66 protein-coding genes, 1 pseudogene and 1 other annotated feature (2 of these 68 only partly in view) are annotated in these 57487 nt (G+C 45.6%); of the genes and pseudogenes, 63 read left to right on the top strand and 4 right to left on the bottom strand.

From position 1 onward, the window contains the following. The 21 genes from MHB49_RS22475 to MHB49_RS22375 form a co-directional block, all read left to right on the top strand. A protein-coding gene (locus tag MHB49_RS22475; protein WP_405153061.1) for a hypothetical protein crosses the window boundary here: on the top strand, positions 1–100 show its 3' portion. Its footprint begins 92 nt before the window's first position; 100 of the gene's 192 nt are visible here — the last part of the coding sequence; its start codon lies off the left edge, out of view; its stop codon occupies positions 98–100. A gap of 244 nt (positions 101–344) precedes the next feature. Then, positions 345–761: a Na-translocating system protein MpsC family protein gene (locus MHB49_RS22470; protein ID WP_405153060.1), complete on the top strand. Its 417-nt coding sequence runs from the start codon at positions 345–347 to the stop codon at positions 759–761. A 746-nt stretch (positions 762–1507) separates the two neighbouring features. Continuing rightward, positions 1508–2056: a sigma-70 family RNA polymerase sigma factor gene (locus tag MHB49_RS22465; protein ID WP_405153059.1), complete on the top strand. Its 549-nt coding sequence runs from the start codon at positions 1508–1510 to the stop codon at positions 2054–2056. Positions 2057–2200: 144 nt separating this feature from the next. Beyond that, on the top strand, positions 2201–2560 hold the full coding sequence (locus tag MHB49_RS22460) for a hypothetical protein (protein WP_405153058.1): 360 nt from the start codon (positions 2201–2203) through the stop codon (positions 2558–2560). Positions 2561–2670: 110 nt separating this feature from the next. Continuing rightward, a complete protein-coding gene (locus MHB49_RS22455) occupies positions 2671–3057 on the top strand; it encodes a hypothetical protein (RefSeq protein WP_405153057.1) in 387 nt (128 codons plus the stop codon). Then, entirely contained in the window at positions 3058–3273 is a 216-nt protein-coding gene (locus tag MHB49_RS22450) for a hypothetical protein (protein WP_405153056.1), read from the top strand. A gap of 130 nt (positions 3274–3403) precedes the next feature. Beyond that, positions 3404–4036, top strand: a complete 633-nt coding sequence (locus MHB49_RS22445) for a lytic transglycosylase domain-containing protein (protein ID WP_405153055.1) — start codon at positions 3404–3406, stop codon at positions 4034–4036. A 42-nt stretch (positions 4037–4078) separates the two neighbouring features. After that, positions 4079–4873: a sigma-70 family RNA polymerase sigma factor gene (locus tag MHB49_RS22440; protein ID WP_405153054.1), complete on the top strand. Its 795-nt coding sequence runs from the start codon at positions 4079–4081 to the stop codon at positions 4871–4873. A 159-nt stretch (positions 4874–5032) separates the two neighbouring features. Next, positions 5033–6220 (top strand): serine hydrolase, encoded by a 1188-nt coding sequence (locus MHB49_RS22435; protein WP_405153053.1) that lies wholly within the window; start codon positions 5033–5035, stop codon positions 6218–6220. A gap of 42 nt (positions 6221–6262) precedes the next feature. Then, positions 6263–6865 carry a nucleoside recognition domain-containing protein gene (locus MHB49_RS22430; RefSeq protein WP_405157219.1) on the top strand — a complete coding sequence of 201 codons (603 nt, stop codon included), beginning with the start codon at positions 6263–6265 and terminating at the stop codon, positions 6863–6865. A gap of 6 nt (positions 6866–6871) precedes the next feature. Continuing rightward, positions 6872–7405, top strand: a complete 534-nt coding sequence (locus MHB49_RS22425) for a spore maturation protein (protein WP_247898242.1) — start codon at positions 6872–6874, stop codon at positions 7403–7405. Positions 7406–7469: 64 nt separating this feature from the next. Next, positions 7470–8288 (top strand): serine protease, encoded by an 819-nt coding sequence (locus MHB49_RS22420; RefSeq protein ID WP_405153052.1) that lies wholly within the window; start codon positions 7470–7472, stop codon positions 8286–8288. Between the two features lie 224 nt (positions 8289–8512). After that, complete coding sequence (locus MHB49_RS22415) at positions 8513–9262, top strand: pseudouridine synthase (protein ID WP_024634051.1); 750 nt, start codon at positions 8513–8515, stop codon at positions 9260–9262. Positions 9263–9393: 131 nt separating this feature from the next. Beyond that, entirely contained in the window at positions 9394–9921 is a 528-nt protein-coding gene (locus MHB49_RS22410; protein WP_247898240.1) for a redoxin domain-containing protein, read from the top strand. 14 nt (positions 9922–9935) lie between these two features. After that, complete coding sequence (locus tag MHB49_RS22405; protein ID WP_247898239.1) at positions 9936–11609, top strand: cytochrome c biogenesis protein ResB; 1674 nt, start codon at positions 9936–9938, stop codon at positions 11607–11609. After that, positions 11606–12868, top strand: a complete 1263-nt coding sequence (ccsA, locus tag MHB49_RS22400; RefSeq protein ID WP_405153051.1) for a cytochrome c biogenesis protein CcsA — start codon at positions 11606–11608, stop codon at positions 12866–12868. The genes MHB49_RS22405 and ccsA overlap by 4 nt, the downstream gene beginning before the upstream one ends. 143 nt (positions 12869–13011) lie before the next feature. Next, positions 13012–13728: a response regulator transcription factor gene (locus tag MHB49_RS22395; RefSeq protein ID WP_017687664.1), complete on the top strand. Its 717-nt coding sequence runs from the start codon at positions 13012–13014 to the stop codon at positions 13726–13728. Between the two features lie 55 nt (positions 13729–13783). After that, positions 13784–15181 (top strand): ATP-binding protein, encoded by a 1398-nt coding sequence (locus MHB49_RS22390; protein ID WP_405153050.1) that lies wholly within the window; start codon positions 13784–13786, stop codon positions 15179–15181. Between the two features lie 195 nt (positions 15182–15376). Continuing rightward, the gene (locus MHB49_RS22385) at positions 15377–16015 is read left to right on the top strand and encodes a collagen-like repeat preface domain-containing protein (RefSeq protein WP_405153049.1); all 639 of its coding nucleotides are present in this window, start codon (positions 15377–15379) and stop codon (positions 16013–16015) included. A 7-nt stretch (positions 16016–16022) separates the two neighbouring features. Next, the gene (locus MHB49_RS22380; RefSeq protein ID WP_405153048.1) at positions 16023–16421 is read left to right on the top strand and encodes a hypothetical protein; all 399 of its coding nucleotides are present in this window, start codon (positions 16023–16025) and stop codon (positions 16419–16421) included. Between the two features lie 99 nt (positions 16422–16520). Continuing rightward, positions 16521–18047, top strand: coding sequence for a BclA C-terminal domain-containing protein (locus MHB49_RS22375; RefSeq protein WP_405157218.1), 1527 nt, complete (start codon positions 16521–16523; stop codon positions 18045–18047). Between the two features lie 100 nt (positions 18048–18147). Here the strand turns inward: MHB49_RS22375 and serA are convergent, their stop codons facing one another. Next, entirely contained in the window at positions 18148–19743 is a 1596-nt protein-coding gene (serA, locus tag MHB49_RS22370; protein WP_405153047.1) for a phosphoglycerate dehydrogenase, read from the bottom strand. Between the two features lie 200 nt (positions 19744–19943). Then, positions 19944–20175, bottom strand: a binding site (T-box leader). Positions 20176–20522: 347 nt separating this feature from the next. On the opposite strand from serA, the gene MHB49_RS22365 reads away from it, so the two are divergent. From MHB49_RS22365 to MHB49_RS22355, 3 genes are read left to right on the top strand one after another with little or no spacing between them, the layout of a single operon-like run. Continuing rightward, complete coding sequence (locus tag MHB49_RS22365) at positions 20523–21116, top strand: type II CAAX endopeptidase family protein (RefSeq protein WP_247898236.1); 594 nt, start codon at positions 20523–20525, stop codon at positions 21114–21116. Further along, on the top strand, positions 21113–21565 hold the full coding sequence (locus tag MHB49_RS22360; protein WP_247898235.1) for a hypothetical protein: 453 nt from the start codon (positions 21113–21115) through the stop codon (positions 21563–21565). The genes MHB49_RS22365 and MHB49_RS22360 overlap by 4 nt, the downstream gene beginning before the upstream one ends. Beyond that, entirely contained in the window at positions 21559–22377 is an 819-nt protein-coding gene (locus MHB49_RS22355) for a metallophosphoesterase (protein ID WP_405157217.1), read from the top strand. Before MHB49_RS22360 ends, MHB49_RS22355 begins: the two co-directional genes overlap by 7 nt. A gap of 66 nt (positions 22378–22443) precedes the next feature. On the opposite strand, the gene MHB49_RS22350 is transcribed toward MHB49_RS22355, so the two are convergent. Continuing rightward, on the bottom strand, positions 22444–23391 hold the full coding sequence (locus MHB49_RS22350) for a polysaccharide deacetylase family protein (RefSeq protein ID WP_405153046.1): 948 nt from the start codon (positions 23389–23391) through the stop codon (positions 22444–22446). A 94-nt stretch (positions 23392–23485) separates the two neighbouring features. Here MHB49_RS22350 and MHB49_RS22345 point away from each other — a divergent pair, with 94 nt between their 5' ends. From MHB49_RS22345 to MHB49_RS22260, 18 genes are all read left to right on the top strand, one after another. Continuing rightward, positions 23486–23842 carry a hypothetical protein gene (locus MHB49_RS22345; protein ID WP_405153045.1) on the top strand — a complete coding sequence of 119 codons (357 nt, stop codon included), beginning with the start codon at positions 23486–23488 and terminating at the stop codon, positions 23840–23842. A 187-nt stretch (positions 23843–24029) separates the two neighbouring features. Further along, complete coding sequence (locus MHB49_RS22340) at positions 24030–24644, top strand: genetic competence negative regulator (protein ID WP_405153044.1); 615 nt, start codon at positions 24030–24032, stop codon at positions 24642–24644. Between the two features lie 42 nt (positions 24645–24686). Beyond that, positions 24687–25382 (top strand): glutamic-type intramembrane protease PrsW, encoded by a 696-nt coding sequence (gene prsW / locus MHB49_RS22335; RefSeq protein WP_247898231.1) that lies wholly within the window; start codon positions 24687–24689, stop codon positions 25380–25382. A gap of 112 nt (positions 25383–25494) precedes the next feature. Beyond that, positions 25495–25668, top strand: coding sequence for a hypothetical protein (locus MHB49_RS22330; protein ID WP_247903370.1), 174 nt, complete (start codon positions 25495–25497; stop codon positions 25666–25668). A 121-nt stretch (positions 25669–25789) separates the two neighbouring features. Beyond that, complete coding sequence (gene ypeB, locus MHB49_RS22325; RefSeq protein WP_405153043.1) at positions 25790–27136, top strand: germination protein YpeB; 1347 nt, start codon at positions 25790–25792, stop codon at positions 27134–27136. Positions 27137–27289: 153 nt separating this feature from the next. Next, positions 27290–27943 carry a flagellar brake protein gene (locus tag MHB49_RS22320; protein ID WP_405153042.1) on the top strand — a complete coding sequence of 218 codons (654 nt, stop codon included), beginning with the start codon at positions 27290–27292 and terminating at the stop codon, positions 27941–27943. Positions 27944–28012: 69 nt separating this feature from the next. Then, entirely contained in the window at positions 28013–28228 is a 216-nt protein-coding gene (locus MHB49_RS22315; protein ID WP_247898228.1) for a hypothetical protein, read from the top strand. A gap of 113 nt (positions 28229–28341) precedes the next feature. Beyond that, the gene (gene cmk, locus MHB49_RS22310; RefSeq protein WP_405153041.1) at positions 28342–29046 is read left to right on the top strand and encodes a (d)CMP kinase; all 705 of its coding nucleotides are present in this window, start codon (positions 28342–28344) and stop codon (positions 29044–29046) included. Then, on the top strand, positions 29043–29630 hold the full coding sequence (locus MHB49_RS22305; RefSeq protein WP_090900627.1) for a 1-acyl-sn-glycerol-3-phosphate acyltransferase: 588 nt from the start codon (positions 29043–29045) through the stop codon (positions 29628–29630). Before cmk ends, MHB49_RS22305 begins: the two co-directional genes overlap by 4 nt. A gap of 143 nt (positions 29631–29773) precedes the next feature. Continuing rightward, complete coding sequence (gene rpsA, locus MHB49_RS22300) at positions 29774–30988, top strand: 30S ribosomal protein S1 (RefSeq protein WP_405153040.1); 1215 nt, start codon at positions 29774–29776, stop codon at positions 30986–30988. 184 nt (positions 30989–31172) lie between these two features. Further along, positions 31173–32495, top strand: a complete 1323-nt coding sequence (der, locus tag MHB49_RS22295; protein ID WP_024630683.1) for a ribosome biogenesis GTPase Der — start codon at positions 31173–31175, stop codon at positions 32493–32495. Between the two features lie 11 nt (positions 32496–32506). Beyond that, positions 32507–33130 carry a glycerol-3-phosphate 1-O-acyltransferase PlsY gene (plsY, locus tag MHB49_RS22290; protein WP_247898225.1) on the top strand — a complete coding sequence of 208 codons (624 nt, stop codon included), beginning with the start codon at positions 32507–32509 and terminating at the stop codon, positions 33128–33130. Next, positions 33123–34163 (top strand): NAD(P)H-dependent glycerol-3-phosphate dehydrogenase, encoded by a 1041-nt coding sequence (locus tag MHB49_RS22285; protein WP_405153039.1) that lies wholly within the window; start codon positions 33123–33125, stop codon positions 34161–34163. Before plsY ends, MHB49_RS22285 begins: the two co-directional genes overlap by 8 nt. Positions 34164–34262: 99 nt before the next feature. Then, complete coding sequence (locus tag MHB49_RS22280; RefSeq protein ID WP_247898223.1) at positions 34263–34538, top strand: stage VI sporulation protein F; 276 nt, start codon at positions 34263–34265, stop codon at positions 34536–34538. Positions 34539–34709: 171 nt separating this feature from the next. Then, complete coding sequence (locus tag MHB49_RS22275; RefSeq protein WP_053780676.1) at positions 34710–34889, top strand: DUF2768 family protein; 180 nt, start codon at positions 34710–34712, stop codon at positions 34887–34889. Positions 34890–34972: 83 nt separating this feature from the next. Continuing rightward, on the top strand, positions 34973–35590 hold the full coding sequence (locus MHB49_RS22270) for a hypothetical protein (RefSeq protein ID WP_405153038.1): 618 nt from the start codon (positions 34973–34975) through the stop codon (positions 35588–35590). Positions 35591–35606: 16 nt separating this feature from the next. Next, entirely contained in the window at positions 35607–35960 is a 354-nt protein-coding gene (locus MHB49_RS22265; RefSeq protein WP_405157216.1) for a 2Fe-2S iron-sulfur cluster-binding protein, read from the top strand. 35 nt (positions 35961–35995) lie between these two features. Next, the gene (locus tag MHB49_RS22260; RefSeq protein ID WP_405153037.1) at positions 35996–36769 is read left to right on the top strand and encodes a hypothetical protein; all 774 of its coding nucleotides are present in this window, start codon (positions 35996–35998) and stop codon (positions 36767–36769) included. A 153-nt stretch (positions 36770–36922) separates the two neighbouring features. Here the strand turns inward: MHB49_RS22260 and MHB49_RS22255 are convergent. After that, positions 36923–37212 (bottom strand): annotated as a pseudogene (locus MHB49_RS22255) (tautomerase family protein). 453 nt (positions 37213–37665) lie between these two features. Here MHB49_RS22255 and spoIVA point away from each other — a divergent pair. From spoIVA to MHB49_RS22230, 5 genes are all read left to right on the top strand, one after another. Then, on the top strand, positions 37666–39144 hold the full coding sequence (spoIVA, locus tag MHB49_RS22250; protein ID WP_247898219.1) for a stage IV sporulation protein A: 1479 nt from the start codon (positions 37666–37668) through the stop codon (positions 39142–39144). A gap of 217 nt (positions 39145–39361) precedes the next feature. Further along, positions 39362–40459: a sugar ABC transporter substrate-binding protein gene (locus tag MHB49_RS22245; protein WP_109998484.1), complete on the top strand. Its 1098-nt coding sequence runs from the start codon at positions 39362–39364 to the stop codon at positions 40457–40459. A gap of 106 nt (positions 40460–40565) precedes the next feature. Continuing rightward, positions 40566–42083 carry a sugar ABC transporter ATP-binding protein gene (locus MHB49_RS22240; RefSeq protein WP_405153036.1) on the top strand — a complete coding sequence of 506 codons (1518 nt, stop codon included), beginning with the start codon at positions 40566–40568 and terminating at the stop codon, positions 42081–42083. After that, the gene (locus MHB49_RS22235; RefSeq protein ID WP_063566763.1) at positions 42080–43066 is read left to right on the top strand and encodes an ABC transporter permease; all 987 of its coding nucleotides are present in this window, start codon (positions 42080–42082) and stop codon (positions 43064–43066) included. The genes MHB49_RS22240 and MHB49_RS22235 overlap by 4 nt, the downstream gene beginning before the upstream one ends. 221 nt (positions 43067–43287) lie before the next feature. After that, positions 43288–43560, top strand: a complete 273-nt coding sequence (locus MHB49_RS22230) for an HU family DNA-binding protein (RefSeq protein WP_024630670.1) — start codon at positions 43288–43290, stop codon at positions 43558–43560. 65 nt (positions 43561–43625) lie between these two features. Here MHB49_RS22230 and MHB49_RS22225 read toward each other — a convergent pair whose 3' ends face one another. Then, the gene (locus MHB49_RS22225) at positions 43626–43787 is read right to left on the bottom strand and encodes a hypothetical protein (RefSeq protein WP_405153035.1); all 162 of its coding nucleotides are present in this window, start codon (positions 43785–43787) and stop codon (positions 43626–43628) included. Positions 43788–43934: 147 nt separating this feature from the next. On the opposite strand from MHB49_RS22225, the gene mtrB reads away from it, so the two are divergent. From mtrB to trpC, 16 genes are all read left to right on the top strand, one after another. Then, entirely contained in the window at positions 43935–44156 is a 222-nt protein-coding gene (gene mtrB / locus MHB49_RS22220) for a trp RNA-binding attenuation protein MtrB (protein WP_024630669.1), read from the top strand. A 98-nt stretch (positions 44157–44254) separates the two neighbouring features. After that, a complete protein-coding gene (locus tag MHB49_RS22215) occupies positions 44255–44806 on the top strand; it encodes a hypothetical protein (RefSeq protein WP_405153034.1) in 552 nt (183 codons plus the stop codon). Positions 44807–44907: 101 nt separating this feature from the next. Then, positions 44908–45771 (top strand): heptaprenyl diphosphate synthase component 1, encoded by an 864-nt coding sequence (locus MHB49_RS22210; RefSeq protein WP_405153033.1) that lies wholly within the window; start codon positions 44908–44910, stop codon positions 45769–45771. A gap of 15 nt (positions 45772–45786) precedes the next feature. After that, entirely contained in the window at positions 45787–46515 is a 729-nt protein-coding gene (locus MHB49_RS22205; protein ID WP_405153032.1) for a demethylmenaquinone methyltransferase, read from the top strand. Then, a complete protein-coding gene (locus tag MHB49_RS22200; protein WP_247898213.1) occupies positions 46508–47374 on the top strand; it encodes a UbiA-like polyprenyltransferase in 867 nt (288 codons plus the stop codon). The genes MHB49_RS22205 and MHB49_RS22200 overlap by 8 nt, the downstream gene beginning before the upstream one ends. Before the next feature lie 2 nt (positions 47375–47376). Beyond that, positions 47377–47994, top strand: coding sequence for a UbiX family flavin prenyltransferase (locus MHB49_RS22195; protein ID WP_405153031.1), 618 nt, complete (start codon positions 47377–47379; stop codon positions 47992–47994). A 336-nt stretch (positions 47995–48330) separates the two neighbouring features. After that, positions 48331–49305 carry a polyprenyl synthetase family protein gene (locus MHB49_RS22190; protein WP_405153030.1) on the top strand — a complete coding sequence of 325 codons (975 nt, stop codon included), beginning with the start codon at positions 48331–48333 and terminating at the stop codon, positions 49303–49305. Between the two features lie 196 nt (positions 49306–49501). Beyond that, positions 49502–49945 (top strand): nucleoside-diphosphate kinase, encoded by a 444-nt coding sequence (gene ndk, locus MHB49_RS22185; RefSeq protein ID WP_405153029.1) that lies wholly within the window; start codon positions 49502–49504, stop codon positions 49943–49945. 24 nt (positions 49946–49969) lie between these two features. Continuing rightward, positions 49970–50764, top strand: a complete 795-nt coding sequence (locus MHB49_RS22180) for a protein-glutamate O-methyltransferase CheR (protein ID WP_064636850.1) — start codon at positions 49970–49972, stop codon at positions 50762–50764. Positions 50765–51009: 245 nt separating this feature from the next. Beyond that, the gene (gene aroC / locus MHB49_RS22175) at positions 51010–52179 is read left to right on the top strand and encodes a chorismate synthase (RefSeq protein ID WP_247898209.1); all 1170 of its coding nucleotides are present in this window, start codon (positions 51010–51012) and stop codon (positions 52177–52179) included. A gap of 1 nt (position 52180) precedes the next feature. Beyond that, positions 52181–53275 carry a 3-dehydroquinate synthase gene (aroB, locus tag MHB49_RS22170; RefSeq protein WP_405153028.1) on the top strand — a complete coding sequence of 365 codons (1095 nt, stop codon included), beginning with the start codon at positions 52181–52183 and terminating at the stop codon, positions 53273–53275. Positions 53276–53280: 5 nt separating this feature from the next. Continuing rightward, a complete protein-coding gene (aroH, locus tag MHB49_RS22165; protein WP_063566773.1) occupies positions 53281–53658 on the top strand; it encodes a chorismate mutase in 378 nt (125 codons plus the stop codon). Between the two features lie 28 nt (positions 53659–53686). Next, the gene (locus MHB49_RS22160; protein WP_405153027.1) at positions 53687–53839 is read left to right on the top strand and encodes a hypothetical protein; all 153 of its coding nucleotides are present in this window, start codon (positions 53687–53689) and stop codon (positions 53837–53839) included. Positions 53840–54355: 516 nt separating this feature from the next. Then, entirely contained in the window at positions 54356–55927 is a 1572-nt protein-coding gene (gene trpE / locus MHB49_RS22155; protein WP_405153026.1) for an anthranilate synthase component I, read from the top strand. 35 nt (positions 55928–55962) lie between these two features. Beyond that, complete coding sequence (trpD, locus tag MHB49_RS22150; RefSeq protein WP_405157215.1) at positions 55963–57036, top strand: anthranilate phosphoribosyltransferase; 1074 nt, start codon at positions 55963–55965, stop codon at positions 57034–57036. Next, on the top strand, positions 57026–57487 hold the 5' portion of the coding sequence (gene trpC / locus MHB49_RS22145) for an indole-3-glycerol phosphate synthase TrpC (RefSeq protein ID WP_405153025.1). It continues 330 nt past the right edge of the window; only the first 462 of its 792 coding nucleotides appear in the window; its start codon is at positions 57026–57028; its stop codon lies beyond the right edge, outside the window. The genes trpD and trpC overlap by 11 nt, the downstream gene beginning before the upstream one ends.

Below are 57487 nucleotides of genomic sequence, written 5' to 3'. Positions count from 1 at the left end.
AGAGGCATTCGATGTGATCGAGCAGGAATATGGTGCCAATGTGGTTTTGAATCTGGTGGCGTTCAGCCTGCTCAAAGTTGATGCAACCAATAAACAATAAGGTTATAAACAGGTGCTAAATTGAAATAATATAGTTCTAAGCGTAATGTGCTGCTTTATTTGCATCATTGTAAACCATAGTAAAACCAGTGATAAACCCCAAGCCTACTTCTGGGGTCTATTCCTTTTTCATGAAAAGATAATGGGGACTTTAGTCCATAAATGCATTGAAACTTGTCTTGTATAAGGAGTTTTGATTAAATTAGGTTTGATTATTGTATTCAGGGGCAATAGGAGGAAAAAGGATGATTGTAGGGAGGGATGTGAACATTGAGATAAAAGACTTGGAAAGAGAACTCGCGAAAATGGCATCAAGAATAAGAAAAGATTTTACTGAACGCGGGCCAGTAGATACCAGAGTCGTCATTATGAATCATTTTATCATCCTGAAGTTTACAGCGAAATTCACCAAATCTGAAGCGTTCATGCTTGAACACATGCAATCGCATTCCAGTCAGATCTTTGCCGAATACAAGCTGAAGCTTGCACAAATAATGAGAGAAGATTTCAGTCCTGTTTTCTCCTATATTCACCTGGGTTTGAAAATTGAAGATATAGAAACCATGTTCTTTGGTACTGATTTTGCAGAACAGGTAACTGTCTTTAAAATGAACAAGGATGTTGAGGGGCTGCTAAAAAATGATGCTATAAACATGCCTTAAGACCCATTGAAACTGATTTTTCTATTGGATAGGTTCTTCAGAACTAATTTTGGTGTTGACAATTTCCTACATATTTCCTTATACTATCCTTATGGCGATCAGATAGAATTAATAATCTTGACGAAGCCTGTGATTGTATTAAAGGGCTTCAAGACCATACCTTCGGTAATTGGAACGAAATAGATGTCAGACCAAGACCGACACATTCCACCATTTTGGTATTTTCCTAGTGGTGCGCTCTGTGTTGGTCTTTTTGTTTGCTAAAAACGGGCTTTACGTTCCACATTTGGCTTCGTATATAGTGAGTAAATGGTGTACGAAAGAAGCTGATAAAAATATGTTGCGAACATTAGTTCGTATTTGTTATTCTGAATGTAATAGGTTGGAAAAGTATCTCTGGCAAAATTGTGCCATTGCTGAGTTTTGAAGGTTCGTTTTTATCTTAATATGGATCGGAAAAGGAGGTGAATCATCTACGCAATTGATATGCAGCAGAAGACTTATCTAGCTTTAAGCTTTGCCTGAAGATGAAGTTTTTATATTTACGAAGAAGTGATAACACTACATATTAGATATAGTTTTTTTTGGACAGCGGCAGCAACATTTAAAGTTTGTTACGGTAAGAGGTTATAGATTGCTGAGTGAGCAAGAATTGATCAAAATTTAACTATAGAAATGCAAGTTAGAGTTTAAACAAACAACTAAATAGTCATTGGGGGAAAATGATGATGTCTGCTACAACTGCTATGGGGTTTGATGATTTATTTGAGATTGGGGATATAGATACGTTCTTAAACAAAGCACAGGAAAAATGCCGCCACAAGCTAAGAGGCAAAACGTTTGCCGGGATGGAAAAAGAGGATGTAACGCAGGAGATTATGATAAAGTTGTATAACGCGCTGGACAAGTATGACGCTGAAAAAGCAAAAATGTCGACGTTTGTTGATCATCTGATCGAAAATAAAATCAAGGATATGTACCGCAAATGCATGTCTGAGAAAAACCTCAGTGTCGTTAACGCTGTCCAGCTTGTGTGTACTGATCTTGGTGCCAGTGATGAAAGTGATGGAACAGATGCAGCGCTAACCCTGGGACATGCCGGGTTTGCCTTTGAGAATTTTGAATTTGTAACTGACATCATGGAGAATATGAAGCTTAATGACCGGGAAAAAGAGATTTTTAAACTTCGAACCTCCGGTTACGAGTTTGTAGAAATTGCAGCAATATTAGGGGTATCGAAGGCACGCATATCACAGTTATGGAAAGCGATTCGAGAGAAATACGAAGCTCTGTAGTTTTTATTAAAGTGGCAATTCATAGCCAAAGTTTGTTGCAGATTGATCAAAACGTTACATAGAACTAAAAGCACCCTTAACGGGGTGCTTTTTTTATCGTATAGAGTCATTAATCGATTGAATAATGGAAGGAGGCAGAAGAATATGCTCAGTGTTGTAGTGTTGGGATATACGTTGGGAAGTCTGTCGGGATTTTCTGATATTGCTTGGGCCCACCACGATTCAGCTAAAGCGTCCAACCTAAGTAACCGGGAGTATGCGTTGATAATTGAGAAGGTTGTCTCTCAAGCGGATGCGCTGCTAGTTAATCTTGATATGGAAAAACTCACTCCTACTGAGGTAGTAATCTTGCATCATGCGTATATTCAAAACAAACCGATCATGGGTGTAGGACTCAGAGTATGGGAGCCTGTCATTGAGGAGATGTTGTCCAATCGTATACATGATCTAGAGCAGGCTGTAAAGCATATTCGAACGCATTATGTACTCATAAGTGCACCCTAAAAGTCTCTCCTGTAGTAAATCGTTAACTGCGAATAATATAACGCGTATAGAGAAATTGAAGAGTTGGATAGCCGGTCCAAGATAATATAAATATATGGAGGAATGACTGGATGACACAAATGATAAAAGCAAAAGAAGATACATTAACCGAAGAATTGGTTGCAAGTCTGATTGGGAAATGCGTTCACGCACCAACGAATGTGCACGAGATTCAAACGCCAACAGGCGCAACAACCAAAGCCAATGTATGGTTTGCAGGTATTGTAGCTGGCTATGAAAAAGCGGTTATTGGATTCAACTACGAAGCGGGCGATTTTCACGAAGAGCCGCAAACTTATTACAACGTTCATTTAACGGATGGTATGGGATATATTCTCACAAGTGCATTTGAACTGGAGATCCATGAGCTGACACAAGAGGAGTTTGCTCAATTGATCGAGGAGAAGAAGAAAGAGGAGAACACCCCAGACCCTGAGCTTCTTATAGGAAATGAATAAATGGACATGAAAAATTATGCTTTAGATATCGCTGTAAAGATGTTTACATCACCATCTCCAATGGACCTAGAAGAGCAGGTTAATACTTGGATGAGTGACAAACCCAATGTGATGGTCATTGGACTGGATGTTACTTCCTCTTACGATTCAGCAAACAGCAGGATCGAGTACACAGTAATTTTGGCATATCAAACCAGCGAAAGAGATGAGTCTTAATAGGAAAGAAAAGCCTTTAAATTTCAACACAGACCCTCTAATACATTGGGACACAAGATCGTAAAAGCAGTGAAAAATTGCGGTTTCCTTCTATTATATAAGGCTTAACCTAAGGAGGTGAGTAATCCCGTTGGTCACATTTGAAAAAATCGGGATGATCATTACGGCGGTACTGACATTGATAACGATGTATGGAGGGCTTATTGTACCAGCTGCTTCTAATCCGATTGGAGAACGAAATACTAAACAAACCTTAACGCAAGTGAAGTCAGTTCCGGACTCTACGTCCCGTAAAGAAATGGTAGATATGCTGGAGCATTATATCAAAACTTATCAAGAGAAGACGGTAAGCCGGACCAAGCTGTTGAAGTATGTGAAGTGGGTGGATCAATATATTGAAGGCTCCAATATGGATTCCGTATGGATCATGGCCATGATGTGGCAAGAAAGTCGCTTAATAGAGGATAGCACATCATCTCATGGAGCCATTGGACTCCTTCAAATACTTCCAAGTACAGCCAAATCGTTTGGTGTTAGCGGCAGTGACTTATACAAGCCGGAAGTCAACATCAAAACCAGCATTGAATATATGAAATATCTGTTGGAAAAGTATGACGGAGACCTCCGTATAGCAACTATTGCGTACAATCAAGGGGAAGGAAATGTAGACAAAGGCAAGGCTCGCCCCTGGTATTACAACCAAGTGAAGAAACACCATAACAATATGCTTCAGATATTAAAGAAAATCAATAAAGAACGTTAGGTTGTCGGTGAACTTCCACAACATTTACATAGGGAGATCTAGATGGATAAATTTTCAGAACATATCAGCATGAATTTAAAGTTAGACAAGAAATTTTACTCAATGGACCTTGTAGGAAATATTGAACGATGTAAAGTCGATGAACATTTTCTGGGAGATAGTATTTTGGTTAATGAAAACTTGATTTGGCATTCAGTACATAAATACGTTGGAAAACCGGAAGTCCTTATCAAAAATCATTGTGTAGAAAAAGACGATATTCTTCAATTGGGTCGACTTGGATTCATTAAAGCGGTCAAAGCATTTGATACAGGGCGTGGCGTGAAATTCAGTTCGTTTGCTGTTACTGCGATTGTAAGGGAAATCCGATGTTTTCTTAGAGACAGCGCAAGTATTATTCGCCCCACTCGCACGGCTACAGAATTAATTAACCGAATCAATCGGCTGGAGCACGATATGGGGTATCTTCCGGCAGCTCATGAAATCGCCTTGTTGCTTGACGAGGAAGAGGAGAAAATCAACAAGGCGCTCCAAGTGGGAAAGGGAGTCAAATACCTGGATGAACCTGTTGGAGCAGATGATCAGCAAGCACAAGCGGTTACATTACTGGATACCATCTATAGCGGAGAAAATATTGAAGATGGAGTGGTGGACAGAATTTATGTTGACGCTGTTATTGAATCAGTGAAACGAAAGTTAAGCGAGAAGGAAGTTACTGTCCTGAAGCATCGAGTAGAGGGCTTTAATCAAACACAGACAGCAGAGATGGAGGACATTAGCCAGATGAGAGTCTCACGAATTATGCGAAAAGTGGCCAAGATGCTGGAGAAAAACTAAATTTAGTCATTCCTGGGAAATGAAATATAAAAACCAAAACATCCCTTCCGCAGCGCATATGCGAGAGGGATTTTTGCTGTTTGCTAACACTGGGACATACTTCGGGTTGTCCAGACATAAGCTAGTACAAGATTCCAAGTGACCCGGAGGAATGAATCGATGCGAAAATTAATGAAATTTATGGCTTGCATGCTTGTTCCCTTGTTTCTGTTTCCCTCATTTGGGCTTGCTGAAGCCCAGGGAACCATACCTGGCCCCTCAAACCATGCGCAAAGCGCTGCTCTCATTGATGTGACGTCGGGCCGAATATTGTACAGCAAGGATGGGGATAAGGAACTCAGAATTGCCAGCTTAACCAAAATCATGACAGCAATTGTAGCGATTGAACACGGTAAACTGGATGACAAAGTAAAGGTAACTTCCACGGCTTTTGCCAAAGAAGGCTCGTCCATCTATCTCAAGCTGGGTGAAGAAATGACGCTGGAAAACATGCTGTATGGGCTGATGCTGCGATCAGGCAATGATGCGGCCTCGGCGATTGCTGAACATGTCGGTGGATCTGAAGAAGGCTTTGTGCTGTTAATGAACAAAAAGGCAGAGCAAATTGGTCTGACCCATTCCCATTTTATGAATCCCCATGGACTTGATGCAGACGGTCACTACTCCACCGCCAATGATCTGGCACGCTTAACCGCGTACGCGCTCAAGAATCCGGTATTCAAACGAATTGTAGCTACAGAGAACAAATCGGCTCCAAATCCCAATGAAAGCTGGCAGTACTCCTGGCAAAACAAAAATAAAATGCTGAGGTTGTACGAGGGAGCCGATGGCGTAAAGACCGGATATACCAAAAAGGCGTTCCGTTGTCTCGTCAGCTCGGCTACTCGCAATGGACAACAGCTTGCTGCAGTAACCCTGAACGACGGCGATGACTGGAATGACCATGCACGTATGCTGGATTTCGGTTTTGAAAACTTCCCTTTGGTGGAAATTGCGAAAAAGGAACAGCCTGTACAGAACACGGATGTAGTCACAGGCCGCAGGTTCACCTATCCTCTGGCGAAGAGTGAGACAGCCTCATTGACAAAAAAGCTGATTTTACTCGAAAACCGTGCCCAGAAGGGTTCGAAGGGAGATGCAACATCGACAGATCCTTCCTTTGGACTGGCCGGTCGAATTGATATGCAGCTTGACGGAAAACTTGTGGGTTCTATTCCTGTGTATCGCAAAGGAAGTTATATTCCGCCGGAGCCGAAGACAGAGGATGCAACTCTGGGGGGGATTGGTGAAATTTCTACCTGGGCTTCCGCATGGCGTGCAGTATTAAGCCATTTGTTATCTCCATAATGAGGGGAGGGTTATCCTTTGATCAATGTAATCTGGCTTCTCATGATTGTAACCGGCTTTGCTTTTGCAGCAGCACAAGGCAAAATTGAAATTGTTACGCAGGCGGCTTTTGATGGAGCAGCAACCGGAGTAACGGTCTGTTTTGGGCTAATCAGTGTGCTTGTGTTCTGGATGGGCATGATGAAAATGGCTGAGGATGCCGGGCTGCTGGGCCGGATCGCAAAACTCCTGAGTCCGGTTGTTGGTTTTTTGTTCCCGGATGTTCCACGGAATCATCCAGCCATGGGCTACATTTTATCCAACATGAGTGCTAATCTGCTTGGCCTCGGCAATGCAGCTACCCCAATGGGGATCAAAGCCATGCAGCAACTGCAAGAGCTGAATCCGGATAAACAAACGGCTTCCCCGGCCATGTGTACTTTGCTGGCTCTGAATACAGCGAGTATCACCATTATTCCTACAACCCTGATAGCCATTCGTCTGAATTATCATTCCGCGAATGCTACGGAAATTGTAGGCACAACGCTAATGGCAACCATTATTGCAACATTTGCAGCCATCGCGGCCGATCGCTGGTATCGAAACAGGGCACTTCACAGGCCGCCGCGTGTACATAAAAGTGACAATCCCGGTATGAAAGGATGAGCAACATTGTTAACCTTCATCAACTGGATTTCCGTCTGGGCCATTCCGGTTATCATCGCGTTTGTTCCATTATATGCGTTTACCAAAAAGGTCCCGGTCTACGAATCTTTTGTTGATGGGGCCAAAGATGGCTTCTCTACCGCAATTAGCATTATTCCCCATCTGGTAGGTATGATGGTAGCGATCAGTGTATTCCGTGCTTCCGGTGCATTGGATTATGTGATTAGCCTGTTTACACCACTCGTATCCTGGATGGGGGTTCCGGGAGAAGTATTGCCACTCGGTATTTTGCGCCCTTTGACTGGAACCGGCTCGCTTGCCTTTACGACTGATCTGATCAAAACCTATGGCCCCGACTCGATGATTGGCCGCATGGCTTCCACGATTCAAGGCAGTACGGATACAACACTATACGTATTAACTGTTTATTTTGGGGCTGTAGGTATACGTAACGGCCGCTATGCCCTCAAAGTCGGGTTGTTCTCCGATGTGGTTGGTTTCATTGCAGCCTTGGTCATTTGTTTGATTGTATTTGGTTAAAAATATGTCCTCTCCTTCCGATATACGAATTATGCTAGAATGATAGCGGAGGAGAGTGAGGATCATGCAAAATAGTTGGAAACAAATGCTCCGCTTTGGAATGTCAGGTATGCTTGCGATTGCGTTGCTTGCAGGACAGACGGGGCTGGCTGCGGCTCAAGCCGTCAATACGATTCAATTTACCGGTTACTTCAATCAACAACTACGTGCTCAGTTGGCCGTTACAGCGGATTCTTTTCCAGTTGTGAACGTACGTCTGGTCAAACAGGATGAACCCGATTCAGTATATTATGATGTGGGTACATCAATACTGATTTCCAAGGATGAGGTGCTAACCAACTATCATGTCGTTCAGGATTATGCTGAACTGTCTGATGGGGATGAAGGCACACTGACTGTAGCAAGCCCAGGTCATCTGGACAAGCCGGTTAAAGCCAAAATCATTAAAACCGATCCGGTGACAGATATGGCGTTGCTGAAGCTGGACAAAGAAATTGATGCACAACCAGTGACGTTTGCTAATGCTAAAGATAATCAAATTGTCTTTACGATTGGATTTCCCAAGAATTCCTCCGGGGAACTTGTGCTGCTGGACGAAGAATTCCCTTCAACCTATAATACAATCGCGAAGAGTCGAGTATTTAATTCACAAGATTCGGACGTCCCAGGCAAGAAGGGCATTGGCAGTATCGTAAAATCAGTGGCACAAGGCAATTCAGGTGGCCCTGTTCTGGACCAGAACAATCGGGTTATTGGCATGATGACCTTTGTATACGGAGGACGTACTTATTTTATTACTTCCAAAACGCTGCAAGCCTTCATTAAAGACAGCGGAGCACTTGCCAAAAAACAGGTTGTTGTTGCTGGAAAAGTAGCCAATTAACCGTATTATATTGCGTGGTTACATACAATTGAAGTTTGAACCTTGGCTCACCTTAACGCTCCTGTTGCACACAGGCAGTGGGAGGGTGAGCTTTTTTGGCCTGAATTCATAGCTATAATGCAGCTCAAAAGGAGTTTAAAGCACTTGCGTTAACAAAATCGATGGATTATCCTTGTGATTTCGGGCCTTGATGGGTATCATTAGTGTGAGGTGACATGACAAACATGGAAAGATTACAAAAAATTATCGCACAGGCAGGCATTGCATCCCGCCGCAAGAGCGAGGAACTGATCCTGTCCGGCAAAGTAGAAGTTAACGGGGAGGTCGTAACCGAACTGGGTACGAAAGCGAACCCCGAAGAGGATATGATTACGGTTAATGGTAAACCGATCCGCAGTGAAAAGAAAGTGTACATGATGCTGAACAAACCGAAGGGTGTTATCACAAGTGCTTCAGACCCGGAAGGTCGGAAAATTGTATCCGACTATCTTAAAGGTGTCAAAGAACGTGTGTATCCCGTTGGTCGTCTGGATTATGACACAGAAGGTTTGCTCATTCTGACCAATGATGGTGAATTTGCTCATTTGCTCACGCATCCGAAGCATCACGTACCGAAGACGTACCTGGCAACGGTTAAAGGGGTTCCGCATGGTACTGCGCTGGAGAAATTAAAGACAGGCATTATGCTGGATGACGGCATGACTGCTCCTGCTGAGGTTGAGTACAAGGATGTCGACACTGCTGGAAATGAAGCTGTAATCTCCATCACGATTTACGAAGGTCGTAACCGTCAGGTTCGACGTATGTTCGAAGCGATTAACCATCCGGTAACACGTCTGAAACGGATTTCGTTTGGTGGTATTTTGCTTCAAAACCTGAAACGCGGACTCACACGTAATCTAACCAAAGAAGAAGTCAACAACCTGATTACGCTCGCAAAATCAGAACCCGCCAAAAAAATGAAAAAAAGGTAATGTGAGGACACATAATTTTCATAAAAGCGCCGCAGTTTTGTGACGAAATTCGCTATAATTGTTCATAGGATGTTCACAGTTGTCCGAAACCGTTATAAGCGAATGCTAGTCACTTAAAAGGGGAGCAGCACATGGGGAAATCAAGAAGAGCGGTGCAAATCGTCATTTTGTTATTGATCCTGGTGTTGGGCGGATATGCGATTACTACATCGGTATCCGGCTCGAACGGCAAGCCAAAAGAAGGGGATAAGGCTCCTTCTTTTGAACTGCTGGGCCTGGATGGAGAAGTTCATACGTCTGAGGAATACAAAGGCAAATCCATGGTGATCAACTTCTGGGGAACATGGTGCGAGCCTTGTGTCAAAGAGATGCCTGCGCTACAAGCACAAGCGGACAAATGGAAGGACCAGGGTGTTCAATTCGTTGGAATCAATGTTGGGGAAGACCAGATGACTGTAGAAAATTTTGTTCGACAGGTGGGCGTTACGTTTCCGATTATGCTCGACCGTGACAAAAACTCGATCCGGGATTATGGCATATCTCCTATGCCAACGACATTTTTTGTCTCGAACACGGGTAAAATCTCCACCATTCATATCGGTCAACTTGATTTGGACACACTTGACGCTCAAATTTCACAACTGGCGAAGCAGCCCTGACAGGAGGTCTAGTCGTGTTCCAAAATACGAAGTGTGAGTGTGGACACCAAAATCCGGTGGGCACTGTGCTGTGTGAAGCATGCGGCAAGCCGCTGCAGGAGGCTGAGGTCAAATCGGGTGAAGTATTGGAAATGCGTTATGATGGCATGGCTCGTCGTTCGCAACGTACAAATCCCAAAATAATTGATCGTATCTGGAATTTTTTCTCATCGGTCAAAATTGCTGTTTATATGATTGTGTTTACGCTTGTAGGTTCCATGCTGGGAACGATCTATCCACAAGAAAGTACATTTCTGAATATTGATCCATCCGTATATTACAAGGACACATACGGTCAGTTGGGTCATATCTATTATCTGCTGGGTCTGTCACATACATACGAATCCTGGTGGTTTATTTTGCTGTTAGTGCTAATTGGTGCTTCCTTGGTCATATGCAGTCTTGACCGGGTACTTCCACTGTACAAAGCGCTGAATAAACAGAAAATACGCAAACACATGCAGTTTCTTACACGCCAGCGACTGGTGTACCAAGGCTCCATAGATGAGGCATCAGAAGACTGGATTAAGAAAGCGGTTACGCCGCTTAAAAAGAAAGGTTATCGTGTGCATACCGAGGGTAGTGCATTGCTGGCTGAGAAACAGCGATTCAGTCGCTGGGGGCCTTATGTCATCCATATCGGTTTGATTATCTTTCTGCTGGCAGTACTTGCCCGAGGACTTCCCGGGCTGAATCTGGATGAGCATGTTGCTTTTCCCGAAGGGGAAATCAAGAAAATACCGAATACCTCCATGTATTTGAAGAATGAACAGTTTAATGTTGAATTCTACAGTGAAGATGAGGTTCCGGAGCAATTCCGTAATTTGAACAAAACCGTTCCAAAACTGTTTGAAACCAAAGTGGTGTTGTACGAATGTACGGCAGATTGCTCGGATCCTTCGAAAAAGCCTCAATTGACAGAGGTGGATCGGCATGATGTTCGAGTGAACCATCCACTGAATTACAAGGGATTAAAAGCATATCAGTTTGATTATGATCTGACGCCGACGATTCGTTCGGTAACGCCTGATTTGGTTAATGCCCAGACAGGTGAGAAGTACGGAGCAATTCAAATTGCTATGGTGGATACGCAGCGAACGTTTGAAGCTGGACCCTATAATCTGACTGTAAAAGAAAAATACATGGATTTTGGGCTGGATGAAAATGGAGAGCCCAAATCAAAATCCCCTTCACCTAATGCACCTGCCTTTCTATTTAACATCAAGGGGCCCGATTTGCCCGAAGAGGGAATGCAGTACTTGTATTTTGCAAAGCAGATAGATAAACAGCGTTTTCAGCAGGACGCAATTAACAAACAGCTGAATGGAGGAGAAATACCGTTGCAGCTAGAGGTTGACAGCATGGATAAAGTTGACATCATTCAATCCGTGAGTTACCTCAATATTCGTATTGATAAGGCCATGCCTTTTGTGTGGGTCGGAGCAGGAATTGTCATGTTGGGTCTGGTTATGGGCTTTTACTGGCACCATCGACGTATTTGGATTCGGATTGATGATAGACAGCTCACCCTAGGCGGCCATACGAACAAAAACTGGTTTGGCTTCAGGCGTGAGGTTGCAGCCGTGTTAAAACATATGAATGTGGAAGTGGATGAGAAGTCGTTGGATAACGGGGGGAACCAAACATGAGTTTATTGGATTTCAGCAGCGACGCATTTATCGTATCTTTTTTTCTATATTGTGCTGCATTTATATTATATGGCGTTGCCGTTATGGGCAAAAAATGGAGTAATCGTGATTCACAGGCTCATGTAGAACGTTGGGGAAAGCGGGCTTTTATCGCTTCAACGGTTGCTCTGGCTGCACATCTTATCTTTTTTGGCACACGCTGGGCTGGAGCAGGCCATATTCCAGTAAGTAATATGTATGAGTTTATGAGTTTTCTATCGATGATGATTATGGTCGCTTTTATTGTAGTCTACGCCATTTATCGCAAGTCGTTGCTAGGACTATTTGCATTGCCACTGACCATCATTATTATGGCGTATGCAGCCGTATTTCCACAGGAAGTACAGCCGCTGATTCCTGCTTTGCAATCCATATGGCTCAAGATCCACGTGACGTTGGCCGCGCTTGGAGAGGCTTTCTTCGCCGTAGGGTTTGCGGCGGGATTCATGTACTTGTTACGTACAGTCGACTTTAGTGGCAAGGACAAATCATCCAGGCGCCAGCGTGGATGGATCGAATTCACAATGATTACGATTGTGGTCGTCGTGGGATTTATCGGGTCGGTATTTGCATTCCGCGCATCCGGGTATGAGGCGGTTTTTGTTCAAAAGACCACTAGCATTGACACAGAGGTACAGGAAAATAGTACAATAGAGAAAGTGATTTATCGCATGCCTCCTATTTTTGCACCTTATCAGAGCGAAGTGGAGAGCATGAAACCGTTTCTTGGCATGAAGGAACCTTTGCTTGAGACACCTTCCTGGATGAACGGAGTTAATGCTGGACGTAAACTGAATACGGTAGTCTGGTCTTTGATTGTAGGGCTGATCTTATATGGACTTATTCGTCTAATTGTAAGAAGACCGCTTGGACAAGCAATGCAGCCAATGCTGGATGGCATTGATGCCGATGATCTTGATGAGATTAGTTACCGCGCCATTGCTATCGGATTCCCTATATTTACATTGGGAGCATTAATTTTCGCTATGATCTGGGCCCAGATTGCATGGAGCCGCTTCTGGGGATGGGACCCTAAAGAGGTGTGGGCACTGATAACATGGTTATATTATAGTGTGTACCTGCATTTGCGTTTGTCCAGAGGCTGGCAGGGCCGCAAGTCTGCCTGGCTAGCAGTACTTGGATTTTTGGTCGTGATGTTTACACTCGTTGGTGTGAATTTGATCATCGCCGGGTTGCATTCTTATGCAGGGGCAGACTAGGATAGGTAGTTTCGTGAAGTTCTCGAGAGAAATCCATGAAACATATACGTAAGCCCCTACGTCCAATGGGGCATTCAAATATTGTTCGCCAGATCGAACATAATAGAAGTGATGAGGAGTTATTGCAAAGGGGCTGGAGTGGAATGGCTGAACATGAGAACCGCATATTAGTCGTGGACGACGAGGAAAGAATCCGACGGCTTTTGAAAATGTATCTCGAAAAAGAAGGTTATGAAATCGATGAAGCAGAGGATGGGGAAACTGCACTGCGGAAAGCAACTGCAGGCGACTATGGTCTGATTTTGCTTGATGTGATGTTGCCGGGAATGGACGGTGTTGAAGTATGTACCCGTTTGCGTCAGGTGAAATCAACCCCGGTTTTAATGCTTACTGCAAAAGGCGAAGAAATAAACCGCGTTCAGGGCTTTGAAGTTGGAGCAGATGATTATGTCGTTAAACCGTTCAGTCCACGTGAAGTGATTTACCGGGTGAAGGCGATTCTGCGTCGATCTTCTGCGACAGCGTATCTGTCCAAGGAGAGTAATTCAAGCAACAATATTGTGTTTCCCCATTTGGTTATCGAACATGATGCTCATCGCGTAACCGCAGGTGGGGAAGAGATCAGTCTAACACCGAAAGAATATGAACTGCTGCATTATCTTGCGACATCTCCAGATAAAGTTTTCTCCAGAGAAGAGCTGCTGAAGGATGTATGGAACTATGAATTCTTTGGTGATCTTCGTACCGTGGATACGCATGTGAAGCGTCTTCGCGAGAAGTTAAACAAGGTTTCGCCAGAATCAGCGGCGATGATTACGACGGTGTGGGGTGTGGGTTATAAACTGGAAGTACCGAAGTAGTTTTAGTTTCTGGAGATCGCTGGTCGGGAAATTATGGATTACGATTATTTGCCTTGTGGGTTGTGTACTCATAGCATTGGGTCTTTTTTTGCTGCCGTATATCGATACGAATTTTGCGGAGTCTGAATCGAGAGATATCAAACGTTTGTTCACGTATGTTTGTATTATCGGATTCAGCTTGACGACCTTTTTTGCTCTGTTTCTTTTTACAAAAATTACACAGCCGATGCAGCAGCTAATTCAGGCAGCTAATGCGATTCGGAAAGGAAATTACGGTACACGTCTCTCCCTTGTGACGAGCGATGAGATTGGAGAATTAGGCAATACATTTAACCATATGGCTGCACAACTGGAAGATAACATTCGCAACCTTAACCACGAGAAAGAACATCTGGCGAGTGTGCTCCGAAGCATGACCGATGCGGTAGTTACATTCGACGGTGAGGGGAAAGTGATTTTGACGAACCCACCTGGCGAGAAAATCATGCAAGCTTGGTGTGATTTGGACTGGGCACAGATGGGTGAGAGACAGGATTCGGAGAATGCTGTGAGTTCTTCACGAGAGGTGCCGGAACCACTCGTTCCTTTGTATAAAATGGTGATGGAGCAAGGTGGCGACCAGAACTCTAACGTGCATGTGCAGCAGGGAGTCTGGTCTGTTCAAATGGCGCCTTTATATGCGGATAGTGTCGTACGGGGTGCAGTTGCTGTCCTTCGTGACGTAACGGAAGAAGTGCGACTGGAGAAAATGCGTCGTGATTTTGTAGCAAACGTATCCCACGAAATACGTACTCCGCTCTCCATGATGCAAGGTTATAGTGAAGCTCTTTTGGATGGAATGGCGGCTTCTCCAGAGGAAAGTGAAGAGTTAATTCAAGTGATTCATGATGAGTCTTTGCGTATGGGCAGATTGGTTAAAGATTTGCTTGATCTTGCCCGAATGGAAGCGGGGCATACGGATATGGCCGTGAAGGAAGTAGACCTGGTCGAATTGCTGGAACGGATATACAGAAAGTTCACTGTACGCTCTAAAGAACAGGATATCCATCTTCAATTTGAGTGCAGACGGTCTTCGATTGAACTTCATCAGGCCGATGAGGATCGACTTGAACAGGTATTTACAAATTTGCTGGATAATGCGTTTCGGCATACTCCATCGGGCAAAAGTGTTGTCATATCGGCAGAGTTGTTAACAGATATAAGGACACCTTCAGCCAGGGTAATAGTAAAAGATGAGGGTGTAGGCATTCCATCCTCAGATTTACCTTTCATTTTTGAACGATTCTATAAAGCGGATAAGGCTCGTGTTCGAGGTGAAAGTGTGGGTACAGGACTGGGGCTTGCAATTGTAAAAAATATAGTAGATGCGCATCATGGGACCATTAACGTTAATAGTGTAATTGGCGAAGGTACAGAGTTTATTTTACAATTTCCTGTGGATTCTTCGAAATAGCCCGATTTCATACAAAAAGTGCGAAAGCATCCTCATGCTGAGGGTGCTTTTTTGTTGAACAATACCGTTTAATCTTGTTCAACGTGGAACAGTATGTTCACTTTTTTTGAATCAAAAATGTGTCCAAGATAAGTTCACCTCTTTTGAAACATAAGCTTGAAGAACGAAAGAAGCTAAAGGATGAGTGGATTAGGCATGTCTGATGAAAGAAAAAGGGTGAATATTAAAGCTTTTTTGGAAGGTAGATCATTTCGAACGGGGTCACCGTTTATTCCAATAACATCGAGTGAAGTAGAGCAGTTTGAATCCAGTTTGACCTCATTGGCAGTGACTATTCCTGCAGCTATCAGTCAACCTAATGCGACTAATATTCTCGCGTTACAAAACAGTTTGCGAAGCCTACTGCATTTTATTACTGCCTCTGGTTTCCGAGCTGGGGTAAAAGCGGAGTTGCAATCCGTTCTGGAACTAACCATCGCAGGTTCTGAAGTTTTCCCTGTACCCGTTATTAATCTGGCTGGAAATTTACAAAATTTGCTGGATGATTTATTAAGTGTGAGTTTGCTTCTGGAAGTTCCAAATGTCGAAAAAGACAAACTGGTCGGATTGATTCGATCTATATCCGTATCATTGAGTCGTGCTACCAGTTCATTTGGTACATCAGGAACCCCTGGCCCTCCAGGTCCTCCGGGGGTTCCAGGGGTTCCTGGCGTACCCGGAGTGCCCGGTCCTGCCGGGCCAGAAGGAGCAGCAGGGCCTGCTGGTCCTGTAGGGATCTGTAGGCCCCCAAGGCGTACCAGGTCCAAAGGGGTTGCCTGGAGTAGGGCTATATGATATTTCAGTGTTTGATCCGAATCAGGCACCTGGCTATGTACAAGGTCAAGTGGTTTCATATATTGGCAGTCTTTATGCTGTGAATGTGAATGGACCTGCAGGTATACCAGATAGTTCTCCTGACTATACCTTGTTTTTATCAGGAGGGACAACTGGAGCAACAGGGGCAGGTTTAACGGGTTCTGTTCCATTCGATCCGGCTCTCGCACCAGGTTATCAGGCAGGACAAATTGTAACATTTGGCGGTAGTACCTATATTATTAATGTGGCATCGCCAACAGGAATACCGGGAAGCTCACCGGATTATACTTTGCTAACAGCAGCTGGGGCTACCGGTGCAACAGGAGTCGGCATAACAGGATCGACCGGAGCCACTGGCTCAACAGGGGATACCGGTGTAACGTGAGCAACAGGTGTCGGCTTGACGGGCATTGTCCCATTCAACCCGGCAGTAGCACCAACGTATCCCGCGGGCCAAGTGGTAACGTTCGATGGCAGTACGTATATTGCGAATGTCGCGTCGCCAACAGGAATCCCAGATACGTCGCCGGATTATACGTTACTAGCTGGCGCGGGAGTTACTGGTGCGACAGGTGTAACCGGAGTTGGTGTGACTGGCGCAGCAGGAAATACGGGGGTAACAGGAGCAACAGGCGTAGGCCTGAATGGTGTCGTTCCATTTGACCCGGCAGTAGCGCCAACGTATCCAGCGGGCCAAGTGGTAACGTTCGATGGCAGTACGTATATTGCGAATGTCGCGTCGCCAACAGGAACCCCAGGTACGTCGCCGGATTATACATTACTGGCTGGCGCGGGAGTTACTGGTGCGACAGGTGCAACCGGAATCGGTATAACGGGCTCAACAGGGGATACCGGTGTAACAGGAGCAACAGGCGCAGGCCTGAATGGTGTCGTTCCATTTGACCCGGCAGTAGCGCCAACCTACCAAGCGGGTCAAGTGGTAACGTTTGATGGCAGCACGTATATTGCGAATGTCGCGTCGCCAACAGGAACCCCAGGTACGTCGCCGGATTACACATTACTGGCTGGCGCGGGAGCTATCGGTGCGACAGGAGCAAAAGGAGTTGGTATAACGGGCATAACAGGAGTCGGCGTAACAGGCTCAACAGGGGCTACCGGAATAACAGGAGCAACAGGAGTTGGTGTGACTGGCGCAACCGGAGCCACCGGGACAACAGGAGAAACAGGAGTCGGCGTAACAGGCTCAACAGGGGCTACTGGGATAACAGGTGCAACAGGAGTCGGTGTAACAGGCGCAACCGGAACCACTGGGATAACGGGAGCGACAGGAATTGGTTTAACCGGCGCAACCGGAGCCGCCGGGACAACAGGAGAAACAGGAGTTGGCGTAACAGGTTCAACCGGAGCCACCGGGATAACAGGAGCTACAGGAATTGGTGTAACGGGTTCCACCGGAACCACCGGCATAATAGGAGCGACAGGGGTCGGTGTAACAGGATCAACAGGGGCTACCGGGATAACAGGAGAAACAGGAGTCGGCGTAACAGGTTCAACCGGAGCTACCGGCATAACAGGAGCTACAGGAGTCGGTGTAACAGGCGCAACAGGAGCCACCGGAGGTACAGGAGCAACGGGTGCAACAGGAACCTCAGTAACATCTAACTCGGCTTACGGTGAGAACACAAGTGGGACCATTCTAGTAATTTTGGGTGGAACACTGATTCCATTGCCGAATAACCAAAATATTGGCACTGGCATAACCATTAATGGTGGGAATGACACCTTCACTCTGGCCAATGCAGGACGCTACTATATCTCATATAAAATTAATCTGACAGCCGCACTTGCCCTCCAATCCCGTATCTTGCTTAACGGGACAGCAATTCCAGCAAGTGTTGTATCACAAGTGCTCTCTCTCAGTCAGTTGCAATCTGATTTTATTGTAACGGTTACTGCTGGATCTACAATCCAGTTCCAATTATTTGGGTTAGTTGCTACTGCTGTTCTATCTCCTCCAGGAGCTACAATTAACATCATTCAATTAAGTTAATAAATCCAAATTACGCTCTTAAAAGGAATTTTAAGTTTATAAAAAAGAGACGAACCCGGTAAAGGTTCGCCTCTGTTGTCTTATAAGTGAAAAGTCCAGTTTAATTCAATACAATTTCAACGGCTGTATTTATTTCCTGAAGTGCTGCGAGTTGCACAAGCACATCTTTTGGAACTTCTTTGTCAACAGTCAGAATCATGATCGCTGCCCCGCCAATGATTTTACGTCCAACTTGCATGGAGGCGATGTTAACTTCGTTCTCTCCGAGTAAAGTCCCCACGCGTCCGATGATACCCGGTTTATCATTATGCGAGATCAGAATTTGATGACTTTCCGGAGCAATATCCACTGGGAATTTGTCCAGACGCACGATCCGCTCTCCGTAACCGGCAAGCAGTGTACCTGCAACACGACGTTCTTCTCCATCTTGGTTTGTTACAAGTGTGACCGTGATCAGATTGGTAAATCCTTTAGTAGTCGATGTTTGGCTAACCACTACGTTGAGATCCCGCACTTTAGCCAAATGCATGGAGTTGACAATGTTGGCTTCGCCGCCTAAATGTCTTGCCAGAATACCCTTTACAATATAACGAGTCAAAGGAGAAGTATCCACTTCCGACAGATCTCCAGCGTAGTCGATCCGAATTTCCTGAACCGCATTTTGAGTGATCTGAGCTGCAAAGCTACCCAGTGTCTCGCCCAATTTAAAGTACGGCTGCAGTTTGTTCATTACAGTTGGGGCTACTGCAGGCATATTAACTGCGTTTTTGAACGGTTCATTGCGCAAAATATGCAGAACTTGCTCGGATACGTCGATTGCTACATTTTCTTGTGCTTCAACTGTAGATGCACCAAGGTGAGGCGTTACAATAATGCTAGGATGATTCAGGAACGGATGATCAGCAGCTGGTGGCTCGCTCTCGAATACGTCAAACGCTGCCCCAGCCACGATACCTTCATCAATGGCTTCTACAAGTGCCAATTCGTCAACTACTCCGCCGCGGGCACAGTTGATAATACGCATGCCTTTTTTCATTACTTCGAATTGTGGGCGGGAGATCATATGACGTGTCTCGGGTGTTAATGGTGTGTGGACTGTCATGAAATCGGCGTTGCGAATGATATCATCCACGCTAGCGAGCTTAACTTGAAGTTTCTCTGCACGATCTTGTGTGAGGAACGGGTCATAAGCAAGGATGTCCATACCGAACGCTTTTGCACGTTTGGCAACTTCGCTACCAATCCGTCCCATACCGAGTACGCCCAGTGTTTTATTTCTTAACTCCACACCAAGGAAGGTTTTACGATCCCAAGTACCTTGAATCGTTTTGGCATAAGCTTGAGGAATATGTCGCGCAAGTGCCATCATCATGGCAAATGTATGCTCACATGTCGTAATGGTGTTACCGTCAGGGGCATTAATTACAATGATACCACGTTGTGTCGCGGCTTCCAGATCAATGTTATCTACACCTACACCAGCACGTCCGATGACTTTAAGGTTTGTACCCGCAGTCATAATACGATCAGTAACACGAGTCTGGCTTCGAACCAGAAGGGCATCATAATTGCCGATAATTGCAACAAGCTCATCTTCGCTAAGACCTGTTTTCTTCTCAACAACAACATCATTTGCATCCACCAATTGCTGGATACCCAGATCACTAATAGGGTCCGACACTAACACTTTGTACATGGTTTCTTCCTCCTTAGTATGTGTATCTATATCGTCAAGGTCTGACCTCTATAGAGAGGTATTCCTTAAAACCATTGCAACTCTTCCTCCCAACAACGCGGTGTCGCAGCAGAGGAGGAGGGTGTAACAAATAGGGCGATTACCACTTCTGTACTCTTAAAATAAATCAAAAAACTCTCAATCCACATACTGCTTGCGCAATAAGGGACGAGAGTTGTCGTGGTACCACCCTAATTCACCGCCGTTTCACAACGACAGTCTTAGCGGTCAATGAAGACCGAAGAGGATAACGGGTCTAAACCGATTGCACCTACTCCAATTTCAATGCAATAACTCAGGAACGCTCAAGATCATTTGCCCGCCACCGATTCACACCATCCCATCGGCTCTCTGTAAGACAAAGCAACGTCTTTTTTCCATCATCGTGTTTAACGTGACTAATTTTTTCATAATGTATCATGGCTGACATGAGCATGTCAATAGGCTTAAATGTTTTAATTCGATTTACTAATGTCAGCTTCTTCAATGAAAGATAAAACGCACAGATGTTAAGAAACAGCATGATTCTTAGGGAAAGATAGCTCGATAATAAGCTGTTTTGCGAACCCGATTTTAATGCATTAATGAACTAATCCATTTGGTATCGCTTCAACAAAAAAACCGGGACTTGGGGCAGGCCTTGAACCTATTTGGTTTTTTGGCTATCATTTAGTATACTATCCGATTGGACAACGAATTTGTTATCCATCAAATATAAGTCAAGAGGACAGACACAGGCGATGAAAAAATTAAAGTTTCCCAAGTTCAAGCTTCAGAAGGCTGAGCCACAGCAACTTACCGAGCGTTTGCTTCTGATCAATCTATACTTTACACAAGGGTTAACTTTGATCATTGGGGTTGTATGGATTTTATTGCAGAAGAGAAATCTTTTTGATGTGCTTGCGTGGCCTGACAGTTACCATTTCATCTGGTGGGGGCTTGGACTTGCTGGCATTATGCTTGTGATGGACCTGGTTCTTTCTTATGTTATTCCTCAGGAAAGCATGGACGACGGGGGAATTAACGAGATGCTGTTTCGCAAGCGTCCAATCTGGCATATTGTATGCATAGCAGCTATCGTTGCTGTTTGTGAAGAATTGTTATTTCGTGGAGCAATACAGTATGTGTTAGGTCCCTACTGGACAAGTATTTTATTTGCGGTCATCCATGTACGCTATTTGCGGCACTGGATTCCAACTGGCTGGGTATTTGTTTCGAGTTATGGATTGGGTTGGATTTATATGCAATCCGGCACATTATGGGCGCCTATATTATGTCACTTTATTATTGATTTGGTGTCTGGATTAGCGATACGTTTTCGGAGGGGATCATGAATCAGCAATTAAGTAGAATGAAGACTTACGGCAGTCAGCGCCATCGCCACTCGGATAAAAAAGAGACATCTGAGCGTCCAGAAGCTTCTCAAGTAAATCTGGTTGTTGAATCAGCTGCTGCTTCAGAGGTTGGAGGACTCACACCAATTACCTCAGTCTCCATACCTAGATCACAACGCAAGTCTTATACTTCATCGCTGGAAAGTCCAGTACTTCCCCGGCGGGCGCCAGCGCGTGTGAATAAAACGCAAAAACCATCAGAAGAATCCGTTTCCGAAGCGGGCACACTTCCTACACGGACGGAGCTTCATCCTTCTCGTCGTTTACGGCTAAGTAAACGATTTGTTAATTCACTTATTTTTATATTTGTTTTGCTCACGATGAGTCTGGTTTGGTGGGGAATAAAAGGAGCACCTCCTTTGAATACTTTCCTTCCTTGGCCATGGTAATACTAGCTTGGTTCGTTGCTGTTATATTGGCTGGGATTGCCTTGCTGATTCATATGTGGCGTGAGGCGCATGTTCATCATATTGTTTCGGAAGAGGTTGATGTGCCTAATTTGCCCTCATCTTTTGATGGTAGCAAAATCCTGTATTTATCTGATATCCATAAACGCAAGCTGAAAAAGAATGATCTGGAACATCTTCGAAGTCGGGTGGATTGGGTTATCATTGGGGGAGATGTGGCGGAAAAAGGAATTTCATGGCCCATCGTCAGACATAATATGAGCTTGTTATCTTATATTGCACCTGCTTTTGCGGTGTATGGGAACCATGATAAAAGAGCAGGGACTGTGCATCTCGAAAGTATATTTCGAGATACTGGCGTTCAACTTTTGAAGGATTCTATCGCTTACCTTCGGAAAGGCAAAAGCAAACTTTGCCTGGTCGGAGTTGATTATCGTTCACGGCGAGGGGATTCGCTGCTTGCAGAATTGGATACAAAAGATTGCAAGATTGCCATTGTCCACGATCCCTTAGAGGCTCTTCATTTAAATGCACCTGTTGATCTGATATTGAGTGGTCATACTCACGGGGGGCAATTGGTATTTCCGGGATTCGGTCCAGTCTTTCTTAATAAGGCGTATAGAACTGTGTCTAGCGGGTGGTTCTCTCTGAAAAAGGACGGCAATGATACCGAGCAAGAAGGGAAAATGCTGGTTAGCAAAGGCTATGGAACGAATCATTTGCCGCTCAGACTATGTTGTCCCGCAGAAATGCATCTTATTACATTAAGAGTGCTCTCATCTGAAAAGCCTTGATCCCTTAAGGACCAAGGCTTTTTGATATTTCATTTATGTCTTTATTTCAATTTAATTCATTAAAACTCAGCGTGCTTCCAGTTCAATGGAGCGAGGGTCGACAAATGTATAGCCTTTTTGTTCGAGTTTCGATAATAACTCTTCCAACGCTTCAACCGTCCAGGGTAACTCATGCATCAAAATATTACTACCTGGATTTAATTGATCAAGCACATTCTGGATTACTTTCTCCGGTTTGTTTTTGGTGCTCTTATCCCAGTCCAGTGAGCCATTGGACCATGTCATATATAACATGCCGTTTTTCTTGACTGTGGCCTTGAGTGCATCATTTCCAGAACCGAAAGGTGGGCGGAAGAAATGAGGTTCCACACCAATCGTTTCTTTCACAATCTTTTGCACATCGGTTACCTGTTTGGCGGCAGCAGTACTGGACATTTTTTTCAGATCCTCATGATCCCACGCGTGATTTCCTACCACTTGACCTCGCTCATGAATAATCTTCAACAATTCGGGATGACTTTTTACTCGGTATCCGTTAACAAAAAATATCGCTTTCGCGTCATGTTTATCCAATGTGTCAATTAATGCGTTAATCATTTTTTCTTCTTTGGGCCCATCATCAAATGTCAACAAAACCACCTTGCTGTCACTTGTTTTATCGTTGGGTTTGATGTAGTAATTTGAGTTCATGTGGTACTTTTTTTCAATAGGATTTTCGGTTGCTTGTGAGCCGGAGCTCTCACCCGTGTCTTCTTTTTCTGTCGAAGATATTTCTTCATCATCAAGTGATTCTTGATCCGAATGTGCGTCCGTTGAGGTAGGGGTTGAGGATGGGGAGTCCGTGGTTTGAGTTTCTACTGTGTCATTGGCATTTGACTCGTTCTGCTGCTCCTGCGTCGGAGTAATCGAACCAGAACTGGACCCTACGTGCTCAGAGGTTGATTCGTCCTTGGTTCCACACGCTGACAAGAGCATGCATGCGATCATAATTAAGGCGGTGGTGTGTCTAATCATGATTTCAACTCGCTTTCCTGTATTTATGCGGAATGAGATGACGCACTACCGCAAACACTAGTTGTGATTTTAACATTAAAAGGAGGTTGGTGTAATGAAGGCGTCATCCTTTTTCTGGGGTGTTGTAATTGGCGTAGCAGCCACTTCTTGGCTGTCCAAAGGTAAAATGTCAATGCTGTCTTCCGGTTCATCCCGCAATATGATGAATCAGGCCAAACACAAAATGATGGAGATGACATTCCCGGGTATGGACGGATTCAGCTCCAAGTCAAATGATCAAAGCGGAGATTCCCGTACAAGCATGCATAAAAAAAGTGCTAAGCCGATCACTCCGCAGGAAAAAGAAGAGAACATGAATATGCTCAAGGATTTTATCCGCACCAATCCGGATGTTAAACATGAAGTTGAGCAAATTTTAACTCAAACAAACACTACAGTACCGGGTTTATAAACACAAACTCCCCATTAGAATCATCCACAGTCCTGTTTTGATGTGGAATGATTCTTTTTTTGTCGATTTTACTTCGTGCATTTGCAGGTATAAAATGATAACATAACTACATAGATTTATTTTCAGCACATATTGTTTTGTGCTTCATAATCTGTTATAAGACTTGCTTATAAAGGGGAGATCCTGTATGAAAATAGAACGATTAAGTCACGATAAGATACGGATTTTCCTGACCTTTGACGATCTGAGCGAGCGCGGAATACAAAAAGAAGATATGTGGCAGGAAATACCTAAAGTTCATGAACTGTTCACTGAAATGATGGACCAGGCTTATTCCGAACTTGGATTTGATGCTACAGGTCCACTTGCTGTCGAAGTATTCGCACTTCCCGCTCAAGGGATGGTTGTCATTGTCACCCGGGGGAAATATGATCCGCAACAATATGGTTCAGGTAATGAGGATGATCTGCCTGAAGAAGTATATGAGATGGAAGTTACACTTGAACAGAGCGATTCCATCGTCTACGCATTCAAAGATTTTGAAGTGCTAATTGAGGCTGCACATATGTTGCATCAGCATGTAACGGATGCTGGAAGACTTTATTCCTATAAAGACAAGTGGTTTTTGCATTTTGAACCCGATGACTTGGATTCCACCAAACATGCAGCATTGATTGCCTTGCTTGCTGAATTCGGTGAAGGATCTTCCGTTACCCCTGCCGTCATGGAAGAGTACGGAAAGGTTGTTATGCCTCAACAAGCGGTTGAGGTTATCTGCACCCACTTCAAACGTCAGGATTAAGCTCTAGTTGTAATCGCGTCTTAGTCGGAGGAGGGAATTTCGGTGCTTTTGTTTTCGGTTTTAGCGGCAGCAGTAGCTCCGGGTCTCGCCTTGTTAACATACTTTTATCTGAAAGACCGTTATGACTCTGAACCTCTTCACATGGTATTTCGAGTCTTTCTTATGGGGATTCTGATGGTATTGCCTGTGATGATTATTCAGCGTGGTATGATGATTTGGCTTGGAGATAATCCTTATGTTGAATCCATCCTCATTTCAGGTGGGGTTGAAGAATTCGTCAAATGGTTTGTCATATACCATATTATTTATAACCATACTGAATTTGACGAGCCCTATGATGGGATTTTATACTCCGTTGCTGTTTCACTTGGGTTTGCTACGGTTGAGAATGTGTTGTATGCCTTTGCGGGGAATGCTTCCGTCACAGCCATGTTCATTCGTGCGTTGCTTCCTGTATCTGGTCACGCCATGTTTGCGGTAATTATGGGTTATTACATGGGGCGGGCCAAGTTTACGGATGGTAAGAAAAAACGTTGGTTTCTTATGCTCTCACTCGTTTTGCCGTTCTTCTGGCATGCACTTTACGATGTCATTATGAATACCATGGTGAATCATTGGCTGTGGTTCATTGCGCCGTTGATGGCAGGATTATGGTACGGAGCGATGGGCAAGATTACAAGGGCCAACAACCGTTCTCCGTTTCGTTTTGTGAAGCGTGAGGAAGAGATTAAATTATAAAAATACGGACACACTGGTGGACATGAAGCGCAACCTGCGCCTGATGCCCCGGTGTGTTTTTTGTTGGAACAAAAAAATTCCCGGGCAAAGACAAATAGAAACGGGGATAAGCATGATGAGAATCAAAATTAAAATCAGATGCAAACAATGTGGAGAACGTTTTACGCTAAGAGGCAAGCAGGAACGAGGAAGAATTGAGACCGGTTTTAAACAGTGTTTGTGTGATAATCGGGATCAGTTCGAAATTGAGGGAGATGACGGTACAACCTGGTTGCAATTGAATTAGAGAAGCAATTGGGGCATGCGTGAAAAGCCCGTCATTGGACAGGCTGGAAATCGCATGCATAAGAGGTCTTTCTTCGATCCACAATAGAGGTAGTGGCTTAGAAGAAAGGAGACTCAACCCGATGTATAAACGATTAAGTTCAGTTATGTTTCCGATATTTGCGGTTTTGTTAATCGGTGCTCTTGTATGGGGGTACCAAGAGAATCAGGAGAAAAATGCTATCCTGATCAAGGCAGAGAATCAATATCAGCGTGCTTTTCACGATTTATCATTTCATATGGACAAATTGCATTCGGAGATTGGGAATACACTGGCAGTCCATGCCACGTCCCAAGGAATGCACCGCAAAGGTCTGATGAATGTATGGCGACTTACCAGTGAAGCACAAAATGAAATCAACCAATTGCCGCTCACAATGCTGCCATTCAGTGAAACGGAGGAGTTTCTCTCCCGCATCTCCAACTTTGCTTATCAGGCGTCCATGCGTGATCTAACAAATGAACCTTTAAGTGAGAAGGAAATGGGCAACTTGAAAAAGTTGTATGCAAATTCATCCGAAATAACTAAAAATCTGCAGGATGTGCAGCAGAAAGTCATTTCGAATCGTTTACGTTGGATGGATGCCGAGTCGGCTATGGCAACAGAAGAGCAAACGATGGACAATACAATCGTGGATGGATTCCGGACAGTCAACAAAAAGGTACAGGAATATCCTGAACTTGACTGGGGTCCTTCGGTCTCCAGTATTTATGCCAAACGTTCGGTGAAAAAGCTGGATGGATTACCAATGACTAAAGAGCAGATCCAAAGCAAGGCTGCCAAGTTTTCGAATGCTGAACACGGCAAGATTCAAATACAGGAAAATGGAAAAGGTACAGATTGGGAATCGTACACAGCCACGGTTGATCAATCCAAGGACAGTAAATTAAGTATGGACTTTACCCGTAATGGCGGTCTGCTCATCTCATACAGTGACACTCGTCCAATCGGGACAAAGAAAGTAACACGTAAGGAAGCGATGTCCAAGGCGGATCATTTCCTTTCCAGTAAGGGTTACAAAGATATGAAAGCAGTCAATTATGATGAATTTGGTAATCTCGGGAACTTGACCTATGTGCGCAAACAAGGCGATACATTGATTTACCCAGAGAAAATGTCTGTTCGGGTTGGCCTTGATAATGGGAATGTTACCGGTTTCCAGGCAAGTGATTTTGTATATGAGCATCAGAAGAAGCGAGAGATTCCAAAAGCTAAACTCACAGTTGAACAGGCCCGCAAAAAGCTGAATCCGGATTTTAAGGAGAGCTATGCTCGCAAATCACTCATTAAGAACGATTACAGTAAAGAAGTACTGTGTTACGAGTTTGGTGGACGCATCAATGGTACAAAATATAAAATTTACATCAACGCCGATACAGGTACGGAGGAAGCTGTTGAAGAAATCAAACCGGTGAATGAGACCACATAACATCAAGAATCCGGTAGGCTGTAAAATTGCAAATAAATTACTGAACAGACCACATCGTGGTCTGTTTTTTGTTATCCACTATGAGAAAGGTCATGGTATAATAGTCCTTGTACATACGATACGAGATAAAAAGCTAAGGTGGCGGTGAACAGCTTGTTTCCCAAAATAAATGAAGTTTTATACATTCAAATTGCCTCTGCAGATGAAAAAGAGGAAAGCAAAGAATATAAATCGCGGATAGCGGATGTGGATGACAATAGTTTCCTGATTGAAGTTCCAATGCAGCAGGGAAGCAGCCGGTTAAAAAGGCTGTTTTTTGGTGAGGAATTGTCCATTTCTTATATTACGGAAGACGGGGTTCGTCATTATTTCAACACGTATGTGACCGGATTTGAAGAAGATGTAGTTCGGCTTGTACGGATTCGCAAGCCTTTGCCGGACGACATTACCAAAATCCAGCGTCGCAGTTTTCTGCGTGTTCACGCAAACCTTGAACTGGCCATCCAGAGCGAGGATCTGACCCGAGTGGTGGGCTTGACTGAAGATATTGGCGGCGGGGGACTGTCCATTTATGGTGAACCCGGTTTTACTATTGTTGAAGGACAGAAATTGAAATGCTGGTTACTTATTCCTTATCGGAATGCAGCAATTGAACATTCGAATTTTGAAGCTGAAGTGGTACGGGTCAAAACACTGGAAACAGGCAGACAGCTTTGCATGTTAAAGTTTGTGCAGATTACGGATTCGGAACGGCAGAAGATCATCAAGTTTTGTTTTGAACGCCAGTTGGATTATCGAACGAAATAAAAATGGTGTTCATTTGGGATAAAAAGATGTGACGATGGGCACTGTAATGGGAAAATGGAGGTTCTGACTGTGAACAATCGCCATGCATCCCGCAGATACGAGCGTTTATATTATGTTTTTTCCAAGCGAATGGAAAGAAGGGCTCTGAAACTTATTACAGCTCTTCTTATTCTGCTTGTGATCTATCAGGTATTACTTCTTGTCCCTGGTATGAAAAAGAATATGACCTCCATTGATCGTCTGGAAGGAACACCAATACAGATGCAAACAGTACATGAACAATAGCGGTATTGTTTTTGTCTGTTTTTGCATCCATGTGTATAGTGTGGTATAATTTTGACGATGCAGGCAATGCCTGTTTTTTTATTGAGGCTTATCGTTTGAGGAGGAATGCCCCGTTGGCAAGCCAGAACACATCAGAGAACGGGAAGATGAACGTTGCAATTGACGGACCTGCCGGTGCCGGGAAAAGCACGGTGGCCCGATTGGTTGCAGAGGCGCTCGCGTATATTTATGTCGATACTGGCGCAATGTACCGTGCGGTAACCTTGCATATGCTTCGGAAAGATATTTCACCGGAAGATGTGCCAGAGGTGCTTCAGGAAACCCAAAAGCTGGTCATTGATTTACAACCGGATCCCGACGGACAGAAAGTGTTCTGTAATGGGGAAGATGTAACCTCGGAAATCCGCTCCCGTGAGGTGACGGGAATCGTGTCCCGATATGCGCAAATCGAGGGGCTGCGTACGCAGTTGGTGGATACACAGCGGCAAATGGCTTTGCGCAAGGGCGTCGTCATGGATGGACGCGATATCGGAACGACAGTATTGCCCGATGCGGAAGTGAAAATCTTCATGACTGCCAGTGTGGAAGAGCGTGCACTTCGCCGCTTCAAAGAACTGGACCCCTCAGAAGGACTGACGTTGCAGCAACTTGAGCGAGACATTGCCACCCGTGACAAATTGGATGAAAGTCGGGAAGTATCCCCGCTTCGTTGTGCTGAGGACGCTATAGTGCTCGATACAACCAAGATGAACATCCATGAAGTGGTTGACAAAATCGTGTCTTATTGCACAATGGTCAGAGGAGAGATCGGTCTATGATTTACACATTTTGCAGCACATTACTGCGGATCATTTACACCATTCTTTTCCGCCTGGAGGCAGTTGGACGGGAGAACATCCCGAAAGAAGGCGGCGTACTTTTATGTTCTAATCATATCAGTAACTTTGATCCTCCAACGGTTGGTATTAAAATTCGTCGTCAGGTGCGCTTCATGGCCAAAAGCGAATTGTTTGATATTCCGGTCTTTGGCCGAATTATCAAAGCCGTAGGCGCTTTCCCCGTTAAACGTGGAGGCGTGAGCAAGGAATCCATCAAGACCTCACTCAACATTTTGCGTGACGGTGAAGTGCTTGGCATTTTCCCTTCGGGAAGCCGACACAATGATGGAGGCATCGGCAAAAAAGGGGCAGCGAGCTTTGCTCTCCGAAGTGGTGCTACAGTTATTCCTACTGCTATTATCGGTAACTACAAGGTTTTTCGTAAGATGAAAGTGGTTTATGGAGCACCAGTGAATTTGGACGAGTTCAAGGAAGATCCTTCCGGCGATGCGTTGGAGAGAGCGACGGAGAAGATTATGTCCAAAATTAATGAAATGGTGCAAACTGGCGTGCCTAGCAAATAACGGCATCGTCGGGCAGCTGAGTGCATGTTTCCATATTTTTGAGGGAAACTAAAGATGTTCATTTCAGCGATGAAAGTGTTTTGAACTCTGCTACAGGCAGGTTTGAATATAATGGGGTTTTTGAATTGAGGAGGGTATTTGACATGTCGGAAGAAATTAAAAATCAAGAAGCAACCCAAGATGAGTTGGATCAATTCGTTTCCTTGAAAAAAGGAGATGCCGTAAAAGGAACCATCGTCAAATTGGAAGATAACCAAGCTTATGTGAGCATTGGATATAAATATGACGGTGTAATTCCAATTCGTGAACTGTCTTCCCTACACGTAGACAGCGCGTCGGATGCAGTTGAAGTGGGACAAGAAGTTGAAGCTAAAGTACTCAGCATCGACGACGAGAAAGAAAAACTCGTTCTGTCCAAACGTGCAATCGACAGCGAAAACGCTTGGGATCAATTGCAAAAGCATTTTGAAGACCAAGACGTATTCGAAGTTGTTGTAGCTGACGTTGTTAAAGGCGGTTTGGTAGCAGACGTGGGTGTACGCGGATTTATCCCAGCTTCCATGGTAGAGCGCCATTTCGTTGAAGATTTCAGCGATTACAAAGGACGCACATTGCGTGTTAAAGTGAAAGAGATCGACCGTGAGAACAACAAAGTGATCCTTTCTCAAAAAGACGTACTTGAGCAAGAATTCGAAGCAAACAAAGCTACGGTTATGGCTGGTTTGCAAGAAGGCCAAGTGATCGAAGGTACAGTGCAACGCTTGACTCAATTCGGTGCTTTCGTTGATGTAGGCGGAGTAGACGGTTTGGTTCACGTATCCGAGTTGGCTTGGACACACGTTGACAAACCATCGGACGTTCTGTCTGAAGGCGATAAAGTAAACGTAAAAGTGCTGAAAGTTGATCCTGAGAAAGGTAAAATCAGCCTGAGCATGAAAGCTGTTCAACCAGGTCCTTGGGAAACAGCTGGCGACAAATTCAACTCCAGTGATATCGTAACAGGTGTTGTAAAACGTCTGGTTGACTTCGGTGCTTTTGTTGAAATCGCTCCTGGTGTTGAGGGACTTGTGCATATCTCGCAAATTTCCCACAAACATATTGGCACTCCGCACGAAGTGCTGAAAGAAGGACAAGAAGTTCAAGTTAAAATCTTGGACATGAACCCTTCTGAGCAACGTGTAAGCCTGAGCATCAAGGAAACGGAAGAAGCTCCTGCTCAAGCGCCTAAATCCGAAAGACCTGCAAGAAACAACGCTCCACGTGAAGAAATCAACAACCCGAACGTTTCCTTGAACAATCAAGGTATGAGCACTACGCTTGGCGAACTGTTCGGTGACAAACTCAGCAAATTCAAATAAGTTATACATGCATGGTTCTTAGTTATATACTGCATATTTTGCTGAACAATAAAAGCAAGATCGGCGAGCCCCAGCGGGTTCGCCGATTGTTGTTATTGCGAGTATAACGGCATGAAACGTTAGCCAAGACAGGTGTTTTTTGCTATGATGAGTATCGTAAGTATGGACAGGAGGAGTGGAATGTATGGCAAGACCCGTTGTGGCAATTGTCGGGCGACCGAACGTGGGCAAATCCACCATTTTTAATCGGATTATCGGCGACAGATTGGCCATTGTGGAAGACAAGCCGGGCATTACCCGTGACCGTATCTATGGAATCGGCGAATGGAACGGTAAACCATTTAGCATTATCGATACTGGTGGTATCGAAATCGACGGCGAGGACGTCATTTTAAAATCAATCCGGATGCAGGCAGAGCTCGCCATTGAAGAAGCGGATGTTATTGTATTCATGTGTGATGCAAAAGCAGGGATTACGCAATCTGATGAAGAAGTCGCAGAGATGTTGTACCGCTCAGGCAAGCCTATCGTTGTAGCCGTTAACAAAGTGGATAATATCGGGCGCAGTGAGCTCATTTATGAGTTTTATGGATTTGGATTTGGTGATCCAATCGGTGTATCGGGAAGTCATGGTACAGGTGTAGGCGATTTGCTCGATGCCATCGTAGAGAAATTGCCTGAACTTGAGGAAGAGACATACGATGACGATGTCATTCGTGTAGCTCTGATTGGACGTCCTAATGTTGGTAAATCTTCACTGGTGAACGCCATTTTGGGCGAAGAACGTGTCATTGTCAGTGATGTTGCTGGAACAACGCGGGACGCGATTGATACACCGTTTGAAAAAGACGGCCAACGCTATGTGCTGATTGATACAGCGGGTATGCGTAAACGTGGCAAGGTCTATGAAACGACGGAGAAATACAGCGTGATGCGTGCCATGCGTGCCATTGAGCGTGCAGATGTTGTTCTGATTGTAATTAATGGCGAAGAAGGCATTATTGAGCAGGACAAGCATATTGCAGGTTATGCATTTGAAGCAGGCAAAGCCTCTATGTTTGTCGTGAACAAATGGGACGTTGTGGAGAAGTCTGATAAAACAATGAATGAGTTTGAGAAAAAAATTCGGGATCATTTCCTGTTCATGACTTATGCCCCGGTTGTCTTTTTGTCAGCAAAGACAAAACAACGCTTACAAAAATTGCTACCTGTTGTGCAGCGTGTAGCACAGCAGCATTCTATGCGTGTTCAGACGCATTTGCTTAATGATGTGGTATCTGATGCAGTGGCGATTAATCCACCACCAACAGATAAAGGTCGCAGAATGCGAATCAACTATGTGACTCAGGTTGCGGTTAAACCTCCGACCATGGTTATTTTTGTGAACGATCCTGAATTGATGCACTTTTCGTATGAACGGTACCTGGAGAATAAAATCCGTGCAGCGTTTGATTTTGAAGGGACGCCAATTCGTATATTTACTCGGAGGAAGTCCGACGAAGGTTAGGGGAGAAGTTTGTGATTTTACAAATCGCAGCGATTGTACTGAGCTATCTTCTCGGTTCAATCAGCTTTAGTGTCCTCCTTGCAAAAGCTCTACGGGGGATCGATATCCGTCAACACGGAAGCGGAAATGCAGGAGCTACCAATACATTGCGGATATTGGGTAAAGGGCCGGCCATTCTGGTACTGCTGTTGGATGTACTCAAAGGTATTGCGGCCGTTTGGATTGGGGTTTGGTTCAGTAATGGTTCCGATTGGATTCCTGCACTTAGTGGTATAGCTGCTATTGCAGGACATAACTGGCCGCTGTACTTCCGTTTCCGTGGAGGAAAAGGAATCGCGACAGCGATTGGGGTGCTCGTGACTCTTGCACTGGTTCCTGCACTGTGCGCCGGAGTATTTGCCATCCTGTCCATCGTATTGACACGATATGTTTCATTGGGTTCCCTGATTTTTGTAGCTTTGACACCGCTCTTCATTCTTGTGTTGCCCGGATATTCGATGAGTATCTTCTGGGGAAGTCTGATTATTTGTCTGTTTGCGTTCTGGAGACATCGTACCAATATTGCGAAGCTCGCCAAAGGACAGGAAAATAAATTGGGATCGAAAAACCCTGGAGGGGGAAAACGCGTTGTCTAAAAAAGTTGCAGTTCTGGTTGCGGGCAGTTGGGGTACTGCACTTGCCAGTGTATTGGCTGCCAATCAGCTAGATGTGATCATGTGGACACGTGGTGGAGACCAAGCCGCAGAGATCAACAATAAACATACAAACCAACGTTTCCTTCCCGGTGCAGAGCTGTCACCCCGTATTCAGGCAACAACGGATATGGGAATGGCAGTTGAAGGGGCTTCTGCTGTATTAATTGTTGCTCCCTCATCGGCAATGCGTTCGGTTGCTCATCAACTTAAAGCATATTACAAACCGGAAATGTTAATCATTCATGCAACCAAGGGTTTTGAGACAGAAAGCCTGAAACGTATGTCCACAGTCATTTCGGAAGAACTTGGATGTGAAGAAGGACATGTCGTTGTACTTTCTGGTCCTAGCCATGCGGAAGAAGTAGTTAAGCGTTGCCCAACGACGGTTGTTGTGGCATCACTGGATAAAGCTTCTGCTGAGGCGGCCCAAGGCTTGTTTATGAATGCTTATTTCCGTGTGTACACGAATCGAGATATGGTTGGTGTAGAACTGGCGGGAGCATTCAAGAATATTATTGCACTGGGAGCAGGTATGTCAGACGGGCTTAATTTTGGTGACAATGCCAAAGCAGCGTTGTTAACACGCGGGTTGGCTGAGATTACACGCATAGGTGTGGAAATGGGAGCGAATCCGCTCACGTTCTCCGGTCTTGCAGGGATCGGCGATTTGGTCGTGACCGCGACGAGTCAGCACAGTCGAAACTGGAGAGCAGGTTCCATGCTGGGCAAAGGACAGAAACTGGACGATGTGTTGAATTCCATGGGCATGGTTGTGGAAGGCATTCGGACCACCCAGGCAGCCCACTTTATTTCTCAGAAATACGGTGTGCAAATGCCGATTGCAGATCAGCTTTATCATGTTCTTTTTCAGGAGAGGCAGCCGCGGGATGCAGTTGAAGCTTTGATGGGACGTGATCCCAAGACCGAAATGGAAGTCATGACGCTTGAAACTTGGGAGCAATGGCATTCCTGATGGTAACACAGGCAGCTTTCCCGAAATGAGAAGCTTATTCACCTTTTTTGCGGTGCACTCATACTATACACATGAGTATTGCCGGAGGAGGGGAGACGAATGGGTAACAACATTTCCAAGGAAGCGCTGAAAGCGATCAACAAAAAAACAGGGAAAACGATTACGGAAGGTGCCGTCAAGAAATTGGCGAGTACAGTAAAACCGTCCACCATGCAGAATGAAGCTCAATTGCGCCAACTGATCAAGCAAGTATCCGCCATGGCAAAAGTGCCGGTATCTGAGGATACAGTTCAGGATATCGTGAGTGCCGTCAAAAAAAGCGGATTAAACCCAAACAGTATGGAATCATTAATGAAAATGATGATGAAAAAATAATAGATCGCGCCTGTTATGCAGGCGATCGAGCAAGACAAAAAGACAAGTCGGCATCTGCCGGCTTGCTTTTTGTCTTTTTTTTGGAAAGCTAAGCAAAGTTTCGTGTTATAATAGTTGCAATTGTCACAGTGTCAGTGATGAATAACGGACTGAAGGGGAGAATTCTGGATTATGAACGCGATGGACAAGATGTGGCTTTCATTGGTCGCAATCCTCATTATGGGACTATCTGTATTCCTGATTACGTTTGCTCGATCCAAAACCAAAGGTATTGTACGTGGGATTCTTTCTTTAATTGCTTTTCTCATTATGCTGATTGGCTTTTTCGGCGGAATAGCTTCTCTGACCTGATCTTTCTCGCCTGAGAGATAACATCCGCATAAACACATCATAGAAACTGACACAACGAAAACGGATGAAGGGAAGGTGAGCCGATGAGGCAGCACGAAACGGAGGATCGGACAGAGCGCTACCCGGAATTACACGCGGCTTTGCTGGAAACGGCGAAAGCCTGGGGTACAGAGCCGGGCACATGGTTGCTTGGGGGGAGTTGTGGGTTGCTGCTTCAGCAGGTGGAATTACAACAGCCTCCCAGAGATATTGACATTTATGCTGATATCACCGCCGCGAAGTTGCTTCATAAATCTGCGCCTGGAAGGGTGCTGGACGAGCCTGTCGTAGATAAGACGGGACCTTATGCCTCGCTGCTCAGTCATTATCAGGTAGGGGCTTGTGCGTTGGAACTGGTTGGTGGTTTTGAAGTGTGGTCACGTAAAAGTTGGTACCGTATTGAAATTGAGCATGTACTGGCCAAATATGCACCTGAAGCCAAAGTGGGTTCTTACACACTGCGTCTAATGCCGCTTGCTCATGAGCTGTTGTTCAATTTAATGAGAGGCCGTTCCGATCGTTATGAACCCATTGCAAGACAGATTCGGCAGATGCCCGAATCACATCAACCTCTAATGACTTTATTGGGGAAGCAAAATATATGGACAAGCCGATTCAGAGCTGAAGTGGAAGAGCTTGTTGGCTTCGAATGGCCTCAGTAGGTTGGGAGGAAGAATGATGGATTACAATATTACGTTTTTACCGCAAAATAAAACGATTCGGTTAAAGCCAGGGGTAACGCTGTTAAATGCTGCACGCCGTGCAGGGGTGAAGATCACAACGCGATGTGACGGAAAGGCAGCCTGCCTGATGTGTAAGGTGAGAGTAGATTCGGAACATCTTGCAGCGCTGTATCCACCAACAGATGCGGAGAAGCGTAAGTTAGGTTCTCTGCTGGATGCAGGCACTCGGCTGTCATGTCAGGCAAAGGTGCGGGGATCGGTGACGGTTCATGTTCCGGAGGACCCTCTGAAGGCAGCAATTCGTAAACAATTGGAGCGTCAGCAGCAGGAAGAGGACGATTGGTTCTAAGAATACCTGAGTGGAACGATTCAAGGAGGATACGGATGAACGAGAATATGACGAAGAGCGTAAAAACAGGCGGACAGAGGCGTCACTTCCAGAAGATGTCCTGTCTACTCTTATTCCTATTGTTTGCTTTTACAGCAACGGGGTGTATGTATCAGTCCCAGAGTAATCCCGATCCCAAAATAGCTTATAGGGAAAGCGTAAGCCGTATACAAACTGCGGTAGAAGCATTCCAACAGGATCAGGGGATATTGCCCATGATCAATGCAGATATGGAAACACCGAAATATGAAAAATTCAGAGTCGATCTGTCCAAGCTGCAACAGCAAGGGTATCTGGATGAAATACCGAGCACTGCGTTTGAGAGTGGTGGTAGCGCTTACTTTCTCATTCAGGACGAAGAAGTGAAGCCCACCGTCAGAGTCATGGATCTTCAAACCGTGCAGAAAGTAAATGATGTTCAGCGAATGGTCAATCAGTACAAATCCGTACATAACAATCAACTACCAAGTGGGGAAGAATTGTATCCGGGTCTATACGCTGTAGATATGGAACAAGCCGCACAGGCTGGTGCCCCAGCGGTTACACTGAATAGTATATATTCGGGTCAGGAACTGCCGTTCATGATGGATGACGAGGGCAATGTCTATGTGGATTATGCTTTTGACATTATGCAGGCTGTAGAGAAATCAGATAATGCTCCAACAAAAGTGGAAGATATGCGTGAATTCTTGCTGGAGCATTCTTACTTTGTACCTGTAAAATCGATCGCCTACACCTGGCAGAATAACACCCCGGTTGCAACAAAGTAATCATGAGCTTTAATTCGATTCGAACGTGCAATCCAATGATTATCCTTAAGGTAAAAAAAGAGATATTCCGCATCACGGAACATCTCTCTTTTTTATGTTGGTTTATAGTTCACATCACATGGTCCATTAGCTATATTCAGATTACTTTTTTGTTCAGACCTTCACCTTATAACTCAAGTCAAGTTCATCCCCGGGTAATCCCCGAATCCCCCAATGACTGCGCGGTGTTTCAAATATGGTAATTTCCACATCATTGGGCGACAATTTCAACTGTTCGTTTATCCGTATGAATAATTGCTGAATCAGTTCTCGCTTGACTTGATCTGTTCGGCCTTCGAACATGCTGATTTCAATAATGGTATAACGGAGTGTATGACCTGTGAAAGCTGTGCTTTGAATGGGTTCAGGTGCTCACCTAGTCCATATACTTTGATTTGTGCCATGCTCATCTCACCTTTCTCAGCTCATTATCTCTGCTCTTCTCTGCTAAAAAATGTCTTACCCCCACAGTATACCTAATGCACGGTTTGAACGGTACCCAAAACCAATTCAATCAATCGGCATAAAAGTTTCGGCACGCTCATAAAGTAGATTGAAATAAAGACGCGCAGTCCGAGAGCGGGACGATTCTCTTAAGGCCACTACCTTGAGAAAAAAACAAAAAAACGCGTCATAATGCTGCATACGGATACATAAGATGATACTAGTCCAATTGCATGTACGAGTTAACGCCGCTTTCGCCGGTTTCATCAGAATGCAACGTTCGGCGGCGGACGACTTCCGGGCACTCACAAAGGCGGCTCTACCGTTGCAGGGATTTCAGTCTTCTGATTGAAAAAACGAAGCGGATGCTCTTTAGCATTTTTCCTTCGGAGTAATTTAGGGAGGGGATTTCATTGGAGAAAGTGGACATTTTTAAGGACATAGCCGAGCGGACCGGAGGGGATATCTATCTCGGGGTTGTCGGCGCAGTCCGGACAGGTAAATCAACATTTATCAAACGTTTCATGGAAACAATCGTCTTGCCTAACATCGCAAGCGAGGCTGATCGTGCCCGTGCAGTGGATGAACTTCCACAGAGTGCCGCAGGCAAAACAATCATGACTACGGAACCAAAATTCGTACCGAATAACGCGGTTCAAATCAAGGTCGCCGAGGGACTTGATGTCAATGTGCGCCTTGTGGATTGTGTAGGTTACGCGGTGGAAGGAGCCAAGGGATACGAGGATGAGAATGGACCACGCATGATCTCCACGCCTTGGTTTGAAGAACCGATTCCTTTCCAGGAGGCTGCCGAGATTGGTACACGCAAAGTTATTCAGGAGCATTCCACACTGGGTGTGGTGGTCACAACAGATGGTACGATCGCTGAGATTGCCCGGAGTTCCTATGTGGAATCAGAGGAACGTGTCATTGCCGAACTGAAGGAAGTGGGCAAACCGTTTGTGCTGGTGATCAACTCGACTCGCCCTCGCAGTGAAGAAGCGCTGCAGTTGCGCAGTGAGCTTGCTGCCAAGTATGACATTCCGGTTATGACCCTCAGTGCAGCTACAATGACCGAAGATGATGTGACAGGCGTGCTTCGCGAGGTGCTGTATGAGTTCCCTGTACATGAAGTGAATGTGAATCTGCCGAGCTGGGTGATGGTGCTGAATGAAAACCACTGGCTGCGCAGCAACTACGAAAATTCCGTTCGCGACACGGTTAAGGATATCCGGAGGCTGCGCGACGTGGATCGGGTTGTTGCTCAGTTCATGGAATATGAATTCATCGATCGAGCCGGACTGAGCGGCATGAACATGGGTCAGGGTGTGGCAGAAATCGATCTGTATGCACCGGATGAATTATACGATCAGATCCTCGTGGAAGTTGTTGGTATTGAAATTCGAGGCAAAGATCATCTGCTGCAATTGATGCAGGAATTCTCCCATGCGAAGCGGGAGTACGATCGCTTCGCTGAGGCGCTGGAGATGGTCAAAACGACCGGCTACGGCATTGCGGCTCCATCCCTCGCCGAGATGGCACTGGATGAGCCAGAACTCATCCGCCAGGGCACCAAATTCGGCGTCCGCCTGAAAGCAACCGCACCATCCATTCACATGATCCGGGTCGATGTGGAATCGGAGTTTGCACCGATTATCGGAACGGAAAAACAGAGTGAGGAACTGGTGAGGTACTTGATGCAGGACTTCGAGAACGATCCGATCAAGGTATGGGATTCAGATATGTTCGGTCGTTCATTGCATTCCATCGTGAGAGAAGGCATTCAGGGTAAAATTGCGATGATGCCAGATAACGCACGATACAAGTTGCAAGAGACACTGGGACGTATCATTAACGAAGGTTCAGGTGGATTAATCGCCATCATTCTGTAAGTCCAAAAGGCCGTAGGGGTAAACCTCGCGGTCTTTTTCTTGTTTTATTTTCATGATTCTGGATGAACTGGATAAGATACTTTAGTTTCGAATAAAAACTTAGCGAGTTTTAGCTTTAAATTACTAAAACCCATTTACATACTAGGGATTAGCCGTTATATTAATATTCAACTATTGTGATCGAGATCACAGAGAGTGTGAACAGGGGGAGAAAGAGATGAGAGGAAAAAATTCAAAATGGGTATGGTTGAGTGTGCTGCTTGTATTTACATTGGCGCTGTCCGCTTGCGGAATTAAAAAAGAGCCTGCTTCAACTACAGCTTCCGGCGCAACGGAGGACAAGCCTCAAACCGAAGCGGTAACAGGTCCACTCAGCGGAAAACGAATTGCACTGATTATGGAATTTAACACAGGTACGTTCTCACAACAATACGTGCAAGGGGTTAAAGAAGAAATCGAAAAATTCGGTGGACAACTGACTACGTTTGTCGCCGATAATGATAAAGCCAAAATGGTATCGTTGCTCGATAGCGCAATTAACCAGAAATTCGATGCCATTCTGACGGATCACGGGGATTCTCTACTGGAGCCGGGTGTGAAAAAGGCAGTAGAACAAAATATCCCGGTTGTTGTGTTTGATGCAGACATTAGCGTTCCGGGAGCAACAGTGTTGTCCCAGGATGACCAGAAGATGGCTGAACTTACACTGGAACAAATGAAGAAAGATATTAACGGACAAGGCAATATCGTAAAAGTATGGGTGGCTGGCTTTGCACCAATGGAACGTCGTCAGGTTGCTTACGGCAAGTTCCTGAAAGAGAACCCGGACATCAAGGAGATTGCCACGTTTGGTTCAGCACAGAACCCGGCGCTGGATACACAAGCCAAAATGGAAGCGATTCTGAAACAATATCCAAAAGGTGAAATCACGGCGGTGTGGACTGCATGGGATGAGTTCGCCAAAGGAGCGGCGCGTGCCATTCAGCAAGCAGGACGTGACGAGATCAAGGTATATGGTATCGACATGAGTGATGAAGATTTGCAGATGATCCAGGACCCGAAAAACCCTTGGGTAGCTTCCGCAGCGGTTGATCCAACCGACATTGGACGTGTTCAGGTTCGTTATGCATACCAGAAGCTGAATGGGGATGAGACTGAGGATCAAGTGGTTCTCAACCCGGTTTATGTACAGCGTGATGCGCTGCCAGACAAACAAATCTCTACTTCAGAGCTGTCCGAGTATGTGGAGGGCTGGGGAGGAAGTACACAGGGAATCAAGGATTGGATGTCGGAATACGGAGTTACTGCTAAATAAACAGCGTAATGGGGGCGCGCCACAAGGCGCGCTTTTTCCAACCATGATGAAAATAACGACATGAGAATGGGATACTCCCGGAGGGGAGCGATTGGAGGTTGGCGTCATGAGTACTGCACCGATTCTGCTTCAAATGGAACATGTTCACAAGCAGTTTGCAGGCATTCCTGCACTGAGAGACGTGGAGTTCTCTGTCAAAGGTGGGGAAATACACGCGCTGCTTGGTGCAAATGGTGCCGGCAAGAGCACATTGATGAAAATTTTGTCTGGGGCCTATCAACTGGATCAGGGCACCATCCAATTAAATGGGCAAACGCTCCATCTGAATTCACCAGGCGATGCCAAAGCGAGTGGTATTCATTGTGTGTATCAAGAGGTGGATGCTGCGCTGGTTCCCCAATTGACAGCTGCCGAGAACATAATGCTGGATCAATTGGCGTCGCCGAGCGGAGGTTGGTGGAAAAGTCCGCGGAAACTGCAACAGCGTGCGGCTGAAGCTTTGCAGGAATTGGGAGCGGCTATATCCGTTCACAAAAAAGTAGCCGACCTGACGCTCGCGGAGAAGCAGATGATTCTGCTCGCACGTATCCTGATTCAGGATGCCAAGGTCATTATTTTTGATGAACCTACTGCACCGCTGAGCCAGGAAGAAACGGACGCTTTTTTCCGAATTGTACATTTGTTGAAAGAACGCGGAGTGGCATGTATTTTCATTACGCACCGCCTTCCAGAGGTTACGAGTCACTGTGATCGCGTTACTGTGATGAGAGATGGACAACATGTCTTTACGGGTGAGGCAAAAGAGCTTACGATCAATGATCTGGTGACGCAGATGCTCGGAAAACCGTTTGAGGAAGAGTTCCCCAAGACAGAAGCACCGGTTGGTGAAGTGCTGCTGGAAGCAAGAGGACTTCGGCGTGGAGTCCGTGTCAAGGGAGTGGACCTGTCTGTTCGTCGAGGCGAAGTGCTTGCTGTGGTAGGGCTTGTAGGTGCTGGGAAAACGGAATGTTCCCGCTTGTTGATTGGTGCAGATCGGCTGGAGAGCGGAGAGCTTCGGCTTAACAATCGTGAACTTCAACTATCCCAACCTGCTGATGCTGCGGCTCTGGGCATTGTTTCAGTGCCGGAGGAACGGCGGAAACAGGGGATTCTGATTGAGGAAAACGTGGAACGCAATTTGAGCCTGCCTTTGCTTGGACGTCTTAGTAGATTGGGTTTTGTAAGTCGAAAGCGAGAGCGTGAGAATGCGGAATCTTTAGTACGGCAACTCGGTATTAAAGCATCGTCAGTGCGGCAGGAAGTGAAGTATTTAAGCGGCGGCAATCAGCAAAAGGTGGCCATTGGCAAATGGCTGAATGCGGATGCAGACGTCTTTATCTTTGATGAACCGACAAAAGGTGTCGATATCGGCGCCAAAAGTGACATTTTTCGTATCATTAACGAACTGGCTTTGGCGGGTAAAGCTGTTATCTATTTCACGTGTGAATTGGATGAAGGATTGGGCATTGGTGATCGGATTGCAGTCATGTGTGAAGGGACGATTGTAAAGGAATTCAAACGGGGCGAGACCAATCAAGAACAGCTGCTATACTACGCAAGCGGTGGACAAGAGGTGGAAGCATGAAGGATAAGTCATTGGATTTTGCGTTCCGTTATGGGGCGATTATCGTTATTATTGGTGTTATCGCATTTTTCGGTATTAAATTGCCTTATTTCTTCACGTATAGTAACTTGACCGATATTTTGGGTTCAATCTCTATCGTGACATTTGTGGCGATAGGTGTTACCTTATCTCTCATTGTAGATGGATTTGATCTTTCGGTGGGGGCAACCGTCTCGTTAACTACTGTCGTTACCGCTTCGTTGATGATTTGGTATCAGCAGCCGCTGGCAGTTGTTATTATCGTCCCATTGATTATTGGGGCTGTGATTGGTTGGCTTAATTCCCTGCTCATTGTGAAACTGCGTATTCCTGATCTGCTGGCTACCCTTGCCACGATGTACATTATCGGTGGAATTCATAAAACGTATGCTCAAGGATACACGATCTATAATCATATGCAGTTTCCAGACGGAAGCAAGGCTGCTGGAGAGATGGACCCTACATTTCTGCAGCTGGGACAGGGGAAATGGCTGGGAATGCCGATTTCGGTCATCCTGCTGCTCATTGCGGTTATCGGTGTGCATATCTTTTTGACGTATACGAAGTATGGGCGCCAGATGTACGTTACGGGGGGCAATGAAGAAGCGGCACGCCTATCCGGTATTAAGGTGAAAAAGGTGCGTACACTCGCTTATGTAGCTGCTGGAGTGTTTGCTGCAATCGGCGGTATTATCTATGCATCCAAAGTAGGTTCAGGGCAAATTGATGCCGGTTCTCCGTTGTTAATGGAATCTGTGGCCGCTGTATTTGTCGGATTCTCCGTATTTGGTGCAGGTAAACCAAACGTGATCGGAACATTCATAGGCTCGGTTCTGATTGGTGTTCTGGTGAACGGTTTGACGATGATGAATGTTCAATACTTCACCCATGATATTGTAAAAGGCGGGGTGCTTGTGCTTGCTCTGGCAGTTACATTTTACGTGTTAAACCGCAACCGCACTTGAAATTGTGTGCTGTCTGTATTAGTATAAAATTTGTTCGGCGTCTGAAACAACCTTTGTTTCAGGCGACATTCTGCCGGAAATGACTGTTGACCGCAGGCCGAGATTTGTGTTCATCACGCTCAAGATGTTCGTAGATTTTTTGTGTATGAACGTATATTTCGCTATAAAACGGAAACACAGTATAACATTCAGGACATTGATTCAGGAGGTGAAAAAAACAAATGAACAAATCAGACTTGATTACACACGTGTCCGAAGCTACTGAATTGTCCAAAAAAGATGTAACGAAAGCGGTTGATGCCGTATTCGAAGCAATCTCTGAGGCTCTTCAAAGTGGAGACAAAGTACAATTGGTTGGTTTTGGGAACTTCGAAGTTCGCGAGCGCTCTGCACGTAAAGGACGCAACCCGCAAACAGGTGAAGAAATCGAAATTCCTGCGAGCAAAATTCCTGCATTCAAACCAGGTAAAGCGCTCAAAGACGGAATTAAATAAGATTTCTACATATTCCATATGTTGACAAAAGACCGTGACTTGTTCACGGCCTTTTCTTTTGCCTTTTAATCATTGTTCTTCCTGTCGTCTAGCGACTTCGGCTCATCCGGTTGCTGCGCATAAGCAATCAGAATCAGTTCTTCTCCAGCAGCTGAGGACAGTAGCTGCTCGGTTTCTTTTAACTGGTGAATATGCTCGTCTGTCAGTGCAGCGGGAATGTATTTCATAGAGACTCTCCTTTCTGTGGCTGAATCACTTGTAGTATGACCTGGGAGTAACAAATTATTGCGCTCCATTCACATAAGGGCTGGTTGACAAATGGAACAATCTTAATCATCATTAACGCTATTGAACAAGGAGAGGGGATGTGCGTGATGGATCATCCAACCGGCAGTGATTATATCGTAATTAAGGCGGAGGAGAACGGTGTTCAGGTGATCGGCTTAACCCGAGGTCAGGATACCCGTTTCCACCATACCGAGAAGCTGGATAAGGGAGAAGTCATGTTTGCCCAATTTACCAATCATACTTCCGCCATTAAAATCCGTGGAAAAGCCACGCTGATCACCAAGCATGGACAGATTCAGTCGGAATAATGAAAATTGCAGGCATAGCCTGCTTTTTTTCATTGTACAATGAGGTATGAGCCTTTACCGGACAGACTACACTAACAGGTAAGGGCAGGGAGGCATTTATGAAACCGCGGATGATTGTGACTGCTTCGCTGCTGGCAACGGTTGCGGCGGTCCTTCTGCTTGTTGCCATACAAACCTTACATATGCGTACCTTGGGCGGTGAAAACATACAGCCCGTTTCTGCAACGCAGCATCCAGTCCAGCTAACGGAAGACAATCTGGTGGATGTGCTGAGCACCATGAAATTATCGACACCCATTGCCAGGGTGGAGTGGAAACAATCCATTTTGACACTTGATCTAAAGGTTACCGGAACCAGCACAAGTTACACTGAAATCTATCGTAATATGGCTGCTGTGGCAGATTTGGGCTTTCGAAGTCTGGATAACGTGGAACAGGTGATGCTGCGTGTTATGGCAGAGGATGAATGGCTTCACAAAAGACATTTGTTGCTCGCTGCTGATTTTCGGAGCGGGGAATGGCCGATGTATGCGATCGAAACGCTTCGAGACTGGAATAGCCCGATCCTCTCCGACGAATTGAAGGATTGGTTTCATATGATGGAGACCGAACTTTGGAAGAAGCAATTCGAAATGTCAAGTCAGGGGTAATAGAATAGCAGGATTCAGTGCGTGCCCGATAAACATATGCTATAATATATAAGATTGTAGTGCAGAAATGGTTTAACAATGCAAAGGCTCGGAGGCTGAGAATGAATTCATATCGCGTACCCCAACTAGCAAAGAAATATACGGATTACGACATGATTCGACAACATACGGAAATCCCATCATTTCCGGATAGCCGGGCTCGTCTGCTGCAGGTATTTGTGGGCCGCACAGACGAAAAGGTGCATGATGAGCTGTATGCTCTTGCAACCTCGCTCGTTCAGTTGGCCATGGATACGCATGATCGAATCGATACGATATCCGGAGAGCGTAGAGAAGTGGAGATGCGTTCACGTCAGCTGAATGTGCTTGCCGGAGATTATTTCAGTAGTCGTTTCTATCAGTTGCTTGCCCATGCAGGCAAAATTGAAATGATCGGTAAACTTAGTGGTGCTGTATCCGAAGTGAATGCTCGCAAGATGACGCTGTATGAACGGATGAAAAAGCTTCTCGTTTCGGCTGAAGAATACTTGCGTGAAACAGTACAGCTGAAGATGCAGCTGTTTCTTTCTTTTACAGGCTTGATCCGCGATAACGAAGCATCACTATGGAACGACCTTTTGGCCGAATTCAGCTACTGCGAGGCAATTATGGAAGAGCTGCAGCGGATGAATGACGAACAGAACTTCTATCACAGTTATGCTTTCTGGCAAATTTACGAGTATGGCAACGATGATGAGCGTAATTTGCTGCGTCAGCAGGAGCCGGATACAAGAGCATGGAGTGGTATGGTGCACAAGTATCGGATCGGTGAGTTATTGCTGGACAAGCTTCGTGAGTGTACACACCGTATACAACTATTGCTGCAAGACGAGGAAGGTCAACGGGGACTGCAAGAGATTAATGCAATCCTGGAGCCTTACCTGATGTATTTGCAGCCTTCACATGCGGCAGTAAGGGAAGATTGAGGGGGAGACAGACGAATGGGGAGCGGAGAGACTAAACCTAAAGAAGAATTTGTCCATTCTGTTTTTCAGAGTATAGCCGGTAAATATGACGTCATGAATGATATTCTGAGTTTCCGCAGGCACAAGGCTTGGCGTAAATTTACCATGAAGAAGATGAATATGTCCAAGGGAGACACCGGTCTCGATTTGTGCTGCGGCACATGTGACTGGACGCTTGCGATGGCTGAAGCAAGTGAAACAGGTCACATGCATGGACTGGACTTCAGCAGCAACATGTTGGAGGTTGGACAAACCAAGATTGACGCTGTAAATCGGCAAAAACAAATTACGTTGGTACAGGGCAATGCGATGTCGCTTCCCTTTGAAGACAATTCATTCGATTATGTGACGATTGGATTTGGACTGCGCAATGTACCGGATCTCAGACAGGTTCTGTCGGAGATGAAACGTGTAGTGAAACCGGGTGGCATGGTGGTGTGTCTGGAATTGTCCAAGCCGACATGGCAGCCGTTTAAAGGTATTTATTATTTTTATTTTGAACAAGTATTACCCAATCTTGCCAAATTGTTTGCCAAACGTTATGAGCAGTATAAATGGCTGCCGGACTCACTTGCACTTTTTCCAGGAAGGAAGGAACTGGCCGACATTTTCGCAGAAACCGGATTGCAGCAAGTGCAGGCCTACCCTCTAACCGGGGGCATCGCGGCACTGCATATTGGAACCAAGGAGAATCAGCATGTTTAGGAAAATTCGCATCTTTTTAGAAATGATCAAGATTGAACACACGCTTTTCGCTTTACCTTTTGCATTTATGGGAGCTATTCTCGGTTCCATGGTAGTGAAAGATACATTCCCTACCTGGATGCAGATTATGTGGGTATTACTTGCGATGATTGGTGCACGAAGTGCGGCATTTGGTTTGAACCGCATGATCGACCAAGCGATAGATAAGAAAAATCCGCGTACTGCAATGAGAGCAATCCCTGCCGGTTTGTTAAAAAACGGTGAGGTCGTTATTTTTATCGTGGTATCATTTGTATTGTTATTCTGGGCCTCTTCCAACCTTAATGTGTTATCCATGCAGCTGTTGCCAATAGCTGTATTTATGCTGGTATTGTATTCGTATACCAAGCGATTCACATGGCTGTGCCATGTTGTTCTTGGCATGACCATTGGTCTTGCGCCGCTTGGAGGATGGGTGGCGGTTACAGGTACGATGGATTGGACAGCGATTGTGCTGTACGTTACGATTGTATTCTGGACTGCAGGATTTGATATCATCTACGCATGTCAGGATCTGGAGTTCGACCAGGGAGAGGGGCTTCATTCCATTCCTTCCCGTTTCGGTCTTAATAAATCATTACAGATCGCCAAGTTTTTCCACGTGATTACAGCAATTGGTTTCCTTGCATTGTTACTGATGACAGATCTGAGCTGGTGGTATGGCGCTGGAATGCTGATTACTTATGGTATTCTGTTCTATGAGCACTATATCGTATCACCAAATGACATGAGCCGTGTACAAACAGCATTCTTTACGATGAATAGTGTTCTGAGCCTGGTTGTATTTACGTTTACCCTGATTGATTTGGCGGTGAAATAGAGATGCAGCAGCCGGACAATAAACGACTTGTTGTCGGAATTACCGGGGCCAGTGGAAGTATATATGGCGTTAGATTAATTGAAACGCTGCTTGATCTTGAATACACCGTGCATCTGGTGATCTCCAATGCCGGGTGGCGTGTATTGAAAGAAGAAATGGACTGGGATGTTACGAATCGGGACCGTTTACTGGAAGAAAAATTCGGTAGTCGTGCCGGTTCCCTGATCTATCATCCTGTTAGTGATATTGGTGCCTCCATCGCAAGCGGTTCTTTCCTGGCAGAAGGCATGATTATCATGCCTTGCTCCATGGGTACTCTTTCATCCATTGCACAAGGGTCGTCGGAAAACCTGATGTCCCGAGCTGCCGATGTCATGATGAAAGAAGGAAGAACGCTGATCCTGGTGCCACGTGAGACGCCACTGCATGCCATCCATCTGGAAAACATGCTGAAGCTTTCACGGCTTGGTGTCCGCATGATACCGGCCATGCCGGCTTTTTATTACAAACCCCAAACGATGGACGAGTTGATTCTGTTTCTAGTGGGTAAAGTGCTCGATAGTTTGCGCATCCCGCATCAACTGTTTACAAGATGGGGTGAACCGGATGAACGGGGATAGCTTCTGAGCTTCCTGCAATTTTAAATCTGCTGACTGTGAATTGCAGGGGGCTTTGTTGTCCCCCAATCCCGGGGTATTGGTGAGCGCTGATGGTGATGTTTGGTTGGACCACAGCCTTGACCCATGCTCCGGCAACTTCTGTACTTATGTTTCAGAACAAGTCGCAGAGTTTAATTCCCGGATGTCGGCCTTGACATTCGAAGAAGATTAGAACGTAGAAGAACACAAGCAGGAAAGGCAAGCCCTGGTTTTTCGTTATGCCTGCAGGCCCGACTTGCTGGAGGGGAAGGTAAGCATGGATTTATGGACTGACAATACGCTGACACGGGTGAACGAATGAAACTATTGGATATTTTCGGGTTGTTAAAAAAAGACATGGACTACATTGAAAAAGAATTGTATCGCAGTGTTCAGGGAGAACAGAAGCTGCTAAGCGAAACGTCACTTCACCTGCTCAAGGCAGGGGGTAAGCGTTTGCGTCCGGTATTTGTGTTACTCGGTGGGAAATTTGGTACATATGATATTGAACGTTTGAAGCTGGTAGCGGTTCCGTTGGAATTGATTCATTCGGCTTCTCTGGTTCACGATGATGTTATTGATAATGCCGCGACGCGGAGAGGGAAACCAACGGTGAAGTCCAAATGGGATAATCGGATTGCCATGTACACCGGAGATTATATTTACGGCAAGGCCCTTGAGATGACTGCGGGCCTGTCCGATCCGGCGATACACCGTATTCTGGCCAAAGCAATGGTGCAGATGTCCATTGGTGAAATGGAACAAATTCGGGACTTTTTTAATACGGGACAAAGTGTACGTAACTATCTCTTGCGAATTCGTCGCAAAACGGCGCTTCTTATTGCTGTCAGCTGCCAGCTGGGGGCACTTGCTACGCGTGCACCGGAGAAAGAATCTTCGTTGCTGTACACCTACGGTTACAACGTGGGTATGGCGTTCCAGATTCAGGACGATGTACTTGATCTGGTTGGTACTGAGAAACAGCTGGGCAAGCCTCCAGGCAGTGATATGAAACAGGGAAATATTACGCTGCCGGTACTGTATGCATTGCAGGAACCAGACATGCGTGAGTCTTTGCTGGAGGAGATAACCCGCGTCCAGCATGAGGAGGGACGGGCGAGTGCATCCGATGCGATTGGAATGATTCGCCAAAGTCAAGGAATTGCTAAAGCAGAAGCCTTGGCTGACCGATATATGAAGAAAGCGCTCGATGCTCTGGATCAACTGCCTAACATCAAGACCACCAAAAACTTGCGTGATATCGCTCATTTTGTGGTCAAACGTACGCATTAATATGTTTGAACATTACGATAAGCTGCCAGGAACGGACATCTTTGCATGAACGCAGTTCCACATGCAGCTGTTCTTACTCAAAAAATAACGTTCATGTGATATTCCTCATTGGGAGGATTTGGACATGTATGTTACAATCAAAGGGATTGCGTTTACATAATGAAATAACTTTGAACCGTGAGTGAGGAGTGAGCCTATGGATCGTACATTTTTGATGGTGAAGCCGGATGGTGTGCAGCGTGGTTTGATAGGGCGTATCGTTAGCCGTCTGGAAGACAAAGGATTTAAGTTGGTGGCAGGCAAGCTGGTGCAGATGTCTCAAGATCAGGCCAAACGCCATTATGCTGAACATGAGGGGAAACCGTTCTTCGATGATCTGGTTCGTTTTATCACATCTGGGCCTGTATTTGCTATGGTCTGGGAAGGTGACGACATCGTCGCGCTTGCGCGCATCGTAATCGGGAAAACCAATGTGAAGGAAGCGGCTCCGGGTACCATTCGCGGAGATTTCGCCAGCCACACACCGCATAATTTGATTCATGGGGCGGATTCACCGGAAAGCGCTGCTCGTGAAGCAGCAAACTTCTTTGCTCCAGATGAGCTGGTAACGTACGACAAGAGCATCGCAGCCTGGTTGTAATTTTTTAGCCAGAAGGGTGATACGATGCTGGAGCAGGAACAACTACTAGACCCGGATTACACCGGATTTATTCGGAAAATCAAAGAGAGCACAGGCATTGATCTTGCTCAATACAAGGAAGGCCAGATGAAAAGAAGGCTGACCACACTTCGTAACAAAAACGGATTTCATACGTTTTCTATCTTTTTTGATGCTATGCAAAAAGATAAGTCCCTGTTTTATGAGTTTTTGGATCGCATGACCATTAATGTCTCGGAATTTTGGCGTAACCCTAATCGCTGGGAAGTACTGCGGGATGAAATCCTCCCTGAGCTGCTGGGTCCGAAGCGTGGTGTTAAGGTGTGGAGTGCTGCTTGTTCTACAGGCGAAGAACCTTACACTCTGGCGATGATTCTGGACACGATGGGCATTCTCAAGGGCAGCTCCATTACGGCAAGTGACCTGGATGAAGGTGCTCTCGCCAAAGCCAAGGAAGGGCGTTATATGGAACGCTCTCTCAAAGATGTACCAAAGGAAACAGCAAATCGATACTTCAAGCAGGATGGCTTGGTATACCGTATTGATGAACAACTGAAAAGTTCGGTCAAGTTCATGAAGCAAAATTTGCTGTTGGATCGTTTTGACGAAGGGTATGATTTGATTGTGTGCCGAAATGTCATGATCTATTTTACCGAGGAAGCCAAAAATCTGTTGTATCACAAGTTTGCAACAAGTTTGCGTCCAGGCGGTATTTTGTTCGTGGGCAGTACGGAGCAGATCTTTTCCCCAGGACAATATGGTCTGGAGACTGCGGAAACATTTTTTTATCGCAAAAAATAAGTTCAATGGATTTCATAACCGTCTGGCGCGCACATTCACACGTGTCCAGGCGGTTATTTGCATAACGGATGAATGATGTTTCTCATACACGCGGGAATCTCAATGAATCCGAATCAAGTCCCATCCATTTTAGGACAAGAAACGAGCGGCTTTCTTGTCAAAGCCGGTCAGCTATACTATAATAAGCAAAGAAATTATGGGATTTTAGCAATGTGAAGTTTAACAGTTTAAAGGGGGAACGTATTATGAGTTTACGGTATTTAACCGCAGGGGAGACGCACGGACCCCAATTAACCGCAATTATTGAAGGGTTGCCAAGCAATCTGAATATTGACTTTGAAGAGCTGAATTTTCAGCTTCACCGCCGCCAGAAGGGATATGGCCGTGGACGCCGCATGCAAATTGAGAAGGATCAGGCCAACTTTGTTGGTGGTATCCGTCACGGATATACAACGGGTGCTCCCGTAGCGTTGGTTGTGCAAAATAATGACTGGAAACACTGGCAGAATATTATGAATATTGAGCCAATTGAAGGCAGTGACGAAGAGAAACGTCGCGTTCATCGTCCGCGTCCGGGACATGCCGATTTGAATGGCGGGCTGAAATATAACCTGAAAGATTTGCGTAATGTACTGGAACGTTCCAGTGCCCGTGAAACCACGGTGCGTGTAGCATGTGGTGCTATTGCACGTCAATTCCTTGCTGAATTCGGAATCAAGGTAGCTGGGCGTGTGCTGCGTATCGGAGAAATTGAAGCTCCATATCAAGATCTGCCGATCGATGAACTGATCGAAGTGACTGAAGCTTCCTCCGTACGTGTAACCGATGCAGAAACCGAGAAGAAGATGGAAGCGTACATCGACCAGATCAAGCAGGAAGGCGACTCCATCGGTGGAATCGTTGAATGTATCGTTGAAGGTGTGCCTGTAGGTCTTGGTAGCCACGTACAATATGATCGTAAACTGGATGCACGGATTGCTCAGGGAGTAATGTCCATTAACGCATTCAAAGGTGTGGAAATTGGTATCGGGTTCGAAGCCGGAACGATTCGTGGTTCTCAGGTGCATGATGAGATCGTGCATAGTGATGAGCGTGGTTATCACCGAGCTACCAACCGTTTGGGCGGATTCGAGGGCGGAATGACAAACGGTATGCCAGTTGTGGTACGTGGGGTTATGAAACCTATTCCTACCTTGTACAAACCACTTCAAAGTGTGGATATTGATACCAAAGAAGCATTCACAGCTCAGGTCGAGCGTTCTGATGCATGTGCTGTTCCGGCAGCGAGTGTCGTGATGGAGCATGTGGTAGCATGGGAAATTGCAAAAGCTTTCCTGGAGAAATTTGGCGGAGATTCCATGGAGGAAATCCGTGCGAACTTTGCCAACTACAATAATCAACTGGAGAATTATTAAGATGCGCCAGCTGACAGTGCAGTTGGAGGAGCGCTCTTATCCTATTCTGATTGGCAGCGGCCTGTTGGCTCAAGCTCCTCAATATTTTGAGCAATATGGCTTAACGAAAAAAAGCCCCTTACTCATTATTACTGATGAGCATGTGGCACCCAAATACTTGTCTGGTCTGGAACAAACACTGCGTACGGCTGGTTTTACCGTCGTTTCCGCAGTAGTTCCATCTGGTGAAACCTCGAAATCCCTTTCGGTATATCAAGATATGATGACCGTTGCCATTGAAGGCAAACTGGATCGCAGTTCGGCTATTATTGCTCTAGGCGGCGGTGTAGTGGGGGATCTTGCTGGCTTTGTCGCTGCTACATATATGCGTGGAATCAAGTTTGTACAAGTACCTACGACGATCCTGGCGCATGACAGCAGTGTTGGCGGCAAGGTAGCTGTCAATCATCCGCTGGCTAAAAATATGATCGGTGCATTCCATCAGCCAGAGCTGGTGCTCTATGATGTCGATACGCTTCAAACTTTGCCGCCACGGGACGTCTCGGCTGGTTTGTCAGAGATGCTGAAGCACGGTCTGATTCGGGATGAAGCTTTTGCATACTGGTGTGAGGAGCATGCGGACGAACTGCTTGCTCTTGATCCGGAAGCGCTGGGATATGGATTGGAAAGAGGCTGTGGGATCAAGGCAGAGATTGTATCACGAGATGAACGTGAAAATGGAGAACGTGCATTGTTAAACCTGGGTCATACGATTGGTCATGCCATTGAAGCGATTGCCGGATATGGTGAATTTCTTCATGGTGAAGCTATCTCAATTGGTATGGCGGGTTCGGCATTGCTTGGCGAGAAGTTAGGGGCCCCAGCAGGACTTTATGACGATACGGTTCGCATGCTGCGTTCACTGCGTCTTCCGGTGACGATGCCAAAACATCTGGATACGGATGCATTAATGGATGCCATGATGCACGACAAAAAGTTCCGTGAGGGCCATATGGTCTTCATTATTCCTGACCGGATCGGCGCTGCCAGAATTGTGAAGGATGTACCGGTAACGGCAGTACGTGAAGTCATAGAAATGCTCAAGAAGGGAGATTAAAAGCGATGGTTACACGGGGAATTCGCGGGGCTACTACGGTCACGCATAATAACGAAGAACATATTTTGAAAGAAACGGCTGTACTATTGCAGGAAATCGTGGATCGTAACGAGATTCAACCCGAAGATATTTGCAGTGTGTGGATTACGATGACTGGAGATCTGGATGCTGCTTTCCCGGCAAAGGCAATTCGCCAGTTGGATGGCTGGGAGCTTGTACCTTTGATGTGTGCATTGGAAGTTCCAGTTGCAGGCGCTTTGCCACAGTGTATCCGTTTTATGGTACACGTTAACACTGCAAAAGGTCAAAATGAGATCAACCATGTGTATCTTAACGGTGCACAGTCTCTGCGTCCCGATTTGGCGGCACCTTCCAATTCGTAAGATTAGAATGGTTGTCAAATCATTCGGAATGATGTATAGTGAGAACCAGTTGAGTAGAGTAGAGATTGAGCTGAGAGCAGCTGAGATGAGTGGAGTATATAGCAGAGTCCAGCGGGTGGTAACCGGAGCAACAGAAGCCGGTCAACTGATTCGCGGTACGTCGTGCTACGGAATTATTTGAAACAGGATGAAGGAATGCAAACGTGTCTAGCGACATCGTTTTGTTTAGGTATAATGCGACTGAACTCCCATACATTTCATGAGAGAATGAATGCTTTGGATGAGAATCAGTGTATGCCGCTACATTTCCTTCGTATTTGATGGATGTATGAAACATCCGTACAACAACCTGTGTGATAATTCGGTAAGGATGCATGTATAGGGACTTGTTATTTATGAAGCACCAACCTGTTGAAACAGCTTATAACCAAACCTCTACCTGATGGTAGAGGTTTTTTGTTGTATATTGAATTGTTTCTTCTACCCATATAGGTTCAACTAAACTTTTTACACAAAAACGGAGAGGACAGAAATAACCTGAAGAAGCGGAGCGTTCGCCTTTATCACCGGATTTTCCCTTTAGAAAGGGAATCAAAAAATCTGGGGATAACAGCGATCGGAAGGTTGTTCTGTCATCGGAGTGCTCAGTGTAAACCTCTTTAGTTGAACTTATATAAATCTGAAAGGACGTGATCTGATGATAACGCCAAACGTTAATCAAGTACTGAAAATGTCGAATGAATATAATCTGATTCCGGTAGTCAAACGGATTCTGGCAGACATGGAGACCCCGATTCGGATTTTCCGCCGTTATGCTGACAACGACCGGGCATTTCTGCTGGAAAGTGTGGAGGGTGGAATTCAATGGGCGAGATATTCCTTCATCGGTACAGATCCGTTCCTGATGATCTCCGCCAAAAAAGGCCGGATCGTGGTAGAAGAAGCGGGACAGATTCGAGAACTACCGGGCAAGCCAATTGAAGAACTCAAAGCATTGCTGCGTAAGTATCGTAGTCCGAAAGATGATGAACTGCCGCCATTTACAGGCGGGGCAATAGGTTTCTTTGGATACGATCTGCTGCAATATTATGAGAAGCTTCCGGGCCACGCGCTGGATGATCTGAAAATGGATGATATCCGCTTCATGTTCTGTGACCAGATTATCGTGTTTGACCATGTGAAGCAGCAGATGCTGCTTGTGGGCAATGTACACGTGAAAGACGGTGCAACGGATGATGATATCCGTCAAGCGTATGCTTTAACTTCTGAGAAGCTGGAACAGGCGGCTGAACGCTTGCAGCAGCAAGGACCAGGGGAGAACCTGAACCCACGTTCCATTCCAGGAGACGTGGAACTGGGGGATATTCAATCCAACCTCACGAAGGAACAGTTTATCGGGAATGTAGAACAGGCCAAAGAGTACATTCGGGCAGGAGATATTTTCCAAGTCGTATTATCCCAACGTTTCCATATTGATACTGAAGTATCTCCGCTGCATGTATATCGCGTGCTTCGGACACTGAATCCGTCACCCTACATGTATTATCTGAAGATGGACGATGAAATTATTGTGGGTACTTCCCCTGAAGCATTGGTAAAAGTGGATGGAAACCGCGTAGAGACACGGCCGATTGCGGGGACTCGCCCAAGAGGAGCAACAGAAGCGGAAGATCGCGCATTGGCCGCAGATCTGCTGCAGGATGAGAAGGAACGTGCAGAACACCTGATGCTTGTCGATCTGGGACGTAATGATCTGGGACGCGTCTCTAACTTCGGAAGTGTGAAATGTGACATGTTCATGGAAATTGAACGATATTCCCACGTCATGCACATGGTGTCCAATGTTACAGGCGAGCTTAGAGAAGACAAGGATTTCTTTGATGCATTTCTTTCATGTTTGCCAGCGGGTACGGTATCCGGTGCGCCGAAGCTGCGTGCGATGGAGATTATCGCGGAACTGGAAAAAGAAGCACGGGGTGCTTATGCAGGTGCTATTGGTTATCTGGGTTTCTCGGGCAACATGGATTCCTGTATTACGATCCGAACGATTATTTTCAAAAAGGGAAAAGCTTATGTGCAGGCTGGAGCCGGAATCGTATGGGATTCGGTGCCTGAGAATGAATATGAAGAAACCGTAAATAAAGCCAAAGCGCTGCTGAAGGCGATTCGTACAGCAGAAGCGATGTTTCCTGCCAAAGAAAAGGATCATACCTTGAAACTTGCCAACGCCGATTATTTTGTTACCCCAGCCACGGCTGTACAAAACTGAGAGAGGAGAGACCGGAAATGAATATGAACCCAGTCATGAATGAAGAATCCGAGCGATTCAAAACTGAAGTTAGTCATGTGGAAGGCATGAAGAATGGCCTTGCCAAAATTTTGGAGGGCAGCGATCTGGAGCAGGCGGAAGCACGTGACTTGATGTACTCCATCATGAGAGGTGAGGCCACTCCGGCTCAAATCGGAGGTTTGCTTATGGGCTTGCGGATGAAGGGGGAAACGGTGGATGAAATCACGGGGTTTGCTGAAGCCATGCGTGGACAGGGCGGAAGAATTCTGACCGATGGTAATGGACTGCTGGACACCTGTGGAACAGGGGGTTCAGGCATTCATAAGTTCAACATTTCAACGGCATCTGCGATCATTGCTTCAGCAGTTTCTGTCCGGGTGGCGAAGCATGGTAATCGCTCTGCCTCAGGCAAGGCAGGCAGTGCGGATGTACTTGAAGCATTGGGCGTGAATATTCATCTGGACGGAGAGCAGGCGAGACAATGTCTCGATGAGATCGGAATCTGTTTCTGTTTTGCTCAAGTGTACCATCCTTCTATGAAACATGCTGCTGCACCAAGAAAAGAGCTGGGTGTGCGTACGGTCTTTAACATGCTGGGACCTCTAACCAATCCTGCGGGAGCGGATCGACAATTGCTTGGTTTATACGACCGCAGCCGGACACCGATGATCGCTGAAGTGCTAAATCGTCTGGGGCTGAAAAGAGCTTTAGTCGTAGCGAGTCATGATGGACTGGATGAAATCAGCATCTCTGCACCTACACAAGTATCCGAACTGCGTAATGGTGAAGTGCGTACGTATGACATTGATCCACGTGATATGGGATTATCGTTACATCCGCTGGAATCGGTTCTTGGAGGAGATGCAGCTCAGAACGCCGAAATTATTAAAAGGATCTTCCAGGGAGAACGGAGCGCATACCGCGATGTCGTTCTGTTGAATGCCGGGGCGTGCATTTATGTATCCGGTCTAGCGAATACCATCGCAGAAGGTGTGTTGATGGCGACAGAAGCTGTAGACTCCGGCAAGGCTGCCGGGAAGCTGGAACAGTTAATTCATACAACGGAGGCGTACAGTCATGTATCTTGATCGAATCGTAGCAACCAAACATAAAGAAGTTGAAGTTCTCGCACAAACATTTCAGATGGACGATGCGCTGAAAAAGATAGAGACATTACCCAATACTCGTGGATTCGAACGTGCTCTATCAGAGAGACGTAACCGTAAGCTGGGTCTCATTGCCGAAGTGAAGAAGGCTTCTCCATCCAAAGGACTGATTCGTCCTGATTTCCATCCAGTAGAAATTGCTTCCGCATACGAACGGGCTGGAGCGGATTGTATATCTGTATTGACCGACGTTTCTTATTTCCAGGGAAATAGAGAATATTTGCAGGCCATTCATGAAGCTGTGAACATACCGCTACTGCGCAAGGATTTTATTATAGATGAACGACAGATTGCCGAGGCAAGGCTGCTTGGCGCGGATGCCGTTTTGCTGATTGCGAGTATTCTGACACCCGAACAGATGCGTCAATATCTG

This window comes from Paenibacillus sp. FSL K6-0108 (assembly GCF_045040695.1).
GTDB lineage: Bacteria > Bacillota > Bacilli > Paenibacillales > Paenibacillaceae > Paenibacillus > Paenibacillus pabuli_B.
This window is presented reverse-complemented; position numbering and strand designations above follow the sequence as displayed.

Coding starts and splice junctions, on each gene's coding strand:
- MHB49_RS22215 (WP_405153034.1), top strand. CDS start 44,255: ATGAAACCGCGGATGATTGTGACTGCTTCGCTGCTGGCAACGGTTGCG.
- der (WP_024630683.1), top strand. CDS start 31,173: ATGGCAAGACCCGTTGTGGCAATTGTCGGGCGACCGAACGTGGGCAAA.
- MHB49_RS22345 (WP_405153045.1), top strand. CDS start 23,486: ATGAAGGCGTCATCCTTTTTCTGGGGTGTTGTAATTGGCGTAGCAGCC.
- MHB49_RS22195 (WP_405153031.1), top strand. CDS start 47,377: ATGCAGCAGCCGGACAATAAACGACTTGTTGTCGGAATTACCGGGGCC.
- mtrB (WP_024630669.1), top strand. CDS start 43,935: ATGGATCATCCAACCGGCAGTGATTATATCGTAATTAAGGCGGAGGAG.
- MHB49_RS22385 (WP_405153049.1), top strand. CDS start 15,377: ATGTCTGATGAAAGAAAAAGGGTGAATATTAAAGCTTTTTTGGAAGGT.
- MHB49_RS22190 (WP_405153030.1), top strand. CDS start 48,331: ATGAAACTATTGGATATTTTCGGGTTGTTAAAAAAAGACATGGACTAC.
- MHB49_RS22460 (WP_405153058.1), top strand. CDS start 2,201: ATGCTCAGTGTTGTAGTGTTGGGATATACGTTGGGAAGTCTGTCGGGA.
- trpE (WP_405153026.1), top strand. CDS start 54,356: ATGATAACGCCAAACGTTAATCAAGTACTGAAAATGTCGAATGAATAT.
- MHB49_RS22160 (WP_405153027.1), top strand. CDS start 53,687: ATGATGTATAGTGAGAACCAGTTGAGTAGAGTAGAGATTGAGCTGAGA.
- ypeB (WP_405153043.1), top strand. CDS start 25,790: ATGTATAAACGATTAAGTTCAGTTATGTTTCCGATATTTGCGGTTTTG.
- MHB49_RS22450 (WP_405153056.1), top strand. CDS start 3,058: ATGGACATGAAAAATTATGCTTTAGATATCGCTGTAAAGATGTTTACA.
- MHB49_RS22410 (WP_247898240.1), top strand. CDS start 9,394: ATGGGGAAATCAAGAAGAGCGGTGCAAATCGTCATTTTGTTATTGATC.
- MHB49_RS22225 (WP_405153035.1), bottom strand. CDS start 43,787: ATGAAATACATTCCCGCTGCACTGACAGACGAGCATATTCACCAGTTA.
- MHB49_RS22265 (WP_405157216.1), top strand. CDS start 35,607: ATGGATTACAATATTACGTTTTTACCGCAAAATAAAACGATTCGGTTA.
- MHB49_RS22180 (WP_064636850.1), top strand. CDS start 49,970: ATGCTGGAGCAGGAACAACTACTAGACCCGGATTACACCGGATTTATT.
- MHB49_RS22435 (WP_405153053.1), top strand. CDS start 5,033: ATGCGAAAATTAATGAAATTTATGGCTTGCATGCTTGTTCCCTTGTTT.
- MHB49_RS22210 (WP_405153033.1), top strand. CDS start 44,908: ATGAATTCATATCGCGTACCCCAACTAGCAAAGAAATATACGGATTAC.
- MHB49_RS22270 (WP_405153038.1), top strand. CDS start 34,973: ATGAGGCAGCACGAAACGGAGGATCGGACAGAGCGCTACCCGGAATTA.
- MHB49_RS22235 (WP_063566763.1), top strand. CDS start 42,080: ATGAAGGATAAGTCATTGGATTTTGCGTTCCGTTATGGGGCGATTATC.
- rpsA (WP_405153040.1), top strand. CDS start 29,774: ATGTCGGAAGAAATTAAAAATCAAGAAGCAACCCAAGATGAGTTGGAT.
- MHB49_RS22280 (WP_247898223.1), top strand. CDS start 34,263: ATGGGTAACAACATTTCCAAGGAAGCGCTGAAAGCGATCAACAAAAAA.
- aroB (WP_405153028.1), top strand. CDS start 52,181: ATGCGCCAGCTGACAGTGCAGTTGGAGGAGCGCTCTTATCCTATTCTG.
- MHB49_RS22240 (WP_405153036.1), top strand. CDS start 40,566: ATGAGTACTGCACCGATTCTGCTTCAAATGGAACATGTTCACAAGCAG.
- aroH (WP_063566773.1), top strand. CDS start 53,281: ATGGTTACACGGGGAATTCGCGGGGCTACTACGGTCACGCATAATAAC.
- MHB49_RS22340 (WP_405153044.1), top strand. CDS start 24,030: ATGAAAATAGAACGATTAAGTCACGATAAGATACGGATTTTCCTGACC.
- MHB49_RS22470 (WP_405153060.1), top strand. CDS start 345: ATGATTGTAGGGAGGGATGTGAACATTGAGATAAAAGACTTGGAAAGA.
- MHB49_RS22465 (WP_405153059.1), top strand. CDS start 1,508: ATGGGGTTTGATGATTTATTTGAGATTGGGGATATAGATACGTTCTTA.
- aroC (WP_247898209.1), top strand. CDS start 51,010: ATGAGTTTACGGTATTTAACCGCAGGGGAGACGCACGGACCCCAATTA.
- MHB49_RS22205 (WP_405153032.1), top strand. CDS start 45,787: ATGGGGAGCGGAGAGACTAAACCTAAAGAAGAATTTGTCCATTCTGTT.
- serA (WP_405153047.1), bottom strand. CDS start 19,743: ATGTACAAAGTGTTAGTGTCGGACCCTATTAGTGATCTGGGTATCCAG.
- MHB49_RS22275 (WP_053780676.1), top strand. CDS start 34,710: ATGAACGCGATGGACAAGATGTGGCTTTCATTGGTCGCAATCCTCATT.
- MHB49_RS22415 (WP_024634051.1), top strand. CDS start 8,513: ATGGAAAGATTACAAAAAATTATCGCACAGGCAGGCATTGCATCCCGC.
- MHB49_RS22350 (WP_405153046.1), bottom strand. CDS start 23,391: ATGATTAGACACACCACCGCCTTAATTATGATCGCATGCATGCTCTTG.
- MHB49_RS22420 (WP_405153052.1), top strand. CDS start 7,470: ATGCAAAATAGTTGGAAACAAATGCTCCGCTTTGGAATGTCAGGTATG.
- MHB49_RS22395 (WP_017687664.1), top strand. CDS start 13,012: ATGGCTGAACATGAGAACCGCATATTAGTCGTGGACGACGAGGAAAGA.
- MHB49_RS22230 (WP_024630670.1), top strand. CDS start 43,288: ATGAACAAATCAGACTTGATTACACACGTGTCCGAAGCTACTGAATTG.
- MHB49_RS22355 (WP_405157217.1), top strand. CDS start 21,559: ATGGTAATACTAGCTTGGTTCGTTGCTGTTATATTGGCTGGGATTGCC.
- MHB49_RS22245 (WP_109998484.1), top strand. CDS start 39,362: ATGAGAGGAAAAAATTCAAAATGGGTATGGTTGAGTGTGCTGCTTGTA.
- MHB49_RS22360 (WP_247898235.1), top strand. CDS start 21,113: ATGAATCAGCAATTAAGTAGAATGAAGACTTACGGCAGTCAGCGCCAT.
- MHB49_RS22455 (WP_405153057.1), top strand. CDS start 2,671: ATGACACAAATGATAAAAGCAAAAGAAGATACATTAACCGAAGAATTG.
- MHB49_RS22365 (WP_247898236.1), top strand. CDS start 20,523: ATGAAAAAATTAAAGTTTCCCAAGTTCAAGCTTCAGAAGGCTGAGCCA.
- MHB49_RS22440 (WP_405153054.1), top strand. CDS start 4,079: ATGGATAAATTTTCAGAACATATCAGCATGAATTTAAAGTTAGACAAG.
- MHB49_RS22330 (WP_247903370.1), top strand. CDS start 25,495: ATGATGAGAATCAAAATTAAAATCAGATGCAAACAATGTGGAGAACGT.
- MHB49_RS22305 (WP_090900627.1), top strand. CDS start 29,043: ATGATTTACACATTTTGCAGCACATTACTGCGGATCATTTACACCATT.
- trpD (WP_405157215.1), top strand. CDS start 55,963: ATGAATGAAGAATCCGAGCGATTCAAAACTGAAGTTAGTCATGTGGAA.
- MHB49_RS22260 (WP_405153037.1), top strand. CDS start 35,996: ATGAACGAGAATATGACGAAGAGCGTAAAAACAGGCGGACAGAGGCGT.
- ccsA (WP_405153051.1), top strand. CDS start 11,606: ATGAGTTTATTGGATTTCAGCAGCGACGCATTTATCGTATCTTTTTTT.
- MHB49_RS22430 (WP_405157219.1), top strand. CDS start 6,263: ATGATTGTAACCGGCTTTGCTTTTGCAGCAGCACAAGGCAAAATTGAA.
- ndk (WP_405153029.1), top strand. CDS start 49,502: ATGGATCGTACATTTTTGATGGTGAAGCCGGATGGTGTGCAGCGTGGT.
- MHB49_RS22200 (WP_247898213.1), top strand. CDS start 46,508: ATGTTTAGGAAAATTCGCATCTTTTTAGAAATGATCAAGATTGAACAC.